Origin of the sequence: Streptomyces sp. NBC_01261 (assembly GCF_036226385.1) — a bacterium.
Taxonomy (GTDB): Bacteria; Actinomycetota; Actinomycetes; order Streptomycetales; family Streptomycetaceae; genus Streptomyces.
On record NZ_CP108463.1, the window covers coordinates 7,058,484 to 7,116,154 of the forward strand.

Consider the following 57,671-nt stretch of genomic DNA (forward strand, 5'->3'; position numbering starts at 1 on the left):
TGTACTGGGCGTACCGCAACTACCGGGGGTTCCCCGAGGGGGCGGAAGGGTTCTCCGGGAAGGCGGAGAGGTCCCCCGAGAGGGCGGACACCGCTTCCGACCTCGCGGTCATCCGCCGCACGGCAGTTGCCGTAAGGATTCTGCTGAAGGCCGCCGTGGCCCTCGACGACATCCAGGACGACAGCGACGTCCGCTACGGCGAACCCGCCCTCCACACCACCCACGGCACCCCGCTCGCCCTCAACACCGGCGCCTGGCTGATCATGTCCGCGCTCCGGCACGCGGCCGACCCCGCCGTCGTGGACAGCCTGGTGCGCTCGGTCGGCAGCGGCTTCACCGGGCAGGCCGTCGACATGTCCTCGCGTACGGCGCTCACGCGCGCGGAGCTGCTGGCCGCGCCGCGCGCCACACGGGTCGACTTCTGGGAGTCGACGGCCGCGCTCAAGACCGGAACCCTGTTCTGGATGCCGCTCGACGCGGCGGTCGCGGGGCTGCGGGTGGTCGAGGACGACCGGCTCGCACTGGACGGTGCGATGCGCCAACTGGGCCTCGCCAGCCAGCTGTTCAACGACCTGACCGACTTCGTGCCCGAGTTCGGCGGCGCCAACACCCACGAGGACTTCGACGGTCTGGGCAACCGGGTCTTCCTGGAACTCCTCGACGAGGACGGCGGCGTACCGCCCGGTGAGGACTTCAAACCGTACGTTCTCGGTCACCCCCAACTGGAGCGCACGCTCCTCGCGCTCGCCGAGGAGGCCGTGGCCCTCAAGCGTGCCGCGAAGGACGCCGTCCACGGGGTGTGCCGCTCCGAGCGCAGCGCCGCCTACTTCGACGTGACGATCGAACGCAAGGGCCACCTCATCGACCGTCTGCTCGCGACGGTCCGGCAGCGGAGCGGCGAATGACGGACCTGCTGAGCGGACGCCTGAGGAACGGCACCCGCGCCTGGCACCAGGCTCTGGAGAGCACCGGGTTCGCCACCGCGATGCTCGCCGGGACTCTGCCACTCGACCGCTACGTCGGCCAACTCGCCGCCTACCGCGTGGTGTTGTCGGCCCTGGAAGCCGAACTCGCCCGCGCCACCTGCCCGTCCGTCACCTCGGTGTGGTCGCCGGACCTCGTCAAGCTCCCTCTCGTCGAACGCGACCTGCACCACTTCGCCGCCGCCCAGGGCGCCCTCCCCGAACCCGGCCCGGCCGCCGAGGAGTTCGCCGAGGAGATCCGGCGCACCGCCGCGGCCGAACCCCGTGAACTCCTCGGCTTCCTCTACGTGTTGGAGGGCTCCACCCTCGGCGCGATGTTCCTGTGCCGGTACGTCACCGAGGCGTACCGGCTCACGGACGGGAACGGTGCCTCGTACTACGGCAGCGGCGACCGCACCCGCTGGGCGGCCTTCACCGAACGCCTCGACCGCGCGCTCGGCGAACCCGCCGTACAGGAAAAGGTGTTGGCCGCCGCCGAACGGGCCTACCGCCACATCGCCCTGATCTCAGGGGAGTTGTCGGCGGGCCTGGGCGCCCCGACACCTGAGCCCGTTCAGCCGGCTGTCAGCCCGTGAGGCCCAACTCGCGGGCGATCAGCATCCGTTGGACCTCGCTGGTGCCCTCGCCGATCTCCAGGATCTTGGAGTCGCGCCACATGCGGGCCACCGGGTACTCGTTCATGAAGCCGTAGCCGCCGTGCACCTGGGTGGCGTCGCGCGCGTTGTCCACGGCGATGGTCGAGGAGTACAGCTTGGCGAGGGCCGCCTCCTTCTTGAAGGGCTCCCCGGCGACCAGGCGGGAGGCCGCGTCGCGCCAGGACAGCCTGGAGGTGTGGGCCTTCATCTCCATGTCGGCGATCTTGAACTGGATGGCCTGGTTGGCGCCGATCGGCCGCCCGAACGCGTGCCGTTCCTTGGCGTACTTCACCGACTCGTCGACACAGCCCTGGGCGAGACCGGTGGCCAGCGCCGCGATGGCGATGCGGCCCTCGTCGAGAATGCGCAGGAACTGGGCGTAGCCGCGGCCGAGTTCGCCGAGCAGGTTCGCCGCCGGGACCCGGACGTCCGCGAAGGACAGCTCGCGGGTGTCGGAGGCGTTCCAGCCGACCTTCGAGTACGGCGCCGCCACCGTGAAGCCGGGGGTCCCGGACGGCACGATGATCGAGGAGATCAGCGGCTTGCCGTCGGGCTTGCGGCCGGTGACCGCGGTGACCGTCACCAGACCGGTGATGTCCGTACCGGAGTTGGTGATGAAGCACTTGGAACCGTTGATCACCCATTCGTCGGTGTCCGGGTCCAGGCGGGCCGTCGTCCGCGTGGCGCCCGCGTCGGAGCCGCCGTCCGGCTCGGTCAGCCCGAAGGCGCCGAGGATCTCGCCGGAGCACAGCCGGGGCAGCCACTCGGCCTTCTGGGCGTCGGTGCCGAAGAGGTGGATCGGCATCGCGCCGAGCGACACCCCGGCCTCCAACGTGATCGCGACCGACGAGTCGACCCGGGCCAGCTCCTCAAGGACCAGGCCGAGCGCCAGATAGTCGCCGCCCATCCCGCCGTACTCCTCGGGGAACGGCAGCCCGAACAGGCCCATGCGGCCCATCTCGCGGACGATCTCGTACGGGAACTCGTGCCGCTCGTAGAAGTCGCCGATCTTCGGCGCGACGACGTCGTGCGCGAACTCCTCGACCGTACGGCGGAGTTCTTCCAGCTCGGGGGAGAGACGGTGGTCCATGGCGGGTCACTGCTCCTTGTGGGGCTGTGTTGTTTTACCGAGTGCTCGGACGGTGCGGGACGGGCTGGGTCGGCCCAGTTGTTCGGCCATCCACACGCTGGTGGCGGTGAGACGGGCGAGGTCGACTCCGGAGTCGATGCCGAGACCCTGGAGCATCCACACGAGGTCTTCGGTGGCGAGGTTGCCGGTGGCGGACTTGGCGAACGGGCAGCCGCCGAGGCCGCCCGCGGAGGCGTCCACGGTGGTGACGCCGTGCTGGAGGGCGGCCAGGGTGTTGGCGAGGGCCTGGCCGTAGGTGTCGTGGAAGTGGACGCCCAACAGGGTGGTGGGGACGCCCTGTTCATTGAGCGCGGCCAGCAACTCCAGCACATGGCCGGGAGTTGCCACCCCGATCGTGTCGCCGAGGCTCAGCTCGTCGCAGCCCATGTCGACCAACGCCCGGCAGACGCGCGCGACTTGGGCGATGGGGACCGCGCCCTCCCAGGGGTCGCCGAAGCACATGGAGACGTAGCCGCGCACCTGGGCGCCCTCGTCCTTGGCGCGGGCCACCACGGGGGCGAACACGGCCAGCGACTCGTCCACCGTGCGGTTGAGGTTGGCCTTGGCGAAGGACTCGGTGGCGCTGGCGAAGACGGCGACGCGGGTCGCCTTCAGGGCCAGGGCCCGGTCGAGTCCGCGGGCGTTCGGCACCAGGACGGGGAGGTGTACGCCCGGCAGGTCCCGCACGAGCGGGAACAGCTGCTCGGCGTCGGCCAGTTGGGGCACCCACTTGGGGTGGACGAAGCTGGTCGCCTCGATCGTGGTCAGGCCCGCGTCGGCCAGCCGCCGCACGAACTCGGCCTTCACCTCCGTGGGCACGGTCGCCTTCTCGTTCTGCAGTCCGTCCCGCGCGCCCACTTCGTGGATGCGCACCCGGGCGGGCAGATCGGGGGACGGTACGACCATCGGGAGTGTCTCCGGTCCGCGTGTCACTGGTCCTCCTCCACGGGTGTGACGACGGCCAGCACCTGGTCCATGGCGACCGTCGCGCCGGGTGTCACGTCGAGTTCGGCGACGGTGCCGGCGTGCGGCGCGGAGACGACGTGCTCCATCTTCATCGCCTCCACCACCAACAGGCTCTGCCCCGCGGTCACTTGGTCCCCCACGGCGACCTTCACCACGGTCACCGTCCCCGGCATCGGCGCGGTCAGCGAACCGGCACCGGACCGGTCGGCCCCGCTGAGCGACGCGGCCACCGGATCGTGGTCCCGCACCTGCCACGCGTCCCCGTCCCGGCCCAGCCAGGTGCCGTCCGGCAGGGCGGTGAAGGTGTGGACGAGTCCGTCGAGCCGCAGAACGAACCGGCCGTCGGGCCCGGACCGGCCGAACCCGCCGAGCGGCTTCTCGGCGCCGTCCGGCAGGAGTTCGGTCCCGCCCTCGGGCGTGCGGCGTACGCGCACGGTCACCGGGTCGTGGCCCGGCACCTGGAGCGGATGCGCCGTCCAGGCCCGCTCCCCGCCCAGCCGCCAGCCGTCCGTGGCGGCGAACGGGTCGGCCCAGCCGGAGCCCCGCCCGGGCGCGAGCGCCGCGTGCCGCAGCAGCGCCGCCGCCGCGTAGACCTCCACCGGTACCTCGCCGGGCACGAGCCCGTCCGCCTCCCGCTCGACGAGCCCGGTGTCCAACTCGCCCGCCACGACCGCCGGATGGGCCAGCAGGCGCCGCAGGAAACCGGCGTTCGTCGGCACGCCCAGCGTCACCGTGTCCGCGAGGGCCGCCCGGAGCTTCCTGAGCGCGGTCGCGCGGTCGGGGCCGTAGGCGATGACCTTGGAGAGCATCGGGTCGTAGAGACTGCCGACCTCGGTGCCTTCGGAGAGGCCGGAGTCGGTGCGGATGCCGTCGCCCGAGGGTTCGTTCAGTTTCAGGACGGTGCCGCCGGAGGGGAGGAACCCCCGTGCGCCCTCTTTGACGGACACGGTCTCGGCGCAGACGCGGGCCTCGATCGCGTGCCCGGTGAGGGTGATGGCGTCCTGTGCGAAGGGCAGTCGCTCGCCGGCCGCCACCCGCAGCTGCCACTCCACGAGGTCGAGGCCGGTCACCAACTCCGTCACCGGGTGCTCCACTTGGAGGCGGGTGTTCATCTCCATGAAGTAGTACGACGAGGGGTCGCTGCCCGGCACGATGAACTCGACCGTGCCCGCGCCCGCGTACCCGCACGAGCGGGCCGCCTGGACCGCCGCCTCGCCCATCGCCGCGCGCGTGGCCTCGTCCAGGAGAACGCTCGGGGCCTCCTCGACGACCTTCTGGTGGCGGCGCTGCAAGGAGCACTCGCGTTCGCCGAGGTGGACGACGTTGCCGTGGCCGTCGGCCAGGATCTGGATCTCGATGTGGCGGGGGCGGTCGACCCAGCGCTCGACCAGGAGGGTGTCGTCGCCGAAGGAGGCGCGGGCCTCGCGGCGGGCGGCGGCGATCTCCTCCTCCAGGAGGGTGAGGTCGCGGACCAGGCGCATGCCCTTGCCGCCACCTCCGGCCGACGGCTTGAGGAGGACGGGGGCGCCCAACTCATGCGCCGCCTTGGTCAGTTCGGGGTCGCGTCCGCCGGGGACGACCGGGACCCCGGCCGCCTCCACCGTCTCCTTGGCGCGGATCTTGTCCCCCATGAGGGCGATCGCGTCCGCCGGGGGACCGATGAAGACCAGCCCGGCGTCGGCGCACGCGCGCGCGAAGGCCGCGTTCTCGGCGAGGAAGCCGTAGCCCGGGTGCACGGCCTGCGCGCCGGAGCGGGCCGCCGCCTCCAGGAGCCGCTCCACCGACAGGTAGCTCTCGGCGGCCGGTGCCGGGCCGAGCCGTACCGCCGTGTCGGCCTCGCGGACGTGTCGGGCGTCCGCGTCGGCGTCGGAGAAGACGGCAACCGAGCGCACGCCGAGGGAGCGCAGGGTGCGGATGACGCGGACCGCGATCTCGCCCCGGTTGGCGACAAGGACCGTCTTGAACATCACGGGGACCTCGGGCGTATCGGGATTCACGGGGACCTCGGGCGTCTCGGGATTCTCGAATGTGTCGACCATCTCGGGCACCCTCATCACATCCGGAAGACGCCGAACTGGGGGTCTCCCAGCGGCGCGTTGGCACAGGCGGTCAGGGCGAGTCCCAGCACCTGGCGGGTCTCCGTCGGGTCGATGACCCCGTCGTCCCAGAGCCGGGCGGTGGCGTAGTAGGCGTTGCCCTGGCGCTCGTACTGCTGCCGGATCGGGTCCTTGAAGGCGTCCTCGTCCTCGGTCGGCCAGGACTCCCCGCGCCCCTCCAACTGGTCCCGCTTCACGGTCGCGAGGACCGACGCGGCCTGCTCGCCGCCCATCACGGAGATCTTGGCGCCGGGCCACATCCACAGGAAGCGGGGGGAGTACGCCCGGCCGCACATCGAGTAGTTGCCCGCGCCGTACGAGCCGCCGACGACAACCGTCAGCTTGGGCACGCGCGCGCAGGCGACGGCGGTGACCATCTTGGCGCCGTGTTTGGCGATGCCGCCCGCCTCGTAGTCCTTGCCGACCATGAACCCCGAGATGTTCTGGAGGAACACCAGGGGGATGCCGCGCTGGTCGCACAGCTCGATGAAGTGGGCGCCCTTCTGGGCGGACTCGGAGAACAGGATGCCGTTGTTGGCGACGATGCCGACGGGGTGGCCGTGAACGCGGGCGAAGCCGGTGACCAGGGTCTGCCCGAACTCGGCCTTGAACTCGGCGAACCGGGAGCCGTCGACCACGCGCGCGATGATCTCCCGTACGTCGTAGGGGGTACGGGAGTCGACGGGGACGGCGCCGTAGATCCCGTACGGGTCGACCTTCGGCTCCACCGACTCGGTGACCTCCCAGGGGAGGGCTCCGCGCGCGGGGAGTGTGGCGGCGATGGTGCGGACGATCCGCAGCGCGTGCGCGTCGTCCTCCGCGAGGTGGTCGGTGACGCCCGACACGCGTGCGTGGACGTCGCCGCCGCCCAGCTCCTCGGCGGTGACGACCTCGCCGGTGGCGGCCTTCACGAGGGGCGGGCCGCCCAGGAAGATCGTGCCCTGATTCCGGACGATGACGGCCTCGTCGCTCATGGCGGGGACGTAGGCGCCGCCGGCGGTACAGGACCCGAGCACGGCAGCGATCTGCGGAATCCCGGCCCCCGACATCCGGGCCTGGTTGTAGAAGATCCGCCCGAAGTGGTCCCGGTCCGGGAACACCTCGTCCTGCATGGGCAGGAACGCGCCCCCGGAGTCGACGAGGTAGATACAGGGGAGGCGGTTTTCGAGGGCGATCTCCTGGGCGCGCAGATGCTTCTTCACGGTCATCGGGTAGTACGTGCCGCCCTTGACCGTGGCGTCGTTCGCGACGATCACGCACTCACGGCCGCTGACCCGGCCGATGCCGGCGATGACACCGGCGGCCGGGGCGGCTCCGTCGTACATCCCGTCGGCGGCGAGGGGAGCCAGCTCCAGGAAGGGTGAGCCCGGGTCGAGCAGTGTGTCGACGCGGTCGCGGGGGAGCAGCTTGCCGCGCGCGGTGTGCCGGTCCCGGGCCCGCTCACCGCCGCCGAGCCGGGCCGCGGCGAGCTTCTGCCGCAGCTCCTCGCCCAGCGCGCGGTGCGCCGCCTCGTTGGCCCGCCATGCCTCCGACGCGGGATCGGCCGCGCTCGTCAGCTCCGGTGCCTCTTGCATTCCGTGGGTCCCCTCGCACAGCGATCGGCCGCTCTCGACTGTTAATGAGCGTTAACCATTTCCTTCAGGTTAACGACCGCTAACCTCCCTGTCTAGAATTGCTTCCATGACCACGAGAACCGACGCCCCCACCCGTCGCGAGCAGATCCTCAAGGAGGCCGCGCGGCTCTTCGCCGAGCGGGGTTTCCACGGCGTCGGGGTCGACGAGATAGGCGCGGCCGTCGGCATCAGCGGGCCCGGCCTGTACCGCCACTTCCCCGGCAAGGACGCGATGCTCGCCGAGCTCCTGGTCGGCATCAGCGGCCAGCTGCTCACGGGCGCGAAGCGCCGCCTGGCGGAGGCGGAGGGCGTGACCTCCGCGGAGCCGCTCCTCGACTCCCTCATCGAGGGCCACATCGACTTCGCCCTCGACGACCGCCCCCTGATCACCCTCCACGACCGCGAGCTGGACCGCCTCCGGGACACGGACCGCAAGCTGGTGCGTCAACTCCAGCGCCAGTACGTCGAGTTGTGGGTCGAGGTCGTACGAGAGGTGTTCCCGGACCTGGCCGAACCCAGCGCACGGTCGGCGGTGCACTCGGTGTTCGGGCTGCTGAACTCGACTCCGCATCTGGGGAGGCCGGGGTCGCTGCCGGGGCGGGGGGCTACGGCGGAGTTGCTGCATCGGATGGCGAAGGGGGCGTTGGGGGCGGCGGCATTGGGGGAGTGAGGGGGGTGGGGTCCGGGGCGGAGTCCCGTGTCGGGGGCGCTCGGCCTACCGAGTCGGGCGGGTGGGTGGGCGAAGAGCGGGTGGGTGAGTGGAGCGACGGCGTGACGAGCGTTACGTACTCGTTCCGCTGGACGCTCCTCCTACTCGCCGGTACCGTGAGGTTCTGAGCAAGCGCTTAGAAATGGACCCTGGGCTAGCTGGAGGTGGCGGCGGTGCGCCGTACGGTGTTTGACGAGGACCACGAGGCGTTCCGGGAGACCCTGCGCGCCTTCATCGAGGCCGAGGTCGTCCCGGTCTACGACGAGTGGTTCGCCGCCGGCCAGGCGCCGCGCGAGTTCTACTACAAGCTCGCCGAGCTCGGCGTCTTCGGCATCCGCGTGGACGAGGAGTACGGCGGCGCGGGCATCGACTCGTACAAGTTCGAGGCCGTCCTCTACGAGGAGACCGCGCGCGCGGGTGTCTCCTTCGGCGGCTCCGGTGTGCACGTGCTGCTCGGCCTGCCCTACATCAAGCTGCTCGCCAACGACGAGCAGAAGAAGAAGTTCCTGCCGAAGTTCGTCTCCGGCGAGGAGATGTGGGCCATCGCGATGACCGAGCCGGGCACCGGCTCCGACCTCGCGGGCATGAAGACCACCGCCAAGCTCTCCGAGGACGGCACGCACTACGTCCTCAACGGCGCCAAGACCTTCATCACCGGCGGTGTGCACGCCGACCGCATGATCGTCTGCGCCCGCACCTCCCCGTCCACCAAGGAGGACCGCCGTCACGGCATCTCCCTCTTCGTGGTGGACACCAAGGCCGAGGGCTACTCGGTCGGCCGCAAGCTCGACAAGCTCGGCCTGAAGACCTCCGACACCGCCGAGCTGGCGTTCGTCGACGTGAAGGTCCCGGCCGAGGACCTCCTCGGCGAGGAGAACAAGGGCTTCTCCTACCTCGGCCACAACCTCGCCTCCGAGCGCTGGGGCATCGCCTTCGGCGCGTACGCGCAGGCCAAGGCCGCCGTCCGGTTCGCGAAGCAGTACGTCCAGGAGCGCGTGGTCTTCGGTCAGCCCGTCGCCGCGTTCCAGAACACCAAGTTCGAACTGGCCGCCTGCCAGGCCGAGGTGGACGCCGCCGAGGCCGTCGTCGACCGCGCGACCGAGGCCCTGGACGCCGGCGAGCTGACCCCCGCCGAGGCGGCCAGCGCCAAGCTGTTCACCACCGAGGTCGCCCACCGCGTGATCGACCGCTGCCTCCAACTGCACGGCGGCTACGGCTTCATGAACGAGTACCCGATCGCCCGCCTGTACGCGGACAACCGCGTCAACCGCATCTACGGCGGCACCAGCGAGATCATGAAGACGATCATCGCGAAGGACATGGGCCTGTAAGGTCCCCGAAATTACCGGCCCGTAGAAAAGGTGCCATGAGCAAGGCACTTCAGGGACTCCTCGATCTGCTCGACCTTGAGCAGATCGAGGAGAACATCTTCCGCGGCCAGTCCCAGTCCGCCGTCGTCCCCCGCGTCTTCGGCGGACAGGTGGCCGCCCAGGCGCTGGTCGCCGCCGGCCGGACGGTCTCCGCGGACCGTCTCGCCCACTCCCTCCACGCGTACTTCCTGCGCCCCGGCGACCCCGGCGCGCCCATCGTCTACACCGTCGAGCGCATGAACGACGGCCGCTCCTTCACCGCGCGCCGCGTCGTCGCGGTCCAGCACGGCCAGCCGATCTTCGCCCTCTCCGCGTCCTTCCAGCGCCACGAGGACGGCCTCGAACACCAGGCCCCCATGCCGTCCGCCCCCGACCCGGCCACCCTGCCCACCTCGCAGGACCGGCTGCGCGGCTACGACCACATCGCCCCCGAGGTCGTGGAGAGGTTCATCGAGGCCCGCGAGGCCATCGACCTGCGCTACGTCGAGGAGCCGCCGTACGGCAGGTTCGGCGCACCGCGCGAACCGCACTCGCAGGTGTGGTTCCGCACCAACGGCAAGCTGGACGGCCCCGTCGACGAACCCCTGCTCCACGTAGTACTCGCGACCTACGTCTCCGACATGACCCTCCTGGACTCCGTCCTCCTCGCGCACGGCCGCGGCGGCTGGGCCGTAGGGGATGTCGTAGGGGCCTCCCTCGACCACGCGATGTGGTTCCACCGGCCGTTCCGCGCGGACGAGTGGCTGCTCTACGACCAGGAGTCGCCGTCGGCGTCCGGCGGGCGGGGGCTCGGGCAGGCGCGGATCTACACGCGGGACGGTCAACTGGCCATCTCCGTCATTCAGGAGGGCGTGGTCCGGGTTCCTCGGGAACACTGAGGGCATGGCAGATACAGAGGAAGGTGACGGCGGCGGCGAGTCCACCGTCACGGTGATCGTCGCGGCCGTGGCCAACCTGGGGATCGCGCTGGCCAAGGCGGTCGCCGGCGTCATCAGCGGCTCCAGCGCGATGCTGTCCGAGGCCGCGCACTCGGTCGCCGACACCGTCACCGAACTCCTCCTCCTCACCGCCCTCAAACGCAGCAGCAAGCCCGCCGACGAGGAACACCCCCTCGGCTACGGCCCCGAGCGCTACATCTGGGCGATGCTCGCCGCCGTCGCCACCTTCGTCGGCGGCGCGGTCTTCTCGATCTACGACGGCATCCACACCCTCGTCGCCGGCGAGGACCTCGGCGACCCGCTGATCTCGTACATCGTGCTCGGCGTCGCCTTCCTCCTGGAGGGCTACTCCCTGCGGACGGGCGTACGCCAGGCGCGCGGCGAGGCGGCCCGTTTCGACGCCAGCTTCAAGCGCTACCTCCGCTACACCCCCGACACCGCCGTCAAGGCCGTGGTCCTTGAGGACTCCGCCGCTTTGGTCGGCCTGGTCCTCGCGGCCGGCGGCCTGCTCGGCGGCCAGCTCACGGGCTCAGGGGTGTGGGACGGCATCGCCTCGCTGTGCATCGGCGCCCTGCTGCTCTGCGTCGCCTGGGTGCTGGGCCGCTCCAACGCGGAACTCCTCATCGGCCGGCCTCTCCCCAAGGCCATGCGGGACCGTATCCGGGAGGAGCTGCTCGGGGTCGAACACATCGAAGCCGTACTGGAGTTGACGACCCTCGTGCAGGGCCCGCGCGAGGCACTGGTGGCCGCGAAGATCGACTTCCGGGACCGGTCGAGCGCCGCGCAGATCGAGTGGGCCTGCGAACAGGCCGAGCAGCGGCTGCGGGAGGCGTTCCCGTCGGTGAACCGGGTCTATCTGGACCCGACACCGGGGTACGCGCAGCGCCGGGCGGAGGGGCTCAACCCCTGGCCGTGACAGGGGAGTTGAGTCCCGCCCCTCAGCTGAGTCCCGCCTCCGCGAGCAGATAGGCCGTCATCGGGTCGTAGTACCTGGGGCTGACGACGTGGTCGTCGAGGGGGACCGTCACCTGGACGGTTCCCTCGGACTCGGCGAGGAAGAGCGCGGGGTCGTTCGAGTCGGCGTACCCCACGGAGTCGACCCCGTGCCGCCCCGCGTACCCCGCCCAGCCGTGGTCGGCGACGACCAGGTCCGGCAGCGGGCGGCCCTCGCGCTCCAGGGCGGTGAGGATCGCCTTCATCGGCTCACCGGAGTGCGTGTGCCACAGCGTCGCGCCGTGCTCCAGGACGGCCACGTCCGCGAACTGCATGACGTATCCCTCCTCCGTCTGCAGCCCCTCCGGGATCACGACGATCTCGCAGCCGGCCGTGCGCAGGGCGGCGGCCGTGGCGTGGTGCACGTCCAGCAGGCCACCCGGGTGACCGGTCGCGAAGAGCACCCGCTGCCGCCCGTCGGCCGCCTTGCGCAACCGCGCCGCCAGCCGGTCGAGCCCCTCGACCGTCAGCTCCGGGTCGATGGTGTCCTGGCCGTAGCGGTACTCGGGATCGTCGTTCACACCCACCCGCTCCGCCATCACCGCGAGCACGTCCTGCTCGTCGGTCCAACGGCTGCCGAGCTCCAGGCCGAACCAGTAGTGACGGTCGCCGTTCGCGAGCTTGCGGTAGTGCGAGAGGTTGTTCTCGCGGGGCGTGGCTACGTCGCCCGCGATACGGGTCTTCACGAGGTGATCGACGAGCTCGGCGCGGCTGGGGGTCCCGGGTATCGGCATGCCTCCCATTGTGAAGCAGAGCGCTGTGCGCGTGCCCGACGTCCCGCACGCTGGGATGTGGATCACTCACACGTGCCCTTCACAGGTGGCGCAGGCCGAACCACAGCTCCATCCGTACGTCCGGATCGTCCAGGTCCGTCTCCAGCAGCGCCGCGCACCGGGCGATCCGCTGCCGCACGGTGTTGCGGTGCACGGCCAGGGCGACCGCCGTACGGTCCCAACTCCCGTGCAACGAGAGCCAGGTGCGCAGGGTGTCGGTGAGCGCGGGGTGGGCGGCGAGCGGGGCGAGAAGGGTACGGGCGTGCGCCTCGGCCTCGCCGTGGGGGAGCAGCTCGGCGAGACCGGCGCGGCCGGCGGAACCGTGCCGGACCAGCGGGGTGCGGGTCGCCCGGGCGCGGGCCAGGGCGCGGGACGCCTGGGTGTCGGCGGCGGGCCACGCCTCGGGAGTGACGGCGGCGCTGACCCCTAGGGTCCAGCCGGGTTGCGGGGCGGGTTCGCGATCCGCGGGGACCAGTACCCGTACTACGTCCGGCGCCAGGTCGAGCAGCGTGGAACCGAGGGCGGCGGCCAGCGCGGACGCGGCGACGGGGTCGGGGGTGGGCGTGTGTGCGGTGGCCGTCCCGGCGTCGGGCGCCGCGTGCACGACGACCCACCGGTCCCCGCCGAGCAGCGACGCGACGTCCTCCGGCGGGGCGCCCAGCAGCAGCCGTACGAGCGCCGACGAACGGTCCGCTCCCGTGCGGCTCTGGTGCTCGCCGGTGAGGAGGGAGAGGAGTACGGCGGCGACGGAGGCGATGGTGTGGTCGCCGGGGGCGCGCTGCGGGGCGGCGACACCCAGGACGAAACCCTGACCGGTACCCAGGGCGTACGTGGCGAGATGGGCGCCGGGGACGGTGTCGGTGGCGGAGGTGGGGGTGGGGGCGGGGCGGTTCGGGGGTGCGCTGTCGGTGGAGGCGAAGGTGGGGGACGTAGGGGATGAGACGGGGGACGTAGGGGATGCGGTGGGGGATGCGATGCGAGCGGCCGGGGGCCGGACCACCCGTGCCAGCTCCGCCAAGGCCTCCCGCACCTCCGCGCCGCTCGCCTGCGCGCCGGCCGCTCCTGCTCCGTGTCCAGCCTGTGCGCCGGCCGCTCCTGCTTCGCGTCCCGCCTCCGCTCCCGTCGAGCCTGCTTCGCGTTCCGACTCCGCTCCCGTCGAGGCCGCCCTGCGTCCCGCCTCCGCTCCCGTCGAGGCCGCCCTGCGTCCCGCCTCCGACCCCGTCGAGGCCGCCCTGCGGCCCGCCTCCGGCCCCGTCGCTCCGACTGCCCGCCCCGCCGCCGCGATCTCCGTGCCGTCCGGCCCGAACAACACCGCGCGCCCGCTGACCCGTTGGGCGAGCTGCCGTAGCACCGAAGGGACCGGATCCGGGCGGGAGGCCGCTGCGGCGAGGCTCTGCTGGGCCTCGGTGACGCGGCGGAGTTCGGCGAGGCGGGCCTGCGCCATCAGCTGCCAGACTGCGCGGGCCACGCGGGAGAACGGGGTGGGCGGCGGGACCTCCAGGAGCGGGAGGTCGTAGTGGTCGCAGGCCGCGACCAGGGCCCGCGGCACGGTGTCGTGGACCGGTGCGACGCCGAAGCCGAGGGCCACGCCGCCCGCCTCGACGATCCGGGCGACGTAGTCGTCGAAGTACTCCCCCAGTTCCGGCTTCGCTCGACCGGGGGGACCCCCATCCGAGCCGGCCGCGTCCGGGATGTGGACGCCCGCGGTGAGGAGCAGCTCGCCGCCCAGCAGGTACGGATACGGGTCCGGCATCTCCGACGTGTGCGCCCAGTGGATCGCGATGTCGGGGTCGGACGGTCCGGCGATCTGCCGCAGCCCCAGGTCCTCGCGGGCCAGGAGGGCGGAGAGGAGCACGGGTGGTGTGGGCGGAACCGTGAGGTCCGGCATGGTGGACGTTTCCTCCATCGCCTGGGGCTCGGATGGATGAAACGTACACTTCGCAGCCGCTTTCCGGCCACCTAGGGTCAGTCGCGACGCAAGCCACCCCGAGACCCCGGGACGACCCCGAGAGCGCGCGAAGGAGGCCCCCACATGGCCGTCGACTACACCGTCATCGTCGTCTACCTGGCCGGCATGCTGGCCATGGGCTGGTGGGGCATGCGCCGCGCCAAGTCCAAGAGCGACTTCCTGGTCGCGGGCCGCCGCCTGGGCCCCGTCATGTACTCCGGCACCATGGCCGCGATCGTCCTGGGCGGCGCGTCCACCATCGGCGGAGTCGGTCTCGGCTATCAGTACGGTCTGTCCGGCGCCTGGATGGTCTTCACCATCGGCCTCGGCCTGCTCGCCCTCTCCGTCTTCTTCTCCGCCCGCATCGCCCGCCTCAAGGTGTACACGGTGTCGGAGATGCTCGATCTCAGGTACGGCGGTCGCGCGGGGCTCATCTCCGGCATCGTCATGTGGGCGTACACCTTGATGCTGGCGGTCACCTCGACCATCGCCTACGCCACGATCTTCGACGTCCTCTTCGACATGAACCGCACCCTCGCGATCGTCCTCGGCGGCTCGATCGTCGTCGCGTACTCGACGCTCGGCGGCATGTGGTCGATCACGCTGACGGACATGGTGCAGTTCGTGGTGAAGACGATCGGCGTGCTGCTCCTGCTGCTGCCCATCGCGGTCGTCAAGGCCGGCGGCTTCGGCGAGATGAAGGCGAAGCTGCCCACCGGGTACTTCGACCCGCTGGGCATCGGCGGCGAGACGATCTTCACCTACGTCCTGATCTACACGTTCGGCATGCTCATCGGCCAGGACATCTGGCAGCGCGTGTTCACGGCGGGCAGCGACAGGACCGCCAGGTGGGGCGGCACGGTCGCGGGCACCTACTGCCTCGTCTACGCCGTCGCGGGCGCCGTCATCGGCACGGCGGCCAAGGTCCTCTACCCGAACCTCGGCAGCCCGGACGACGCCTTCGCGACCATCGTCAAGGACGAACTCCCGGTCGGCGTAAGGGGGTTGGTCCTCGCCGCCGCCCTGGCCGCCGTGATGTCGACGTCGTCGGGCGCGCTGATCGCCTGCGCCACGGTCGCCAACAACGACATCTGGTCGCGGCTGCGGGGAGCGGTCAAGGACCGGGACGACGAGGGCGGCCACGACGAGGTGCGGGGCAACAGGGTCTTCATCCTCATCATGGGCATCGGCGTGATCGGCACGGCGATCGCGCTCAACAACGTCGTGGAGGCGCTGACGGTCGCCTACAACCTCCTCGTCGGCGGCCTCCTCGTCCCCATCCTCGGCGGCCTGCTGTGGAAGCGCGGCACCGCACAGGGCGCGCTCGCCTCCGTGATCGTCGGCGGCCTCGCGGTCGTCGGCCTGATGGCGACCTACGGCATCCTCGCCAACGAGCCCGTGTACTACGGCCTGTTGCTGTCTCTGGCCGCCTACTTCACGGTGTCCCTGGCGACGCCGGCGACCGACGCGGCCGTACTCGCCGCGTGGCGGGACCGGCTCGCGGGGCGCGGTGCGCCAGAACGCGCGTCCGAACCGGTCGCCGCCCACCAGTAAAGTCGTAGCCAGGCGTACAAAACCGCAGGAAAAATACCATACGCGACGAAGCGTAGGAAAGAAGGCAGTGCCCATGACCAGCAACGAGACGCCCCGCGGTCCGGTCGACTCCTCCCGCACCCCGCGGTACGCCGGACCCGCGACCTACGCCCGGCTGCCGCGCCTGGACGAGGTCGGTACCGCCGATGTCGCCGTGGTCGGGATGCCCTTCGACGCCGGTGTCTCGTACCGGCCGGGCGCGCGCTTCGGCGGCAACGCGATCCGCGAGGCGTCCCGGCTGCTGCGGCCGTACAACCCGGCGCAGGACGCGTCCCCGTTCGCCCTCGCGCAGGTCGCGGACGCCGGTGACATCGCGGCGAACCCGTTCAACATCAACGAGGCCGTCGAGACCATCGAGGCGGCGGCGGACGAACTCCTGCACACCGGGGCGCGGTTGATGACCCTGGGCGGCGACCACACGATCGCGCTCCCGCTGCTGCGCTCGGTGGCGAAGAAGCACGGCCCGGTGGCGCTGCTGCACTTCGACGCCCATCTCGACACCTGGGACACGTACTTCGGGGCCGAGTACACGCACGGGACGCCGTTCCGCAGGGCGGTCGAGGAGGGCATCCTCGACACGGAGGCGCTCTCGCACGTCGGAATCCGCGGTCCGCTGTACGGCAAGCAGGACCTCAAGGACGACGAGAAGATGGGCTTCGGCATCGTCACGTCGGCGGACGTCTACCGCCGGGGCGCCGACGAGGTCGCCGACCAGCTGCGCCAGCGCATCGGCGACCGGCCCCTCTACATCTCCATCGACATCGACTGCCTCGACCCGGCCCACGCGCCCGGCACCGGCACGCCCGAGGCCGGCGGCCTGACCTCCCGCGAACTTCTGGAGATCCTGCGCGGCCTGGCATCCTGCAACCTGGTGTCGGCGGACGTCGTCGAGGTGGCACCGGCGTACGACCACGCCGAGATCACGTCGGTGGCCGCGTCGCACACCGCGTACGACCTGATCACGATCATGTCCCGTCAGATTGCCGAGGCTCGTTCGAAGTGACCCACGACCACGACCTGGAACTCCGCCCGACGGCGGCTCAGACGGAGGCCGCGCTGAATCCTCCCCCCGGCCGCAACGGCGGTGACCTGGTCGTGGAGACCCTCGCGGGCCTCGGCGCGACGACGGTGTTCGGCCTGCCGGGCCAGCACGCGCTCGGCATGTTCGACGCGCTGCGCCGTTCCGACCTCCGGTACATCGGCCTACGGGTGGAGAACAACGCCGGGTTCGCGGCGGACGCCTACGGTCGCATCACGGGCGAGGCGGCACCGCTGCTGCTGTCGACGGGGCCCGGCGCGCTGACGTCACTGGCGGCGCTGCAGGAGGCGCGGTCGGCCTCGGCCCCTGTCCTGGCGATCAGCAGCCAGATCCCGACGGCGGGTCTGGGCGGCGGCAGGCACGGGTATCTGCATGAACTGCCCGACCAGTCGGCCTCGTTCAGGGGCGTGGTGAAGTCGGTCCACACCGTCCGTGCGCAGTCGCAGATCCCGTCCGCGATCGCGGAGGCATGGAAGTCGGCGCTCACGGCTCCGCACGGCCCGGTGTGGGTGGAGATCCCCCAGGACGTGCTGCTGGCTCCGACCCTCCTCCCGGTGGTGACGGCGGTGGACGCGACACCGGAGGACGTCCTGCCACGCCCCGAACTGACCGCCGTAGCAGCCGACTTGCTGTCGCGCGCGGCCCGCCCCGCGATCATCGCGGGAGGCGGAGTGGTCCGTTCGGACGCGTCGAAGAAGCTGCGGCAACTCGCGGAGAAACTCCGGGCGCCGGTGGTGACGACGCCGGGTGGCAAGGGGGCGTTCCCCTGGACGCACCCGCTGTCCCTGCAGTCCTGGCTGGAGGACCGTCACACGACGGACTTCCTGGAGGACGCGGACGTAGTCCTGGTGGTGGGCTCGGGCCTGGGCGAACTCTCCTCGAACTACCACACGTTCAAACCGCGAGGTCGTGTCATCCAGATCGAGGCGGACCTCGGCAAACTGGAGTCGAACCACCCGGCGTTGGGCATCCACGCGGACGCGTGGCACGGCTTGCAGGCGCTGTTGGAGACGGTGGCGGAGCGGGCGGATCCGACGGCGGAGGGGCGGGTGGCCGAGCTGCTCGACCGCGTGCGGGAGCGTATCGACGCGCAGGAACTGACCCTGGAACAGGGCGTGTTGGAGTCCGTCCGCAGGGCCCTGCCGGCCAACTCCCCGTCCTTCTGGGACATGACGATCCTCGCCTACTGGGCCTGGTCGGCCTTCGACGCGAAGGGCCCCAACCAGCTCCACTCCGCCCAGGGCGCGGGGGGCCTCGGCTACGGCTTCCCGGCGGCCCTCGGCGCGGCGGCCGCGGACCCGACGCGTCCGGTGCTGGCGGTGTCGGGGGACGGCGGCGCGCTGTACTCCATCGCGGAGTTGGCCACGGCCAAGCAGTACGACCTGAACGTCACCTGGCTCATCGTCGACGACGGCGGCTACGGCATCCTCCGCGAGTACATGACGGACACGTTCGGGGAGGCTACGGCGACTGAACTGACCCGGCCGGATTATGTGGCGCTGGCGGAGTCGTTCGGGGTGACGGGGGTGCGCACTTCGCCGGAGACGCTGGAGTCGGACCTGGCGAAGGCGTTGGGGGAGCCGGGGCCCTCCGTGGTCGTACTCCCTGCCGTGCTGCGGATGTTCGCGGCTACGCACTTGGGGTGACGGGACCCTCCCCGCGGAAATGTGACACTTCGGCGTTGAGTGTCACATTTCCGGGACCCACCCCTGGCCTCACATCCGCGGATCCGGCGTCAGCAGTGCGAACACCGCTCCGAACGGGTCCCCGAGCCAGGCCATCCGGCCGACCTCGGGTACGTCCGTCGCCGGCATCAGCACGGAACCGCCGTTGGACCGCGCCGCCGTGATCGTGGCGTCGACGTCCGTCGAGTGGAAGTACGGTACCCAGCGCGGGAGTTCGCCCGCGCCGTCGCCCAGCGGTGCGACTCCGCCGAAGGAGGCGTCCTGCTGGTCCCCTTTCGCGGTGCTCAGTACCCGGTACGTCATGCCGGGTGCCGGCATCTCCTGGCTGCGCCAGCCGAACAGGCCCTGGTAGAAGGCGATGTCAGCCTCCGGGTCGGGGGCGTGCAGCTCCGCCCAGAGGAGGGTGTTCGGGGCGGAGGTGAGTTCCAGGCCCGCGGTCCTGCCGGGCTGCCAGAGCGCGAACTGCGCGCCCTGCGGGTCGGTGGCCTGGGCCAGCATGCCCTCGCCCATGACGTCCACGGGCTCCAGGCGGACGGTTCCGCCGCCGTCCGTGACGGCCTGGACGGTGGCCGTGATGTCGTCGGTCCTGAAGTGGATCATCCAGGCGGAGTTCGCCCCTTCCTCGGTGAGCGGTCCGAGGGCGGCGACGGTCTTCCCGTCCACCTGGAAGAAGCCGTATCCGCCCGTGTCGGGACCGGCGGAGACGAACCGCCAGCCGAGGACGGCGCCGTAGAACGCGGCGGCGGCCTCGGTGTCGGGGCTGCCGAGGTCGAGCCAGTTGGGCGATCCGGTGGTGAAGTCGGTGCCGAGCATGAGGTACTCCTGGGCGAGGGGTGGGCCGGGACGGGAGCCACGATGCCGTCCCGCCCGTCGCCGTCCGCGCACGAGCACTGACAGGACGCCGGTTTCCACCGAACGGCCGAACGGCCGAACGTTCGCCAGTGCCGGCGCCGTGCGCCGACAGACTTCCCGCCATGGGCGGACACCGGGTGGGCGAGGCGGCCGGGCGCCGAAGTCCGCGTGGCCCTTGGACTGTTGGCCGCGTGGGCGGTGCACGATCTGGAGGAGGTGGCCGCGATGCCGGACTGGACCCGAGGACACGTGCCCGGGCTGCGGCAGCGGTAGCCGCGCGTGCCGGAACGGGTGTGGCGGCGGCTGGAGTCCATTGATGGGCGGGGTGGTCGCGGTCCTTCACGCTGTGGGCCCGGGGCCGGCTGCGGCGGGCCGGTGTCCTGCGTCCCGCGCGACCGCGCGACGTGGCACAGGGGCTGGCGCTCGCCGTGGTTGTTGCACAGCGCCGCCGGTCTGAACTCCCCCTGGAGCAACGGGAGTTCAGACCGGCAGCCGCTTCCTACCAGATCGCCTCCACCCACTCCGGGTGGTCGATGAACGGGTTGCGGTTGTGCTGGTAGGTGTCGTAGATGACCTGGTTGCGGTTCTCCTCGAAGGCGCTCGGCGGGTCCGCCGCGCTCCAGGCCTTGAGGACGGCGAGCTTGCCCATGTAGGGGTTGCTGCCGTTGTTGACCTTCTCGTTGGGCTCCAGGTCGGCGAAGCCGTCGTCGCCCTCGTAGCGCACGGCCATGTAGAGGATCATGCGGGCCACGTCGCCGCGGTCCGCCGCGCGGGGTGCGAAGGAGTCGGAGTCGACGGTGCTGCCGCCGCCGTTGGTGACCGCGCTGCCGCCGTTGTCGAAGTCCAGGTTGCCGCGGATGCTGTTGACCTGGACGTCCGCGGGACGCAGGTGGTGCAGGTCGGTGCCGGGACCGGTCACCTCGCCGAAGTCGCCGTGGGACTTGGCCCAGGTGTGCTCGCGGTTCCAGTCGCCGACGTCGCCGCCGTTGAGGGACTTGGCGCGCGAGACACCGCTGTACAGCAGGATCACGTTGTTGCTGTTGTTCGGGTCCTGGTCGGTGACCTTCAGCGCGTTCCAGACCGCCGAGTACGAGATCTTCGTCTGGCTGCTGATGATCGTGTGCAGCGAGGACTTGAGGGCGGTGCCCGTCTTGCCGACCGCGTTCTTGTAGTACGTCGAGTCGTACGAGGTCGTCGTGGCCGACGCCGGGGTCGCGGTCAGGGTCGGCGCGGTGAGGCCGACCAGGACGGCCGCGGTGGTCAACGCCACCGATTTCCAACGGTGCATGCGAGTCGCCAACATAAAGAGTGTCCCATCTACGCGGGTTGAATGGGGCGGCAAACGGGAGCGTGACATGTTCATGCGGTCTAGTAAATAAACGGGACGTGTCGATCCGGTGACCTGAAGCGACAATCTGCCCTGTGTCTACGCGAGTTGACGATGGGACGACGTACCGAAACGGCCCCCGACCTTGTGGTCGGGGGCCGTTGGCCGTTCAGCTACGTCGGTGTCGCCTACGTCGGTGTCACTTCACGTCCGACGGGTCCAGCCGGTAGATCGTCGACGTGGTGGTCGTCGAGGTGCCGGTCGTGGAGGACGAGGAACTCGAACTCCTCTCCGTCGACGCGCTCTTGTCGTACGCGCTCTCCTTCACCGCCGTCGCGTTCTTCTGCACCCACGCGGTGATCTCGGTGTTCAGGCTGCTGTTGCCGCCCATGCCACCGCCACCGAGCTGGATGTAGTGCAACTCGCCCTTCTTCACCAGCTCCTTGAGCTTGGCGAGGGTCATCGCCTTGTCGGAGCCGGTGAAGCCCCACATGGAGATGACGGGCTTGTGGGTGCTGAGGATCAGCTGGCCCGCGCTCTGTGAATTGGACACCGCGAGCAGCCACTTGGCGCCGTCCTGGTGCTTCTCCAGGTACGAGACGAGCGCGCTGGACGTGGTGCCGCCCATGCCGCCCCCGCCGCCCGTACCGCCGCCGCCGAAGCCGCCGCGCGTACCGCCGGTGCCGCCACCCGGAGCCGTACCACTGCCGGTTCCGGTGCCGCCAGGAGCCGTACCGCCGCCGGGGAACTCCCCGGTGGCACCGCCCTGTTGACCACCGGACGTGCCACCGGTGCCGCCGGTCGGCGCCCCGCTCGGCGCGCCGCCGCCCTGCGGTACCTCACCCGTGCCGCCGCCACCCGGGGTCATCCCACCGGGCGCCTCGCCGCTCGCCCGGCCGCCGCCCTGCTGGGTGCCGCCGCCGGCCATCTCGCCGGGACCGCCCTGGCCGCCGCCGAAGCCGCCACGGCCGCCGCCCCCACCCGGGCCGCCCATGCCGCCGCCGGTCGACGGACCGGCCGTCGGGTTGGTGCCGCCCATGCCGCCGGTGGTGCTGGAGGCCGCCGGGGACACGGCGTACGCCGTCGGACCGGCCAGCGCCGCGATGATCGCCGCCACGATGGACGCGGTCAGCAGCCGGGCCCGGTTGCCGGAGCCCGAGCGGAACACGAACAGGCCCGCGATCGCGAGGACCATCAGCACGCCGACCGTCGGCCACAGCCAGGTGTTCCAACCGGAGGCCCGGCGCAGCACCACGATCGCCCAGATCGCCGTGACCGCGAGACCGGCCGGCAGGATCCAGGACCAGCGCGCGTCACCGCCACGGAAGGCGCGCCACAGCATGACGCCGCCGCCACCGCACAGGGCCGCGATGCCCGGGGCGAGCGCGGTCGTGTAGTACGGGTGCATCGTGCCCTGGGCCATGCTGAACGTGACGTAGTGCAGCAGGGTCCAGCCGCCCCACAGGACCAGCGCGGCGCGCGTCGGGTCGGTGCGCGGGGCGCGGCCGACCAGGAGCAGGCCGGCGATCAGGGCGATGGCCGAGAAGGGGAGCAGCCAGGAGATCTGGCCGCCGAGGACGTCGTTGAACATCCGGCCGATGCCCGCGGTGCCGGCGAACGTACCGCCGCCGCCACCCCCGCCCCCGCCGCCGTTGCCCTCGCCGCCGAACACGCGGCCGAAGCCGTCGTAGCCCATGATCAGGTCCCAGGCGGTGCCGTCGGTCGAGCCGCCGATGTACGGGCGGTCCGAGGCCGGGACGAGGGAGACGACCGTGGCCCACCAGAAGCTGGAGACGGCCAAAGCGACTGTGGCCAGGGCCAGTTGGACGATCTTCTTCTGCCAGCCGAGCTTCGACGCGAACAGGTACACGGCGAAGACGGCGGGCAGGGCGATGTAGCCCTGGAGGAGCTTGGTGTTGAAGGCGAAGCCGAAGCAGACCGCGGAGCCGATCAGCGGCAGCAGCTTCTCGGTGCGTACGGAGCGCAGGCCGAGGGCCGCGCCCGCCACCATCAGGAGGACGAGCAGGGTGTCGGGGTTGTTGTCACGGTTGATGGCGACCGTGATCGGCGTCAGGGCGAGGACCAGCGCGGCGATCACCGCGGCCACGTGCCCGAAGTACCGCTTCACGGAGGAGTGCAGGATCCAGATCGTGCCGAGCGCGGCGGCGACCTCCGGCAGCATCATCTGCCAGGTGCCGAAGCCGAAGATCCGGCACGACAGGCCCATCACCATCAGGGAGAAGGGCGGCTTGTCGACCGTGAGGAAGTTGCCCGCGTCCAGCGAGCCGAAGAACCAGGCCTTCCAGTTCTGGGTGCCGCTGTAGATCGCGCTGCTGTAGAAGCTGTTGAGGCTGGAGCCGGAGAGGTTCCAGGAGTACAGCACCGCGGCCAGGACCATGATGGCGATCAGCGCGGGCAGCGACCAGCGGGGCGCCTTCTCGGGCGGCGTGTCGGCGGGTGGGGCCGGCGGCGGCCAGTCGGCGGACGCGGGTTCGGTGTGGGGGTGTGGATCGGTGGCAGATGTCACCCGGGCATCGTGCGAAAACAGGGTGGGTGACTGCTGTGCCGAACCTTGCCACCGGCTGTGAATTCGCAAAGGGGCGGGTAACGCGTCGTACAACTGTTCTCCAACCCGTACAACCTTTCACGCCTTGCTGTGAGTCAACTCAGGTATGACTCAGTCTCTTTGGACATCCCGCCGAGCCAGAGCGGTGGCTGTCGGCGTGGGCGCCGGCGTCCTCATACCCGTGCTGGCCGCCGCGACGCCCGCTGCCGCGGCTACCCCGACGGTCAGCTGTACGTCGGCCAAGGCGGGCCTCGCCGCCAAGCTGAAGAAGGACATCACCGCGGCCCTCGCGACCCGTAAGGGAACCGTCGCCGTCGGCCTCTACGACCGCACCACCAAGACCACCTGCACCCTGCGGGCGACGAGCGCCTACGACTCCGCCAGCACCGTCAAGGTCACCGTCCTCGCCACGCTGCTGTGGGACGCGAAGAAGCACAACCGCACGCTGACGACGCGGGAGTCGACCCTCGCCAAGGCCATGATCACCAAGTCGGACAACGACGCGACCTCCACCCTGTGGAAGCAGTTGGGCCTGACGAAGATCAAGGGCTTCCTGACGGCGGCCGGCATGACGCAGACCAAGCCGGGCGCGAACAACTACTGGGGCCTGACGCAGGAGACCGTGACCGACGAGCAGAAGCTGCTCAATCTGGTCACCGCCAAGAACACGGTGCTGAGCGACAACTCCCGTGCGTACATCCTGATGTTGATGAACCAGGTCATTTCCAGCCAGCGCTGGGGCACCCCGTCCGGAGCCCCCTCCAGTGTCACCGTGCACGTCAAGAACGGCTGGCTGCAGCGCTCCACGCACGGCTGGCGCGTCCACAGCCTGGGCACCTTCAACGGCGGCGGCCACGACTACATGATGTCCGTGCTCACCCAGGACAACAGCACGATGAGCTACGGCATCACCACGATCCAGGGTGTCGCGAAGGCGATCCACAAGGACCTCGCGTAGGTCCCGTCCTGGGGAAGCGCTTTACTGCGCGGTCTCCCGCACGTCACCCACCCGTCCTACGGTGACGCCCATGCGCCTGAGAACCGTACTCACGACCGCGACCGCCGGCCTGGCGGCGGCCACCTGCCTCACCGCCGCCGCCGGTCCCGCGAACGCCGGCAACTCCCGTACCGGTAACGCCTGTTCATCGTCCGTCTCGATCGACCGCTTCTCCGACGCGCTCGACAAGACGACGTACGACGGCACCTTCGTCGGCAACTTCTCCGCGCTCGCCGTGGACAAGGACGGCTCGATCGCAGCCCTGGAGGACCGCTCCTCGCTGTTCGACCTCAACGCGAAGTCGCTCCAGCCGAAGCGCGCCGTCCACCTCGCCGACGAGAACGGCGCCGACCTCGACTCCGAGGGCCTGGTCATCGACCGCGACGGCACGCGCCTGATCACCTCCGAGACCGAACCGTCGATCCGCCGCTACTCCGCCGACGGCAAGATCCTCGACCGCCTCCCGGTCCCGTCCTCGCTGCTGGTCGCCCCGGCGGGCCGGGCCGTCTCCAACCAGACCTTCGAGGGCCTGACCCTGCTGCCCGGCGGCCACACCCTCCTCGCGTCGATGGAGTACCCGATCGCCGGGGACACCTCGGGCGACGTCCGCTTCCAGACCTGGACCCGGACCAGGGGCGACCACTTCAAGCTCGCCGCGCAGTACGCGTACAAGCCCGACGCCTCCTTCCTCGGCGTCCCCGAGGTGCAGGCCCTGCCCGACAGCCGCCTCCTCGTCCTGGAACGCGGCTTCACCAGCGGCGTCGGCAACACGGTCCGCCTCTACCTGGCCGATCCCCGCCACGCGACGGACACCAGCAGGACCGACACCCTCACCGGCAGGCCCGGAGTCCACCTCGTCGAGAAGACCCTGCTGGCCGACATCGCCGACTGCCCGACCCTGGGCGCCACGGCGAAGCAGCCCCAGCCGAACCCCCTCCTCGACAACATCGAGGGCATGGTGATCACGGGGAAGGAGAAGGGCCGCTACAAGGTGTTGCTGGTGAGCGACGACAACCAGAACACGGCCCAGACGACCCGCTTCTACTACCTCCGGGTACGTGTCTGACGGCTTCGCCTGCCGACGGTTTGTTGCGGAGGGATGAAATCCGCTTCAATGCGCGTTGGTGCCTTCCGTAGGACCAGCTGATCAGGGGCGAACGGAAGGCACCGCGTGGCAGCGAAACAGGGGGAAACACAGGGCTGGGCCCGAAGGCTCGCCGGATACGCCTGGCGCTACCCCAAGGACCTGGTCCTGGCCCTCGGCGCCTCCCTGGCCGGCATGGCGGTCACCGCCCTCGTCCCCCTGGTCACCAAGGTGATCATCGACGACGTGATCACCGGCCACACCCGCACCATGGCCCCCTGGGCCGCCGCCCTGATCGTCGCCGCCCTCCTCGTCTACGTCTCGACGTACATCCGCCGCTACTACGGCGGACGCCTCGCCCTGGACGTCCAGCACGACCTCCGCACCGAGATGTACGGGACGATCACCCGCCTCGACGGCCGCCGCCAGGACGAGCTGTCCACCGGCCAGGTCGTCGGCCGCGCGACCAGCGACCTCCAGCTGATCCAGGGCCTGCTCTTCATGCTCCCGATGACCATCGGGAACGTCCTGCTCTTCGTGATCTCCCTCGCGATCATGGCCTGGCTGTCCCTGCCGCTGACCCTGATAGCCCTGGCGGTCGCCCCCGCCCTCGGCTTCATCGCCCGGCGCAGCCGCAGCAAGCTGCACCCCTCCACCTGGTACGCGCAGGCCCAGGCCGCCGCCGTGGCCGGTGTCGTCGACGGCGCCGTCAGCGGCGTACGTGTCGTGAAGGGTTTCGGCCAGGAGGACCAGGAGACCGGGAAACTCCGCGAGGTCGGCCGCCGTCTCTACGCAGGCCGCCTCCGCACGATCCGCCAGAACGCCCGCTACACCCCCGCCCTCCAGGCCGTCCCCGCCCTCGGCCAGGTAGCGATGCTGGCCCTCGGCGGCTGGCTCGCGGTGCGCGGGCACATCACGCTCGGCACGTTCGTCGCGTTCTCCACCTACCTCGCCCAACTCGTCGGCCCGGTACGCATGTTGGCCATGGTCCTCACGGTCGGCCAGCAGGCCCGCGCCGGCACCGAACGCGTCCTGGAACTCATCGACACCCAGCCCTCCATGACGGACGGCACCAAGGAACTCCCCGCCGACGCCCCGGCCACGGTCGAGTTCGACGACGTCTCCTTCGGCTACGACCGCGCCCCAGGCACAACCAGCCCGGTCCTCAACGGCCTCACCTTCGAGATCCGCCCCGGCGAGACCCTCGCGGTCGTCGGTTCCTCCGGCTCCGGAAAATCCACGGTCTCGCTGTTGCTGCCCCGCTTCTACGACGTCACCCACGGCGCCGTCCTCATCGGCGGCCACGACGTCCGCGAGCTGACCCTCGACTCGCTGCGCGCCGCGATCGGCCTGGTCCCCGAGGACTCCTTCCTCTTCTCGGACACGGTCCGCAACAACATCGCCTACGGCCGCCCCGACGCGACCGAGGAGGAGATCCTCACCGCCGCGCGCGCCGCCCAGGCCGACCGGTTCATCCAGGAACTCCCCGCGGGCTACGACACGACGGTCGGCGAGCACGGCCTCACCCTCTCCGGCGGCCAGCGCCAGCGCGTCGCCCTCGCCCGCGCCATCCTCACCGACCCGCGCCTGCTGGTCCTGGACGACGCGACCTCGGCGGTGGACGCCCGCGTCGAGCACGAGATCCACGAGGCCCTCAAACAGGTCATGCAGGGCCGCACCACCCTGCTCATCGCGCACCGCCGCTCCACCCTCAACCTCGCCGACCGCATCGCCGTCCTCGACGGGGGCCGCCTCGCCGACATCGGCACGCACGACGAACTCCAGGAACGCTCACCGCTCTACCGCCGCCTCCTCACCGACCCCGACGAACTCGGCGGCGTCTCACCGGGCCACGCCCAGCCCGCCGCACCGGCCGAAGACACCTCCGTACGGGACGAGTTGGACGCGGAGTTCGACGCCGAGCGCGGGGTCACGCCCCGGCTGTGGACCGGCGACCGCGAGCCCAAGGACACCGCGCTGTCCGGGATGCCCGCGACGCCCGAACTCCTCGCCCAGGTCGACGCGTTGCCCCCGGCGACCGACGTCCCCGACATCGACGAGGCGGGCGCGGTCCGCGCCGAGGACTCGTACGGACTGCGCCGACTGCTGCGCGGTTTCGGCCCGCCGCTGCTGATCAGCCTCGGCCTCGTCGCCGTGGACGCGAGCATGAGCCTGCTGCTGCCGATCATGATCCGGCACGGCATCGACCAGGGCGTGACCAAGATGGCGATCGGCGCGATCTGGTCGGCGTCGCTGCTCGCGCTGGTGGCCGTGGCGGTCCAGTGGGTGGCGCAGCGCGGCGAGACCCGCATGACGGGCCGTACCGGCGAGCGGGTCCTCTACACCCTCCGCCTCAAGATCTTCGCCCAGCTCCAGCGCCTCGGACTCGACTACTACGAGCGGGAGTTGACCGGCCGGATCATGACGAGGATGACGACGGACGTCGACGCCCTCTCGACCTTCCTGCAGACGGGGCTGGTCACGGCCTTCGTCTCGGTCGTCACCTTCTTCGGCATCATGGTCGCCCTGCTGGTGATCGACGTACAGCTCGCGCTGGTCGTGTTCGTCACCCTCCCCCCGCTGGTCGTCGCCACCTTCTTCTTCCGCCGGGCGAGCGTGAAGGCGTACGAACTCGCCCGTGAGCGTGTGTCGTTGGTGAACGCGGACCTCCAGGAGTCGGTGTCGGGGCTGCGGATCGTGCAGGCGTTCCGGCGCGAGAAGGACGGCGGCCGGCGCTTCGCCGAGCGCAGCAGCAGCTACCGCGCGGCGCGTACCCGGGGCCAGTGGCTGATCTCGATCTACTTCCCCTTCGTACAGCTGCTGTCGTCGGTCGCGGCGGCGTCCGTACTGATCGCGGGCGCGGGCAGGGTGGACAACGCGACCCTGACGACAGGCGCGTTGGTCGCCTACCTCCTCTACATCGACCTGTTCTTCGCCCCGGTCCAGCAGCTCTCCCAGGTCTTCGACGGCTACCAGCAGGCGACCGTCTCCCTGGGCCGCATCCAGGAGCTGCTCCAGGAACCGACGTCCACACGGGCCGCCGACGAACCGCTCGAAGTCCTCTCCCTGCGCGGCGACATAGCCTTCGAGAACGTGCACTTCGCGTACGGCTCCGCCGAAGAGGCAGATACCGAAGAGGCCATCGGTGGCGTCGAGTTGAGCATCCCCGCCGGCCAGACGGTCGCCTTCGTCGGCGAGACGGGCGCGGGCAAGTCGACGCTCGTGAAGCTGGTCGCCCGCTTCTACGACCCGACGGGCGGCCGGGTCACGGTCGACGGCACCGACCTCCGCGCCCTCGACATCACGTCGTACCGCCACCACCTGGGCGTCGTCCCCCAGGAGCCGTACCTCTTCCAGGGCACCGTCCGCGACGCCATCGCCTACGGCCGCCCCGACGCCACCGACGCCGAGGTGGAGGCGGCGGCCCGCGCGGTCGGCGCCCACGAGATGATCGCCACGCTCGACGGCGGCTACCTCCACGAGGTGGCCGAACGAGGCCGCAACCTCTCGGCGGGCCAACGCCAGCTGATCGCCCTGGCCCGCGCCGAACTGGTGGACCCCGACATCCTCCTCCTGGACGAGGCGACAGCGGCCCTGGACCTGGCCACAGAAGCCCAGGTCAACCAGGCCACCGACCGCCTCGCGGGCCGCCGCACCACCCTCGTCGTCGCCCACCGCCTGACAACGGCGGCACGAGCGGACCGGGTCGTGGTGATGGATCACGGGCGGGTCGTCGAGGACGGCACGCACGACGAGCTGCTCGCGCTCGGCGGTTACTACGCCGACCTGTGGCGCACGTTCGTCGGTGTACCGGGGGCGGAGGAGCAGGTCACCGCCCCGCGCTGATGGTCGCGCAACCATGCGACATACGTCTTGCGTCCGTACATCAGTACGCTGTTCGGCTGCTGTGCTGTGCGGGAGGGACGACTGTGGAGATGGGTGCGCTACGACGGCGGGTGGCGCTCGGCATGGCCGTGCTCGGCACGTCCGGGCTGCTCGCGTTCGCCGTCCCCGGCACGGCTCAGGCGGCCGCGGTCTGCCCGGGGCGGGAGGTGGAGACGCTGCACTTCTCCACGGGCACCGTCCACGTCTTCCGCCGGGGCGACTACATCTGCGCGTACACCGTCCCCAAGGCCTCCGGCGCCAAGCGCTCGATGTCGGTCAGCGTGCAGGCCCGCGGCAACCGCCCCGTCGTCGACAAGGGCCGCTACAAGCACCGGGCCGGACCGGTCACCGTGCACGCCGGTCACCGGTGCGTGCTGGTGAGGGGCGCGGTCGGCGGCGGATCGGTCAGCTCGGGCTGGATCCTCTGCTGAGTCGCTGGCCGGCGGCGTAGACGCGCCGGGGCGGCCACCGCCGCCGCCCAGACCGGCCAAGTCACCGATATCGAGGACCAGTTGCCGACGACACCCGGCACGAGCCTGGTCCAGGAGGAGCCGCGTACACCGGCTACCGCTACTTCGTCCCGAACTGCACCCAGCCGCAGCGAACCGACCCGGATCGCGGACACAGACCCGGACAACCTCCTTACCGCGCACGGCCGTTGACAGTCACCCGACTACACCGGCCGGGCGCAGCCCACGGGTCGCTCGCCGCCGAGCTGGACGTACAGGGCGGTCGACGCGGGGCAACTCGCGCGCCGGAGCACGGCCTTGACCACCTTGTACTGCGGCTTCCGCCGCCCCGAGCCGTCGCACGTCGTCTCCCGGACCTGCCCGCTGCCCGAGCCGTAGACACAGTCGCCGACGATCGTGCGGGGGCCGCCCCCGCCGCCCGGGTCACCGGGGTGCGGCGGCTCCAGGTTCCGCATACAGGCGTAGCCCTTGGGTATGACCCCGTCGCCGCCCGCGCCCGACGACCCCTGGGCGCCGATGTGCAGCACGAAGTCGGTGGTGGCCGGACAGGCTGGACCGTCGCTCACATCAGCGTCGTAGCGGGCGACGACCCTGGCGGCGGCGCGCTCGCTGGTACACGGCACCTCGGTGAAACTCGTCGTACCGAAGGAGCTGCACTCGGCGACGCCGAGGAACACCGCGCCGTAGCCGGTGGGTTGGGTGGTCGCGGACGAGGTCATGGACGAGGTCGCGGCTGACTTCCCGCCGAGCCGTCCGTCGCCCGCACCCTCGCCCGATCCGGAACCGTGCGCGGCCTGGCAGCCCGTGGCCAGGGCGGCGAGCAGCACCGCGCACACCGCCCCCACGCACCATCGCTCACGCATCGATCCCCCCGACTGCCCCCGCCCAGCGTGACCCGCGGCAGCGGGGGCACGCCAGACGTGCGGGGGGCTTTGGTCCGGTTGGCGGGGGTGGGGCGGGTGTGGAACGTACCCCTAGTACGACAGCCCGTGCCCCAGGGGATACAGCACCTGCGCCGGATCATCCGCGCGCCGCACCGCGACCGGCAGTTTCCCGCGGGGCCGGACCCGGCCCGCGATCACCCGTGCCGCCGCCCGGAGTTCTACGTCGGTCCAGGAGTAGGCCGCCAAGTAGGCGGTGACGGAGGGCAGTTGGGCAACATCGTAGGGGTTCCGGACCGCGACGGCCACGACCGGTGTCCCGGTGGCGACCAGTTGCTCGACGAGAGTCTTCTGCGCGTCGGCCGCCGTGACGTTGTAGGTGGCCACAACCACCACATCCGCCTCACGCGCCGCGGCCACGGCCTTCGCGACGGTCGACGCGGAAGGAGCCGTACCGGTGGAGAGGGCGGTCGCCGTGAACCCCGACTCCCCGAGCGCCGCCGCGAGCACGCCGGTGGGTGGACCCGTAGTACCCGTGGGGGAGGCCGGATCGGCGCCGACCACCAGAACCCTCCCGTGCGTACGACGGGACAGCGGCAGCAGTCCCGCCGAGTTGACCAGCAGGGTGGTGGTCCGCTCGGCGATCCGGTCGGCGGCGGAGAGATGTGCCGCGCTCCCGACCGTGCGGTCGACACCCGCCCGGCTGACGTACGCGTCCTCGAACAGCCCCAGCCGCTCCTTCAGCCGCAGCACCCGCAGGATCGACTCGTCGAGCCGCGCCTCCGTCAACTCCCCACCCTGCACGGCCTTGAGGACGGCGTTCCAGGCGACGTCGAGGGAGGGCGGATTGAGCAGCTGGTCCACCCCGGCCTTCAGCGCGAGCACCGGCACCCTGTCGTCCCCGTACTTCTGGCGTACGCCCTCCATGGCCAGCGAGTCGGTGATCACGACCCCGTCGTAGCCGAGTTCGCCGCGCAGGATGCCGGTGACGATGGGGTGGGAGAGGGTGGCCGGGTCGCCGGAGTCGTCGAGGGCCGGGACCATGATGTGGGCGGTCATGATCGAGTCGATGCCCGCCCGGACGGCAGCCCGGAAGGGCACGGCGTCCAGCGCCTCCCACACCTCCCGGCTGTGCGTGATGACGGGAAATCCGAAGTGGCTGTCCACGGCGGTGTCCCCGTGCCCCGGGAAGTGCTTGGCGGTGGCGGCGACCCGGCTGCTCCGATACCCCTTCACCTCGGCGGCGACGAGCGCGGCCACCGCGTCCGGGTCGGCGCCGAAGGACCGTACGCCGATGACCGGGTTGGCCGGGTTGACGTTCACGTCGGCGTCGGGGGAGTAGTCCTGGTTGACGCCCATCGCGCGCAGCTCGGCGCCGGAGATCCGGCCGAGGGCACGGGCGTCGGTACGGGAGCCGCCGGCACCGATCGCCATCGCGCCAGGGAAGAGGGTCGCGGGCGCGCCGATACGGCAGACGATGCCGTGTTCCTGGTCGGTGGCGACCAGTAGGGGCAGCCCTCGGGGTCGGCCGAGGGACGCCTTCTGGATGCCGTTCGAGAGGTCGGCGATCTGTTGGGGGTCGCGGGTGTTGTGCGCCCAGGTGAAGTAGATGACGCCGCCGACGTGGTACTCGGCGATCAGCTCGGCGGCGGTACGCACGCCGATCTCGCTCAGGTTGGCATCGATGTCGGCCTGGTCGGGGGCGGTGGCGGAGTGGCCGTAGACCCGCATCACGAAGAGCTGGCCGACCTTCTCCGGCAGTGTCATGCGGGAGATCAGCGAGCGGAGTCTCTTGTCGTCGGCGTGGGCGGTGCCGCCGACCGCGAGGGACGCGGTGACGCCCATGGTCGCGGCGAGGACGGTACGTCTGGAGGGCACGTGCGCTCCTTCCGGAGGTGTTCCACTTCGGATCATCGGATCCGCTGAAGGAAACTTCCACGACTTCACGAATATCCGGGAAGTTTCTGCCAGTCAAGGGAGCGCACAGTAAACCGGAGGAGGGGCCGCCATCGGCGCAGTTGGAGGGGGGCGCGCCGATGACGGCTTGCTGCCGGCCGCGGTACGGAGGAGAGGGTTGGTCAGCGTTCGCAGCCAGCAGCGAGGCCGACGCCGTACCACGGAGACTCATCCGGCAGCATGCGGTTTGGACGGCGGGGAGGGGATGCGGGTTCCCTCCTTCCGGTCGATTCCCGGAAGTTGGTGAACCCGTGCACAACGGGACGGATGCGGTCACCCACAGGAACGCGCGAGCGGACGGCGGAGGCGTACGGGAGAACGGCAGGGGCCCAGGGGAGAACGGTGGTCGTCCATCCCGTGGACGTCCCGGCGGTCCGGCCGACCGCCGCCCGATCATGAGGGCATGCCCGTAGTCGACATCCCCGGTTCCAAGTCCATCACCGCCCGCGCGCTGTTCCTGGCGGCCGCCGCCGACGGCGTCACCACCCTCCGGCGCCCCCTCCGCTCGGACGACACCGAGGGTTTCGCCGAGGGCCTGACCCGGCTCGGCTACCGCGTGGGACGGACCCCGGATGCCTGGCAGATCGACGGACGCCCGCAGGGTCCGGCGGTCGCGGAGGCGGACGTGTACTGCCGGGACGGCGCGACGACGGCCCGCTTCCTGCCGACGTTGGCGGCGGCCGGGCACGGCAGCTTCCGCTTCGACGCGTCCCCGCAGATGCGCCGCCGCCCCCTCCTTCCGCTCACCAGGGCCCTGCGCGACCTGGGCGTCGACCTGCGCCACGAGGAGGCCGAGGGCCACCACCCCCTGCGCATCGAGGCGTCGGGGGTGGAGGGCGGAGAGGTGGTGCTGGACGCCGGCCAGTCCTCTCAATACCTGACCGCGCTGCTTCTGCTCGGCCCCCTGACCCGGAAGGGCCTCCGCATCAGGGTCACGGACCTGGTCTCCGCGCCGTACGTCGAGATCACGATCGCGATGATGCGGGAGTTCGGGGTGGAGGTCAGCAGGGAGGGTGCTACTTACGTCGTCCCGCCGGGGGGCTACGGGGCTACCACCTACGGGATCGAGCCGGACGCGTCCACCGCGAGCTACTTCTTCGCCGCGGCGGCCGTGACCGGCGGCGAGGTCACGGTCCCCGGCCTCGGCACGGGCGCGCTCCAGGGCGACCTGGGCTTCGTCGACGTACTGCGCCGGATGGGCGCGGAGGTGGAGACGAGCGCGAAGGGCACCCGGGTGCGCGGCACGGGCGAGTTGCGCGGCCTCACGGTCAACATGCGGGACATCTCGGACACCATGCCGACACTGGCCGCGATCGCCCCCTTCGCCTCGGGCCCGGTCCGCATCGAGGACGTCGGCAACACCCGGGTGAAGGAGTGCGACCGGCTGGAGGCCTGTGCGGAGGGCCTCCGGCGGTTGGGCGTGGAGGTGGCGACGGGCCCGGACTGGATCGAGATCCGGCCGGGTGCCGCGCCGGGGTCAACTCCCGTCGCAGGCACGGAGATCAAGTCCTACGGCGACCACCGCATCGTCATGTCCTTCGCGGTGACCGGGCTGCGGGTACCGGGTATTTCGTTCGACGACCCGGGGTGTGTGCGGAAGACTTTCCCGGGTTTCCACGAGGCGTTCGGGGTGCTGCGGGGGCAGTTGCAGGGGTAGGGAGGCGCGGGTGGGGCGGTACAAGGCGCGGGCGGACAGGTTGAGTTGACGGTGGACCGCACCCGGCACCGGATCACCCTCCACACCCTGCACCGATCACCCTCCGCCCCGGGCGCCGGTGGCTTGTTCGCGCAGGGACGCCCGGTCGCCGTCAACTGGACCGATCGGCCGGTGATCGGAAACCATCGGCCTCATGAACTCCTACCTCATCCTCCACGGCTGGCAGAACCACCGCCCGAAGGAGCACTGGCAGCACTGGCTGGCCGACCGGCTCGGTGAACTCGGGCACCACGTCGTCTACCCCCAGCTGCCCGACCCCGACGTCCCCGACCTGGACGTGTGGCTGGGTGAACTCGCCCGCTGTCTCGACGAGTTGAAAAACGGCGGCGGCACCGAACGAGTCGTCCTCGGGCACAGCGCCTCCGCGCTGCTCTGGCTGCACGCCGTGGCCCGCGGGCAGGTCCAGGGCGGTGCGGCGGACCGTGTGCTGCTGGTCGGACCGCCCTCGCGTGCCGTGGTCGCCCAGTATCCGGAGGTCGCCGGATTCGCCCCGCCCGCCCCCGACTTCACCCTCCCCGGGAACGTCCGCCTCGTCGCCGGCGACGACGACCCGCACTGCCCGGAGAACGCCCGCACCGCCTACGGCGACCCGTTCGGCATTCCCACCGAACTCATCCCGGGCGCGGGCCACTTGGACCTGGTCGCCGGTTACGGCTCGTGGCCCGCGGTGCTGGACTGGTGCCTGGACGGGACGACACGGCTGGTGGCCCGTCCGGCGTAGGACTGACTCCGGGCCGGCCCGGTCTGTGCGGGTGGGCGCGAAGGCGCGGTGGCTCACGCCTCGTCCGGAGTGACCCCGACCCCCGCCCCGGCCCGCAGTTCAGGCGTACTCGCCCCCACCCCCACCACCGCCAGCACACACAACAACCCGCCGGTGAACAGGGCCGTCGCGCCCGAGGTCCAGCCGGCGACCAGGCCGCCGCGGAGGTTGCCGAGGTTGGGGCCCGCCTGGCCGACCATCTGTTCGGCGGCGGAGACGCGGCCCAGGAGGGCGTCCGGGGTGTGGGTCTGGACGATCGTGCTGCGGGAGATCACGGACGTGGAGTCGGCGGCGCCGGCCAGGGCGAGGAACGCGAGGCCCGCCCACGGGTTCGTCATCAGGCCGAAGGCGGCCAGCGCGGCGCCCCACGTGCTCGCGCCGAGCAGCATCACCAGGCCCGGGCGGCCGAGCCGGGTGACCGTGCCGGAGAAGACGGACGCGGTGATGCCGCCGACGGAGATCGCCGAGAGGAACAGGCCCAGGGTGCGCGGATCACCCCCGAAACGCTCGGAGTTGATCAGCGGGAAGAGGCTGACGGGCATCGCGAGGACCGTCGCGGCCAGGTCGGTGAGCAGCGCGCCGCGCACCACCCGGTGGCCGGCCAGAAAACGCAGGCCGTCCAGGACACCGTGCAGTCCGGCCCGCGACGGTTCGCCCTCGGGCGGCAGCGCGGGCAGGCCGAAGGCGCCGTGGAAAGCGAGGAGGAAGGTGAGCGCGTCGACCAGGTAGCAGGCGCCGATGCCGGCCCAGCCGATCAGCAGGCCGCCGAGCGCGGGGCCGACGAGCATCATGGTCGTGAAGGACATGGTGTTGAGGGCGAGACCCGCCGCCACCTGGTCCTTCGGCAGCAGCCGGGGTATGAACACGCCCGACGCCGGGCCGCCCACCGCGCCGAAGCACGACTGAGCGGCGACCAGCGCGAGCACACCGAGCACCGGGACGTGCCCGGCGAAGCCCTGCACGGCGAGGAGCAGCGAACAGACGGACTGGCCAACCGTGTTGAAGAGGTAGATGCGCCGCCGGTCGCCGCGATCGACCCACGAACCGGCGAACAGCCCGACGACCACCGTCGGCACCGCGTTCGCCAGCCCGACCGCACCGGTCCAGACCGTGCTGTGGGTCATGTCCCAGACCTGGTACATGACGGTCACCATGGTCATGAACATCCCCAGCACGGACACCGTCCGCCCGATCAGCAGCCGCCGGAACACCGGGGACGTCCGCAAGGGCCGGACGTCGATCAACGTATGGGCGAGTCCGGGGCTCATGAGGGCATGACGGAGCGCGGGGTGGGGTGAGGAGGCACCGGGGGACCCTAAGCCGCGGCCCGCCCGGGCCGCCAGTCGTTTACGCCGAGTCGTTGAGCAGCCGCGCCAGGTGATCGTGACCGGCGGCCAGCAGTTCGGGCAGCGGCGCGGCGGCCTCGTACCACCGCTTCTCGTACTCCCAGCAGAGCCAGCCGTCCCACTCGTGCCGGGAGAGGACCTCGACGCACTCGGCGAGCGGGAGGACGCCGGCCCCGAGCGGCAGCGGGGTGGTGTCGGCGGCCGACGCGATGTCCTTGACCTGCACGTATCCGAGATACGGGCCGAGCGCGGCGAGCGTCTCCGACGGCTGCTCGCCGCCGAGCCAGGTGTGCATCACGTCCCACAGCGCACCGGCCTGCCGATGCCCGACCGGCCCGAGCACGCGGAGCGCGTCCGCGCCGGTGCGGTGCGAGTCGTGGGTCTCCAGCAGCACCCGTACGCCGAGATCGGCACCCCACTCCGCCGCGGTACCGAGCCGCCGCGCGGCCGTGGCGTCGGCCTCCTCGACGGACTGCTCGGCATCACCACCGGGAAAGACACGGATGAAGGGCGCGCCCAAGTCCCGTGCCAGCTCCAGCAGTTCACGGATCTCCGCGAGTACGGCGTCGTCGTCGCCCGGTGCCGCCACCCGCGCATACCCCGCGAGGCCCAGGACTTCGACCCCAGCCGCCTTGAACTCGGCCGCCACGTCGGCCCGTTGGCCGGCGTCGATACCGGGGTGCACGGGCTCCTCGGGATGCGCGCGCAACTCGACGCCGTGGTAGCCGTGCGTGACGGCTAGCTGGAGCACGTCGGCCACGGGGAGGCCCGGGACACCGAGGGTGGAGAAGGCGAGCTTCATGGTCAGGACCCTACTCGTCACCGCTCAGTGTGGCTCGTGCAGGTCGAGCCGCCAGTCCTGGCCGACGAGATCCTGGCCGAAGGAGCGGTGCGGTTTCTCGGCGGCGAGGACGAAACCGTGCCGTTGGTAGATACGGCGGGCGGCGCCGAGGATGTCGTTCGTCCACAGCACGAGGTCGCGATACCCGACCCCGCGCGCGAACTCGACGACGGCGGCGACGAGTTGATCCCCGATCCGCAACCCGCGCGCGTCCGGCTCGACGAGCAGCAGCCGCAGCCGGGCGGTACCCGGAGCGTCGTCCCGCACACACATCACGCACCCCACGGCCCGCCCGTCGAGCTCGGCGATCCACACCCGCTCCAGATGCGGATCGTGATCCTCGGCGAAATCGGCGACGATCCGCGCGACGAGCCCTTCGTAGTCGGCGTTGAAGTCGTACTCGGCGGCGTACAGGGCCGCGTTCCGCTGCACGATCCAGCCCAGATCACCGGGCCCGGGCTCCCGCAGTACGACGTCCTCGGGCTGCGGCCGGTGCTTGCCCGACGCCGACAGAACCGTCCGTACGGTGTGCAGCGCCTCGGCGAGCCGCGGCCGGTCGGCCTCCGGCACGGTCGCGAGCAGCGCCCCGACGGATTCGTCCGCCCGCTCCGCCAACAGAGCGGCGGTCTCCCGCCCCCGCACGGTGAGCGTGACCTGCCGCCGCCGCGGATCCCGCTCCGAGGGCGCCCGCTCGACCAGCCCGTCCTGCTCGAACCGGTTCAGGATCCGGCTCAAGTACCCGGCGTCGAGGGAGAGTTCGGTTCGGAGATCGGCGGCGTCCGTACGAGGGGAGTGCGCGAGTTCGTACAGGACGCGGGACTCGGTGAGGGTGAACGGGGCGTACAGGTGGCGGCTGTAGTCGAGGGCGCCGATGACGTTCGTGTAGAAGCGGTTGAAGGCGCGAATGTCCTGGACGGTCATGATCGATCCCCGGTGCTCGCTCAGGGTAGTTGACTCAGTCAGAGGTATTACGGGTCCGACGGTAGTACCGGGGAGGGCCGCGCGTCCATGTTTCCGGGCCACGCGTCCGAGATTCTGTTCGCGTACTCGGGGAACGGTGTCGGCGGATCGTCCACCATGTTGTCGGCGGTCGACAGCACATGTTCCAGGGCGAGTTGCTCAGCGTGGGAAGCGGAGCGCCCGGCCGCCCACCCCACGATCGCCGGTACATCGGCGCTACGACGCGCGGGCACGAGGGACAACTGGCAGGTGTGCACGAAGGGTCCGTCCCCGAGCGGATCCCCTACGGCCCGCCCGGCGGCCTGCGCCGCGCTCACCCCGGCACCCGTGTCGGGCACGCTGTCCGGCAACACGTCGACCGCCGCCGGATTCGACCAGTACGGCAGCCGCCGGCGCCGGTACTCGGCAGGGAGGCACTGACACTGGCGCCGGGGGAGCGGAGCTGGGGGCGGATCCGGGGTTCGTTGCGCGCGTCCGTCCGCCGTGCTTGGCTCGCCCGATGAACCTTCTGCTGACGGCGAGTGGCCTGCGCAACGAGACGCTGCGGGATGCGCTGCGGGACATGCTGGGAAAGCCGTTCGGGTCGGCGAACGTCGTGTACATCCCCACGGCGTCGGTCGCCGAGCCCGGGGACCACGGGTGGCTCGTCGCGGACCTGAACCGGCTGCACGGCCTCGGCTGGCGGGAGTTCGACGTCCTGGAACTGAACGGCCTGCCCCGGCAGTTGGTGCTCGACCGGCTGCTGCACGCCGACGTCATCTATGTCGAGGGCGGCAACCACTACCACCTCGCACGCAGCATCACCGGCAACGGCCTGGCCGACGGCTTCCTGGAAGTGCTGGAGAACCGGGTCTATGTCGGGGTCAGCGCCGGTTCGATGATCTTCAGCCGCAACCTCACCGGACACTCCGCCGACGTCATCGGCGACACCACGGACCTCCACGTACTCGGCGCGACGACCGTGGACCCCCCGTTCGGCCTCTTCGACTGGTACCTCAAGCCCCACCTGTACTCGCCGAACTTCCCCGAACGGGACGACGCCTGGGCTGATCGCATCACCGCGCGGGCGGACTTCCCGATCTACTTCATCGACGACGACACGGCCGTCCGCGTCAGGGACGGCAAGGTGGATGTCATTTCTGAGGGCCGGTGGCGGTTCCATCAGTGACGTGACGTGACGTGACGTGACGCGTGGCGGGGAGCCCCGGACAGGGGAGGGGCGCTGCTGAGTCGCCGGGGCGAGCGTCTGCGTCAGCGCCCTGAGAGGAAGGCATCCTCGGCCGCGTAGTCGAAGTACTCCGCGAAGTAGCCGTCGTCGAGGGGTCGTTGGCCGCCCTCGGCCGCTTCCACCAGCCAGTCCAGTACGGGCGCGATCGTGGTCGCGTAGGTACCGGCCGGCCGGTAACCGAGTGCCGTAGCGGCGGAGGTGTCGAGGACGATCGGGTGCGGGGAGTCCCAGGGGGTGGTGCCCAGGCCGGCAGGCGCCGTGTCGTCAAGCAGTACCACCTCCTCCCACTCATGGCCCAGGTGCCCAGCAATCGCCCGGCAGATCTCCCGCACGCTCGGCGCGTCCGGATCGGCGCAGTTGAGGACGCGGGTGCCGGGCCGCTCGGCGACCGTCTCGATGAGCGCGGCGAGATTCGCGGCGGCGGTGGTGTGGACGACCCCCGCACCTCGCCGGGCCAGCAGCAAGGCCGTACGCCCGTCCAACACCCGCTTGACGACGGCCCATTCACGCGCCGGTGACGCCCCGACCCCGTGAATCTGCGAGGGCCGCAACACGCTGATGGGCAACCCGCTCTCCAGGGCGACGAGTTCGGCGGCGACCTTGTTCGCGCCGTAGCCCTCGCGTGAGCGGTAGTCGATGTCGTCGCGCGGGGCCATGGTCGGGTTGGTCTCGGAGATCGGGCCGGAGAAGCGAGGCGGGGTCGACGAGTTGACGTGGTTGCCAGCCGCGTCGATGTAGACGGCCCGGCCGGAGATCAGCACGGTGGAGGTCGCGTGCGTGGCCAACGGCAGCAGCGAACGGGCGTCGGCGCCGGTGAAGCAGAGACAGTCGACGAGGAGGTCGGTTCCCTCGCCGACCGCGGCCCGCAGGGCGGTGGCGTCCGCGCGGTCCACGGCCCTGAACTCGCCCCCGAGCGCGCCCAGTTCGGTCGGCATGTGGGCGGGGTCCCGGCCGGTCACGTCCACCCGCCATCCGGCGACCAGCAGACGATGCGCGACGGCTCGCCCGACCAGTCCGGTTCCGCCGAGGATGAGAGCACGGGGCATGAAGGGATCGTAGGCCGGCACCGGGCACGGGAGTTGGCGCTTTTCGGAGCGTTACTGCGGGGGGGATGCCTTTACCGTGCGCGGGAGTTGCCGTCTCCCGGATCTCTACGGCTGCGAGGACGCCGGCCGCGCCGCGGCAACGTCGTACTGCCAGAACGGTCTGACCACCAGCGCCCCCGCGATGACCACGAACACGCACACCAGCGAACCGCCCGTCCACGCGAGGCCCAGGCCTGTCGTTGAGGCCATGGCGCCGGCGCGCAGGTCGCCGAGGCGGGGGCCGCCCGCGACGACGACGGTGAAGACGCCCTGGAGACGGCCGCGGAGGGCGTCGGGGGCGTAGGTCTGGAGGATGGTCTGGCGGTAGACCGCGCTGACGAGGTCGGCCGCTCCGGCGGCTGCCAACAGGGCTGCCGCGGCGAGGAGTTGGTGGACCGTACCCGCGAGGGCGACCGCCGCCGCCCAGACGACGACGGCGACGGCGAGTGCCCGGCCCTGGCGGCGTACGCGCCCGATCCACCCGCTGAACAGGCCCGCCGCGACGGACCCGATCGCGATGGCCGAGTACAGCAGCCCCACCCCGCTACCACCGAACCGCGTCTGCGCCGCCTCCGGGAACAGCGCGGTCGGCATGGCCAGGGTCATCGCCGCGATGTCGACCGCGAAGGACATCCACAGCACGGGTGCGACGGCGATGAACCGCAGCCCGTCGAGCACCGAGCGCAGCCCACCCTTAAGGGCCTCCGAGCCGGTCGGCTTGACCGAGGGCAGGCGAAGAGCCGAGTACAGCAGGAGCGAGAACAGCACGGCGTCGGCGCCGTACGCCCAGCTGTAGCCGTTCGGGAGGGAGATCAGGACGCCCGCGACCAGCGGCCCGGCGACCTGTCCGACGTTGCCGGCGGTGAAGTACAGGGTGTTCGCGGCGGGTACCAGCGGGGTCGGCACGACACGGGGGATGATCGCGCCCCGGGCCGCGGACGACACGGCGAAGGCGCCGGCCTGCACGGCGACGAGGCCGAGGATGAGCGGCACCGAACGCACGCCGGCGACCGCCTGGAACAGCAGGGCGAGCGTGACCACCCAGGTCAGACACGCCGACGCGAGGTACAACGTACGGCGGTCGAACCGGTCCGCGACGGCACCGCCGTACAGCCCGAAGACCACGAGCGGTACGAGGCCGGCCATCCCCGTCAGCCCCACGGACAGCGACGACCGGGACAGGTCGTACACCTGCACCGGGATGGTGACGTCGGTGACCATGGTCCCGACGTAGGCCGCACTCTGCCCGATCAACAGGCGCCGGAAAACGGGGAGTTGGAACGGGCGGGTGTCGAGCGCGGCACCGCGCAGCCCGGCGGCGAGGCGGGTCTTCAGCGCGGGCGGGGAGGGAGAGGGAGAAGGCGCGGGGGGTGTCGTGGGCATGGTTCTCACGCTGGCAGGGCGGCCAGGTGCGGCGCTTCCGTTATTCTGCCGAGTCATGTCGGAAAACGGCCACACCGAGACGGCGGAGGAGGTGGAGGAGGTGGACGGGGCGGAGGAGGCGGAGAAGGCGGAGGAGGTGGACGGGGCGGAAGCTGCGGACGGCGCGGCTACGGAGCCCAGGGACACCACCCACGCCCACCTCGCGGGTGACGTCATCGGCCGTCACCAGCACGGCTACCACCAGCTTCTCTACGTCAGTGCCGGTGTGCTGGCGGTGCAGACGGGCGAGGCGTCCTGGGTGGCGTCCAGCGCGCGGGCCGTCTGGCTTCCGGCGGGCATGTGGCACCAGCACCGAGTGCACGGGCACAGCTCCGTGCACACCATCGGCTTCGCCGCCCACGACGTTCTGCTGGACTCCGGGACCCCGGTCGTCGTGGCCGTGGACGCCCTGGTCCGCGAACTGATCATCGCGTGCAGCGAACCGGACCTTCCGCAGCAGGAGTCCCGCCGCCTGCGCGCTGTCCTGCGGGACCGCCTGAGAAGAGCCCAAGTGGAGCCGCTGACGCTCCCCACCCCCACCAACTCCCTGCTCCGGCAGGCATGTTCACTGGTGACGGACGACCTACGGCAACCCCGCACCGCCACCTGGCTCGCCCGCCGGATCGGCGTCAGCGAACGCACCCTGGCCCGGCTGTTCAGAACCGAGTTCGGTATGACGTACCCGCAATGGCGCACCAACGTCCGCGTCTTCCACGCCATGGTCCTCCTGGCGGAAGGCGCGACGGTCAGCGAGACGGGCCGCCAGTGCGGTTGGTCCACGACCAGCGCCTTCATCGACACGTTCAGCCGCACGATGGGCCAGACACCGGGTACGTACCGCATCGGACCTGGTGGATAGGCACGTGGCACTCCGGGCCGGGCATCCCCCTTCCCGGCGATTGGCTGGGTGGGGACACGCCTGGCTCTTGCGTAGGTGACCGTTGGGCCGCCCGCTTCTTGGTCAGTGTCGGGCTTCCGCGTCCCGAGTAAAGGGCGCTCCGCTGCGCTACGCGTCGCCTTCGGCGATTCCGCTGCGCTCCACCCTTGACTCGGGCCGCTCCAGCCCGTGGGAGAAGCGAGCGGGCGGCCCGGAGGAACGGGTGGCTCAGGGAGAGAGCCCGTTACGGCGGTTACGTGGCCGGCCTGCGCTGGGGGAACGCGCTCGCGTCTCGCCAGCACGCCGGGCCGGCTCGGCGGCCAACGCCGGGTGGGGGGTGACGCGATAGCTGATGGGCGGCACGCCGTGTGGGCTTAGCGGCTGACACCGAGTGGGTGTGACGCGACGACTGATTGGCGGCACGCCGGGACGGCTCGGCGGCTGACACCGAGCGGGAAGCGGGCGCGTCAGACCGCAGACGGCACGCCGGACCGGCTCAGCGGCTGACACCGAGCTGGCGGCGCGTCGGCAGAGTGGCGGCACGCTATCTCGGCTCAGCGGCTCAGCGGCTTGCGGTTGGGGGGTGGTGTGCGCTCGTGTCTCATCCTTGTGGTGGGTGGGCTTCGCGGCTGCGAGCGAGCGGACGCGGGACCGGGGCGAGTCTGGCCGGGCAGAGCCGGGCGGGGGTGTCGGGAAGCTGTCCGCAAAGTAACCCTCTAACCGCCCTTTGACTGGTTAGAAAAGGACACAGCTTCCCGCCCCCCGTGTCCGGACCCTGTCACCACCGGGCCGCTCGCGATGGGACAGCCCCGACCTACCACCCACCACACCACCCGCACACCCCACTCGGCGCCAGCCGCTAGTCCGACCCGCCGCGCCGCCAACCCGCGGGCGCGCCATCCCACTTGGCGTCAGCCGCTAGCCCGACCAGGCGTGCCGCCACTCTGCCGACACGCCCCCCCACTTGGCGTTGGCCGCTTAACCGGCCCGGCGTGCCGCCCACCCGGGGACGCGCCCCCAACTTGGTGTCAGCCGCTAGTCCGACCCGGCGCGCCGCCAACCCGTCGACGCGCCCCCACCTCGGTGTCGGCCGCTAAGCCCACGCGGCGTGCCGCCACCCTGTCGTCGCGCCCCCACTCGGCGTCAGCCGCTAGCCCGACCAGGCGTGCCGCCAACTCGTGTGCGTGCCAACCCACTTGGCGTCAGCTGCCAAGCCGACCCGGCCTGCCGCCAACCTGTGGGCGCGCCATCCCGCTTAGCGTCAGCCGCTAAGCCGACCGGGCGTGCCGCCACCCTGTCGTCGCGCCCCCACTCGGCGTCAGTCGCTAGCCCGACCCGGCGTGCCACCAACCCGTGGGCGCGCCATCCCACTTGGCGTTAGTCGCTAAGCAGACGCGGCGTGCCGCCACTCTGCCGTCGCGCCACCCCACTTGGCGTCAGTCGCCAAGCCGGCCCGGCGTGCCGCCAACCTGCCGACGCGCCACCCCACTCGGCGTCAGCCGCTATGCCGACCCGGCGTGCTGGCGAGGCGCGAGCGCGTTCCTCGGTGCTGGGTGACGGCATGACTGGCCCGAGGGCCCGCGTACCTGGGCAACCGTCATTCAGGGCCGCCCGCTCGCTTCTGAAGCGGGATTCCGTGGGCCGAGTCAAGGGTGGAGCGGAGCGGAATCGGCGGAGCCGACGCGTAGCGCAGCGGAGCGCCCTTTACTCGGGTCACGGAATCCCGACACTGGCCAAGAAGCGGGTGGCCCAACGGTCACGTATCGGCTCAGCTCCGGTACACCTACTTCCGCGGCACCCCAGAAGACCCCCGAACCATCAACTCCCCCCGAACCGTGGCGATCCCACCCGGCGGCGGCTCCTCCCGCCCCATCGCGATCCGCCCCGCCCGGGCCCCCGCCTCCGACAACGGCAACCGCACCGTCGTAAGCGAAGGCACCGCGTCCACGCTGAACGGCAGATCGTCGAACCCGGCAACGGAGACGTCGTCCGGAATCCGCCGCCCAGACTCCCGCAGCGCCGCCGACGCCCCCACCGCGACGGAGTCGTTCGCCGCGACCACGGCAGTCAGCGACGGATCCCGTCGCAGCAGCTCCAGCGTGGCCTCGTACCCGGAGCGCCGGTCGTAGCGGCCGTGCACAGTCCACCGCGGATCCTCTACGATCCCGTGCGCGACCAGCGCCTCCCGGTGGCCCTCCAGCCGGTGCCGCGTCGTCGTCCGTTCCTCCGGGCCCGCGATGTAGCCGAGCCGGCGATGGCCGAGGCCGATCAGGTGCTCGGTCAGTTCCCGGCCGCCCCCGCGGTTGTCGAAGGTCAGCGCGAACGCCCCGGTGTCCGGCGCCGGCGGCCGCCCGCACAGCACCACCCGCGTCCCCGCCTCCCCCAGTTTCCGCAGCTTCGCCGCGACCGCCGCCGCGTGCGGCGCGTTCTCCATCGCGCCGCCGGTCAGCACGACCGCCGCCGCCCGCTGCCGCTGCAACAGGGTCAGATACGTCAGCTCGCGCTCCGGGGAGCCCCCCGTGTTGCACACCACCGCCAGCCGTTCCCCGCCCGCGCGGCCCCCCGGCCCCCCGATCTCGCCCTGGATCGCGCTCGCCATGATCCCGAAGAAGGGGTCGGCGATGTCGTTGACCAGGATGCCGACCAGGTCGGAGGTGGCCGCCGCCAGCGCGCTCGCGGGACCGTTCAGGACGTAGTCCAGCTCGTCGACCGCCCGCAGAACCCGCTCGCGCGTGGTGGCCGCGACCGGATAGTTGCCGTTCAGTACGCGCGACACCGTCGCGGGGGAGACCTGGGCGCGGGCCGCCACGTCCGCCAGGGTCACCGTCATCTTGTTCGTCCTCCGGTCGCGCATCTTCGGTCGCGCATCTTGTCGTACGCCGTTGTACACAGGCTGCTCAAAGGAAGCCCCCGTCCGAGCAGACCATAAGGCCACCCGCTCCGGTTGTTCGCCCCCTCGAACAACTCGACCCCATCACGGTCTTGTACAGACCAGTGGGCAAAGGCTAGCTTCTGCATATATAGAAAGCGCTTGCTGCAATCTTGGGACATGCGCTGAGACATGCGTCGAGACGCATGTGGACGAAGGGGAACACGTGACACGCAAGACGGTGCGTATCGCCATGAACGGCGTGACCGGGCGCATGGGCTACCGACAGCACCTCGTCCGCTCGATCCTCGCACTGCGCGAGCAGGGTGGTCTAGACCTCGGTGACGGTACGGTTCTGTGGCCGGAACCGATCCTCGTGGGCCGCCGCGAGCACGCGTTGAAGGCGCTTGCCGAGCAGCACGGGCTGGACCCGGCGAACGTCTCCACGGACGTCGACGCGGTCCTCGCCGACCCGACCGTCGAGATCTACTTCGACGCCCAGGTCACCTCGGCCCGCGAGGAGGCGCTCAAGAAGGCGATCGCCGCGGGCAAGCACATCTACACCGAGAAGCCGACGGCCACCGACTTCGACGGTGCCCTCGAACTGGCCCGCCTCGCCGACGCCGCCGGCATCAAGCACGGCGTCGTCCAGGACAAGCTGTTCCTGCCGGGCCTGCTGAAGCTCAAGCGGCTCATCGACGGCGGCTTCTTCGGCCGGATCCTGTCCATCCGGGGCGAGTTCGGCTACTGGGTCTTCGAGGGCGACTGGCAGAGTGCCCAGCGCCCGTCGTGGAACTACCGCTCGGAGGACGGCGGCGGCATCGTCGTCGACATGTTCCCGCACTGGGAGTACGTCCTGCACGAGCTGTTCGGCCGCGTGAAGTCCGTCCAGGCCATCGCGACCACCCACATCCCGCAGCGCTGGGACGAGAACGGCAAGCCCTACGACGCCACCGCCGACGACGCCGCCTACGGCATCTTCGAACTCGACAGCGGTGCCATCGCCCAGATCAACTCCTCCTGGGCCGTCCGCGTCAACCGCGACGAACTCGTCGAGTTCCAGGTCGACGGCACGGAGGGGTCGGCCGTCGCCGGTCTGCGCAACTGCCGTGCACAGCACCGCAGTTCCACCCCCAAGCCGGTCTGGAACCCGGACCTCCCCGCCACCGAGGTCTTCCGCGACCAGTGGCAGGAAGTCCCCGACAACACCGACTTCGACAACGGCTTCAAGGCTCAGTGGGAGCTGTTCCTCCGCCACGTCTACGCCGACGCCCCGTACCACTGGGACCTCCTGGCCGGCGCCCGCGGTGTCCAACTCGCCGAGCTGGGCCTGAAGTCGTCCGCCGAGGGCCGCCGTTTCGACGTACCGGAGATCACCCTGTGACCATCCAACTCCCGGACTCCGGTGGGGCCTTGCGGGCGTACGAGCCCCGCCAGGAACCCTTCGCCGTCACCTCCGGCACCCCCTTCACCTCTCGTACGGTGTTCTCGGCGGCCCACGTCGTCGCCGACCCGTTCGCCGACACGAGCCCCGACTCGGCCGCCGCCGTCGACTGGGACGCCACCCTCGCCTTCCGCCGCCACCTCTGGTCGCACGGGCTCGGTGTCGCCGAGGCGATGGACACCGCCCAGCGCGGCATGGGCCTGGACTGGGCGGGCGCGGCCGAGCTGATCCGCCGAAGTGCCGCCGAGGCGCAGGCTGTCGGCGGCCGTATCGCCTGCGGCGTCGGCACCGACCAGCTCACCGGCCCGGCGTCCCTGGCCGACGTACAGGCCGCGTACGAGGAGCAGTTGGCCCTGGTCGAGGCGTCGGGCGCGCAGGCCATCCTGATGGCGTCCCGCGCGCTCGCGGCCGTAGCGAAGGGCCCCGAGGACTACCTGGAGGTCTACGGCCACCTGCTCCGCCAGGCGTCCGAACCGGTCGTCCTGCACTGGCTGGGCCCCATGTTCGACCCGGCACTTGAGGGTTACTGGGGTTCGTCCGACCTCGACGCGGCCACCGACACGTTCCTCGACGTCATCGCCGCGCACCCCGACAAGGTCGACGGCATCAAGGTGTCGCTCCTGGAGGCTCAGCGGGAGATCGACATCCGGCGCCGACTGCCGCAGGGCGTGCGCTGCTACACCGGCGACGACTTCAACTACCCCGAGCTGATCGCGGGCGACGACCAGGGCTTCAGCCACGCCCTGCTCGGCATCTTCGACCCGCTCGGCCCGCTGGCGGCGGAGGCGGTCCGCGTCCTGGACACCGGGAACGCGGCCGGATTCCGTGAACTCCTCGACCCGACAGTCGAGTTGTCCCGTCACCTCTTCCAGACCCCCACCCGCTTCTACAAGACGGGCGTGGTGTTCCTGGCCTGGCTCGCGGGCCACCAGGCGCACTTCACGATGGTCGGCGGCCTCCAATCGGCCCGCTCCCTCCCGCACTTCGCCCGCGCCTACGAACTCGCCGACGGCCTGGGCCTGTTCCCCGACCCGAAGCTCGCGGAGGAACGGATGAAGAACCTGCTGTCCCTGTACGGAGTGAACCAGTGAGCGCCGCCGACCTCTCCCGCTTCTCCATCAACCAGATGACGGTCAAGCAGCTGTCGATGCCCGAACTGGTCGACGCCTGCCTGGAGTTGGGCGTCCCCGGCGTCGGCCTCTGGCGCGAGCCGGTCCAGTCGTACGGCCTGGAGGAGACCGCGAAGCTGGTCCGCGACGCGGGGCTCACGGTGACAACGTTGTGCAGGGGCGGCTTCTTCACGGCGCTCGACCCGGCCGAGCGTGCCCGCGCCCTCGACGACAACCGTCGTGCCGTGGACGAGGCGGCGACTCTGGGCACCGACACCCTCGTGCTGGTGTCCGGCGGTCTCCCCGCCGGTTCCAAGGACCTGCACGGCGCGCGGGAGCGGATCGCCGACGCGCTGGGGGAGTTGGGGCCCTACGCCGAGGAGCGGGGTGTACGGCTGGCCATCGAGCCGCTGCACCCCATGTTCGCCTCCGACCGCTGCGTGGTCTCGACCCTCAGCCAGGCCCTCGACCTCGCCGAGCGCTTTCCCGCCCAGCAGGTCGGTGTCACGGTGGACACCTACCACATCTGGTGGGACGACCGGGCACCCGAGCAGATCGCCCGGGCGGGCGCGGGCGGCCGTATCCACACCTTCCAACTCGCCGACTGGACCACGCCGTTGCCCGAGGGCGTGCTCAACGGCCGTGGGCAGATCGGCGACGGCGCGATCGACATGCGGGAGTGGAAGTCGTACGTCGAGGCCGCCGGATACACCGGTCCCATCGAGGTCGAGCTGTTCAACGACGGGTTGTGGGCGCGGGACGGCCGCGAGGTGCTGGCGGAGACGGCGGCATGCTTCGTGGAGCACGTGATCCGGTAGTCGGAATGTGAGAGTCACCTTCACGCAGCTCGTTTTCATAAACGCAGATCGGGGTCCGTGCAGTGGGCGATATTCCTGTGACTAGCCTGTCGATTTAGGTTTTTCGGATCTTTTCGGAACCGTATCTCCCCAGGTCATGTCTGTAGGATCGTGCTCGCCGCAGGGCCGGGAGAAAGCCCGGAAGCGCGGTCTTCCGGGCTTTCTCTAACGCCGCGCCCGCCCCGGCGAGCATCACCCTCAAGGCCAACCAAAGACCGCCGGTCTGAAGGAGGGCAGCAAGGTGACGCTCCAGGTCAAGAGCGGTGCGACGTGGAAGTCCCTGCCCGTGACCGCCAAGGTCGGCCACAGCGCCTACAAGCTGACCGACAAGTTCCGGAAGAAGGGCGTCGAGGTCCTGCGGGTCAAGGACGGCGCCGCCGTGTCCAAGGCGGTCTCGGTCACCGTCCGCTGACGCCGACCGCACCGCACCGATCCGGGGTGGGGCAGGAGGTCAGGAGTGTGCCGTACCGACCTGCCTGCCTGCCTGCCTGCCTTCTTCTTCGGCCTATCGCTTCTTCGCCGCCCGCTTCGTGAGCACCGCGAGCACGGCCGGGATCAGCATCTCGACGACCCGTGCCACGGTCGCGGGCGGCAGCCCCGTCTTCTTGGCCACCGCGTTCGCCACCGGCCTGGCCGCCTTCGCCAGCACCCCGGCCATGAGCCCGCCCGTCGCGAAACCGCCCAGCGTGGCCACGCCCTGGAGGGGAGCCTCGCGAGGCGTCTCCGCGGTCGCCGCCTCACCGGACAGGGCCGACGCGGTCGTACCGACCACGTCCCGGGCGCCCGCCTCGTCCGTCCCCAGCAGGCCGGCGATCTCCTGGACCTTGGCGCCGCCCAGCTCGTCGAGGATGTCGTCGTGGAAGGTCGTAGCAGAGTCTTCGGTCATGCCTGAAACGCTACGTCCGCCCCTATTTGTCGGCACCTCGAACCCGTCTTGAAGAATTCTCAAGATGTCGTACAACCCTCTCCCCGCCACGCGGGTCGTACTTGGCATCGGGACTCTTGGAGGGGGATCTGGGGGGATCGCGGGGGTCCTGATGCCGGAGGGGAAAACCCGAGGGGGCACGGTCGACGGACCGGGCCCCCTCGAATTTGAGAATGTGACACATGACCCCCCAAGTGTCACGTTTCTAGAAGAACACCCCGCACCGCAGCAGCACGTTCGCGTACGGCCGCGCCTCGCCCGTCCGTACGATCAGCCGCGCGTCCGCCGACAGCTCCTTGAGCCGCTCGTGGGAGACGAGGTCCAGGCCGTCGGGGAAGCGGGCGTCGAGCAGGGCCGTGGCCGCGCGATTGGCGCCGCGCACCTCGGTCGCCGCCGTCGCACCCTCCACGACCAGCTCGGCCAGCAGCCCGTCCAGCACCTCCGCGAACGACGGCACCCCGGCCCGGAACGCCAGGTCCACGACCCGGGGCCCCTTGGGGATCGGCATCCCCGCGTCGCACACCAGCACCCCGTCCCCGTGCCCCAACTCGGCGAGCGCGCCGGAGAGATGACGGTTGAGAATCCCTGCCTTCTTCACAGCGCGGCGACCTCGTCCGCCGTGGGGAAGGAGTCCTGCGCACCCTTACGGGTCACGGCGACCGCCCCGACCCGGGCCGCGTACTCCGCCGCCTCGGCCAGCGACAACCCTGCACCCAGCTTCCACGCCAGCGCCGCGGTGAACGCGTCGCCCGCGCCCGTCGTGTCCACGGCGTCCACCTTCACGGACGGCACCCGGGTGACCCCCTCCCGCGAGGCCACCAACGCACCCTCCGCGCCCAGCGTCACGACCACCGAACGCGGCCCCTTCGCCAGTAGGATCCGCGCCCAGTCCTCGGGCCGCTCGCTCACACACGCGTCCCCGAGGATCACCTTCGCCTCGTGCTCGTTGACGATCAACGGGTCGCAGGCGGCCAGGACTTCGGCCGGGAGCGGCCGGGGCGGCGACGGGTTCAGCACGAAACGGCTGCCGTCCGCGAGACTCCGTACGACCTCCACGACCGTCTCCAGCGGGATCTCCAGCTGTACGGAGACCACCCGGGCGGCCTGGAAGAGGCACCCGGCGGCCTGGACGTCCACGGGGAACAGCTTTCCGTTGGCGCCGGGCGACACCACGATGCTGTTGTCACCGGACGGGTCGACCGTGATCAGCGCGACCCCGGTCGGCGCGCCGCCGACCAACACGCCCACCGTGTCGACACCGGCGGCCCGCTGCGAGTCGAGGAGCAGCCGGCCGTGCGCGTCGTCCCCGACCCGGGCCAGCAGGACCGTACGGGCTCCCAGCCGGGCGGCGGCGACCGCCTGGTTGGCGCCCTTGCCGCCGGGGTGGACGGTCAGGTCGGAACCGAGGACCGTCTCGCCTGCGCCCGGCCGCCGCTCGACGCCGATCACGAGGTCGGCGTTGGCCGATCCCACGACCAGGAGGTCGTAGTCGTACATCAATTGACTCCCCACAGTGGTGACTTGGAGTGGTGGACCCGGTCCTCGTCAGCCGGTGAACCCGGCCACATTCTCCTTGGTGACGACCTTGACCGGCACCTTGACCGTCGACTCGACCTTCTTCCCCTGAGCGGCGCGCAGCGCGTTGTCCACGGCGATCTTGCCGAGCTGGGAAGGCTGTTGGGCGACGGACGCGTACAGCGTGCCCTGCTTGACGGCGGTCAGGCCGTCCGGCGTGCCGTCGAAGCCGACGACCGAGACCGACGTGCCGGCCTTGGAGCCGAGCGCCTTGATCGCGCCGAGCGCCATCTCGTCGTTGGCGGCGATGACGCCCTGGATGTCGGGGTGTGCCTGGAGCAGGTTCGACATCACGTCGAGGCCCTTGGTGCGGTCGAAGTCGGCCGGCTGCTGGGCGACGACCTGGATGCCGGGGTAGGCCTTCAGCCCCTTGGCGAAGCCCTCCGCCCGCTCACGCGCCGCCGAAGTGCCCGCCTGGCCCTGGAGGATGACGATCTTGCCGTTGCCGCCGAGTTTCTCGGCGACGGTCTTGGCGGCGAGTTCACCGCCCACGACGTTGTCGGACGCGACCAGCGTGTCCACGGCCGCCTTGTTGACGCCCCGGTCGACGGCGATGACCGGGATCTTCGCCTTGTCGGCGGCCTTCACGGAGTTGCTCGCCGCGTCCGAGTCCACCGGGTTGACGATGATCGCGCCGTAGTTCGAACTGGTGAAGTTCTGCAGCTGGTTGGCCTGCTGCGAGGCGTCGTTCTGCGCGTCCGTGACGGTCAGGTCCAGGCCCAGCTTCTTCGCCTCGGCCTGCGCGCCCGACCGGATCTGCACGAAGAACGGGTTGTTGAGCGTGGAGAGGGACAGACCGAGCTTGGGCTTCGACGTCGTGGAGGAGTCGTTGTGCAGGAAGGAGGTGGCACCGACGATCGCGATGGTGACGACGGCCGCGAGCGCGTACGTGGTCGCCTGCCTGCCCTTGCTGCCACCGCCACCGCCCGCACCGGAGGCGGGAGTCGCCCCCGCCTTGCGGCGCACTGTGTCGAGCAGGACCGCCAGCGCGATCACGACACCGATGACGACCTGCTGCCAAAAGGCCGACACGGAAAGGAGGTTGAGGCCGTTGCGCAGCACCGCGAGGATCAGCGCGCCGATGAGCGTGCCGGAGGCCTTGCCGGTGCCGCCCGCGAGGGAGGCGCCGCCGATGACGACCGCGGCGATCGCGTCCAGCTCGTAACCGTCGGCGGCCTGCGGCTGCGCGGAGGAGAGCCGGGAGGCGAGGACGATGCCCGCGGCGGCGGCGAAGACACCGGACAGGGCGTAGATCGCTAGCTTCTGCCTGGAGACGCGCAACCCTGAGAGGCGCGCGGCCTCTTCGTTGCCGCCGATCGCGTACATCGAGCGGCCGATGTAGGTCCGCCCGAGGATGAAGGCCGCGATCAGCCCCATCACGATCATCACCAGGACCGGCACCGGCAACCAGCCGCCGAGCGTGTCACCGAGGTGCGAGACCGAGTCCGGGAAGGCGATCGGGGAACCCTGCGAGATCACCAGCGACAGACCACGCGCCACCGACAGCATCGCCAACGTCGCGATGAACGGCGGCAGTTTGCCGTAGGCGATGAGGAAACCGTTGACGAGACCGGCCGCGATACCCGTGGCGATCGCGAGGACGACGGCGAGGAAGACCGGGACGCCGTGCTGCGTGGCGCTCCAGGCCAGCACGGTGGCCGACAGGGCCGCCACCGAACCGACCGACAGGTCGATGCCCGCCGAGACGATCACGAAGGTGACGCCGAAGGCGAGGATGGCGGTCACGGCCGCCTGGACACCGACGTTGAGGAGGTTGTCGGTGGTCAGGAAGTCGCCGGACAGCGCCGACATGGCGATGACCAGGACGATGAGCGCGGTCAACGCCCCGTTGTCCAGAAGCAGTCGGCGGATCCCCGAGGCGCCACTCGCGCCCGGCGTGCTCTTGAGCGTGTCAGTGGCCACGGTGGCCCTCCACAGCGGTAGTTGCTTGGGTTGGTGTGCTGACGGCGAGTGCCATCACGGAGTCCTGCGTGGCCTGTTCGGCGGAGAGCTCGCCCGCGATACGCCCCTGGGCCATCACGAGCACCCGGTCACTCATACCGAGAACTTCGGGCAGATCACTGGAGATCATGAGCACCGCGGCACCACCGGCGGTGAGTTCATTGATGAGTTGATAGATCTCGACCTTGGCGCCGACGTCGATACCGCGCGTCGGCTCGTCGAGGATCAGCACCTTGGTGTCGGCGAGCAGCCACTTGCCGATGACGACCTTCTGCTGGTTGCCACCGGACAACGTCCGCACCTGCTGGCCGAGTCCGGCCATCCGCACGCCGAGCTGCTTGGCGATCCGCGCGGCGGCCTCGCGCTGCCCCCTGAGGTCGACGAGCCCACCCTTGGTGGCGGCCCGCATGGTGACGAGCCCGAGGTTCTCCTCGACCGACTGGTCCAGGACAAGCCCCTGCCCCTTGCGGTCCTCGGGCACGAGCCCGATCCCGGCGGCCATGGCCGCGTTGACGTCATGCCTGGGGACGAGTCCACCGGAGACGGTGACAGCTCCCTGGTCGTACGGGTCGGCCCCGAAGACAGCCCGTACGACTTCGGTACGACCGGCCCCGACGAGCCCGGCGATGCCGACGACCTCACCGGCCCGCACCTCGAAGCTGATGTCGTGGAAGACCCCGTCCCGGGTGAGCCCCTCGACGGAGAGCAACGCGGCGCCGGTGTCCGGGCGTTCACGCGGATACTGCTGCTCGATCGACCGCCCCACCATGAGCCGTACGAGTTCGTCCTCGGGTGTCGTGGCGGGCACCTGCCCCACGCTCTTCCCGTCCCGGATGACGGTGACGCGGTCCCCGAGGGCGGCGATCTCCTCCAGGTGATGGGTGATGAAGACGATCCCGACCCCGTCGGCGCGCAGTTGACGCACGATGGAGAACAGCTTCTCGACCTCTTCGGAGGTGAGGACGGCGGTCGGTTCGTCCATGATCAGCACGCGCGCGTCGAGACTGAGCGCCTTCGCGATCTCGACCATCTGGAGCCGCGCGATACCGAGTTCACGCACCCGAGCGCGCGGCGAGACGTTCACACCCACCCGCTCCAGCAGAACGGCGGCGTCGGCCTCCATCCGCTTCCGGTCGATCATCCCGAGGCGACGCGGCTGCCGCCCCAGGAAGATGTTCTCGGCGACCGTCAGATCGGGAACGAGGTTGAACTCCTGGTAGATGGTGGCGATCCCGAGCCGCGCGGAGTCCTGCGCACTGTGGATGCGCACCTCCTCGCCGGCGGCCAGAACGCGGCCTCCGTCGGGGCGATAGGCGCCGGAGAGCATCTTGATGAGGGTGCTCTTGCCCGCACCGTTCTCACCGAGCAGCACATGGACCTCACCCCGACGCAGATCGAAGTCGACGCCGTCCAGCGCGACGACACCGGGGAAGGTCTTGCGGATGCCCTCGATGCGCAGCAACTCGTCCTGGTTGCTCACGACTGGCTCCTTCGAACGGGTTGAACTGGGGCAGTTCCAACAGGGGGTTGCGCGGAGTCCGGCTCACCGCACGAGCGGCGCACGACGAGCCGCGCGGGAAGGGTGACGGACTGCGGCGCCCGCCCCTCGATCCGGTCGACGAGCGCACGCACGGCGGCCCGCCCGAGGTCACCCGTCGGCTGGGCGATCGCGGTGATCGGCGGATCGGTGTGCACGAACCACCGGATGTCGTCGAACGCGGCCAGCGCGAGATCCTCCGGAACCCGCAACCCACGCGCGCGTACGGCGTCCAGCGCACCCAGGGCCATCAGGTTGTCGGCCGCGAACACGACCTCCGGCGGCTCGGCCAGATCGAGAAACCCTTCAGTCACCCGCCGCCCGCTCTCGACCTGGAAGTCGCCCTGCCCGATGTAGACGTCGGGGAGCGGAATCCCGTACTCACCGAGCGCGTCCCGGAAGGCGGCGACGCGCTCACTGCCGGTCGTGGTGGCAGCGGGGCCGGCGATGATGGCGAGCCTGCGATGCCCGAGCCCGTGCAGATGCGCGACGAGATCCCGGATCGCGGCCCGCCCGTCGGCCCGCACGACGGGCACGTCCAGGCCCGGGATCCACCGGTCCACGAACACCATCGGGGTCCCCGCGCGGGCGGCGTCCAGCATCCCGGGGGAGCCACCGTCGGTCGGCGACACGAGCAGTCCGTCGATACGACGGTCCAGCAGCGTCCGCACGTGGTGGTCCTGCAGCTCCGGCCGCTCGTCGGCGTTACCGATGATCACGCTGTACCCGAGCGCGCGGGCCTCCTCCTCGACGGAGCGGGCCAGCTCGGTGAAGTACGGGTTGAGCACGTCGCTGATGACCAGCCCGAGGGTGCGGGTCTGATCGGTACGCAGCGAACGGGCGACGGCGTTCGGGCGATAACCCAGCGCCGCTACGGCGGCCAGCACGCGGGTACGCGCGTCGTCACTGACCGACGGATGGTCGTTCAGCACCCGCGACACCGTGGCCACGGAGACCCCGGCCTCGGCGGCGACGTCCTTGATGCTCGCCATCGCCGTTCCACCTCCTCGTGGAATCGATTACATGAGGGATTGGAATCGATTACATGCGAGTTAACAAGGGGGTGTGACCGAATTGTGATGAACGCCGGCGCGCTTGCTCGCGGGGTGGGTGTTCCGGGGGAGATGGACGAGGATCCTCGGCGCCAGGAGGGGGTGTGGCTTGGGAAATGTGACACTTCGCCCTTGAGTGTCACATTTTCACGAGAAGGTTCCCGCTGGGAGGGCCGGGGTCGCATCGCCCGGGCTCGAAGACCCCTGCGGCCACCTCAAGCAGCGCCGAGCTCGCACCACACGAGCTTCCCCCGCCTGCCGTTCCGGGACAACGGCTGCCGGCCCCACTGGTCGGCACAGGCCCGCACGAGTGCGAGACCGCGCCCGTCCTCCGCGTCCCAGGCCCCGAGCCGCAGCACCCCCGCCGTCCAGCCCACGCGCAGGGCGGCGGGCCCCTCCGCGTGCAGTACGGCGTTGGCGACCAGCCGGATCAGACTCTCAGGGCACGGGCGGGTTTTCGGGCATGCGTCAACTCCGGTTCGTCGAACCCGAGCGGTCACGCGAATTCATCCACAAGCTGGAGAAAGAGCTGTGAGGCAACGCATGGACAACTGGCGGAAGTCGTCCTATTCCGGCGAGGGTGACGGCAACAGCTGCGTAGAGATCGCGAGCACCCTCACCCACGTAGCCGTCCGCGACACGAAAACCCCGTCCAGGGCCACCCTCACCTTCCCCACCCCCCTGTCACACCCGCCCGGTACCGTCGACCCATGTCCAACCAGGCGGCGAAACCGGGGAACTCCACAGGCGAGCGACACCTCGCCGTCCTCGAAGGCGTCCTGGAACGCATCACCTACGCCAACGAGGAGAACGGCTACACGGTCGCCCGCGTCGACACCGGCCGGGGCGGCGGCGATCTCCTCACCGTCGTAGGCGCGCTGCTCGGCGCACAGGCCGGTGAATCCCTGCGCATGGAGGGCCGTTGGGGCTCGCACCCCCAATACGGCAAGCAGTTCACCGTGGAGAACTACACAACACTGCTCCCCGCCACGATCCAAGGCATCCGGCGCTACCTCGGCTCAGGCCTCGTCAAGGGCATCGGCCCCGTCTTCGCCGACCGCATCACCCAGCACTTCGGCCTGGACACGCTCCAGATCATCGAGGACGAGCCCAAGCGCCTCATCGAGGTTCCCGGGCTCGGCCCCAAACGCACCAAGAAGATCGCCGAGGCCTGGGAGGAGCAGAAGGCGATCAAGGAGGTCATGCTCTTCCTCCAGACCGTCGAGGTGTCCACGTCGATCGCGGTGCGCATCTACAAGAAGTACGGCGACGCGTCGATCTCCGTCGTCAAGAACCAGCCGTACCGCCTCGCCTCCGACGTCTGGGGCATCGGTTTCCTCACCGCCGACAAGATCGCCCAGTCCGTCGGCATCCCGCACGACAGCCCGGAGCGCGTCAAGGCGGGCCTCCAGTACGCCCTTTCGCAGGCCACCGACCAGGGCAACTGCTACCTCCCCGAAGAGCGGCTCATCGCCGACGCGGTGAAGCTCCTCCAGGTCGACACCGGCCTCGTCATCGAGTGCCTCGCCGAACTCGCCCTCCCGGACGAGGAGTCCGGCGACCCCGGTGTCGTACGAGAGAAAGTCCCCGGCCCCGACGGCGACTCGGAACCCGTCA

Annotated in this window: 47 protein-coding genes and 2 pseudogenes (2 of these 49 cut by a window edge); 24 read left to right on the plus strand and 25 right to left on the minus strand. The window is 70.7% G+C overall.

Translation table 11 applies throughout. The annotated features are described in order from the left end of the window. Together OG226_RS31460 and OG226_RS31465 are read left to right on the plus strand one after the other, a co-directional pair. Positions 1-905, plus strand: the 3' portion of a protein-coding gene (locus OG226_RS31460; RefSeq protein ID WP_329350780.1) for a polyprenyl synthetase family protein. 259 nt of this gene lie to the left of the window's left edge; the window shows 905 of its 1,164 coding nt (coding positions 260-1,164); its start codon lies off the left edge, out of view; the stop codon is at positions 903-905. Beyond that, entirely contained in the window at positions 902-1,558 is a 657-nt protein-coding gene (locus OG226_RS31465; RefSeq protein WP_329350781.1) for a biliverdin-producing heme oxygenase, read from the plus strand. The genes OG226_RS31460 and OG226_RS31465 overlap by 4 nt, the downstream gene beginning before the upstream one ends. On the opposite strand, the gene OG226_RS31470 is transcribed toward OG226_RS31465, so the two are convergent. The 4 genes from OG226_RS31470 to OG226_RS31485 all read right to left on the minus strand — a co-directional run bounded on the left by OG226_RS31470 (position 1,548) and on the right by OG226_RS31485 (position 7,383). Further along, complete coding sequence (locus tag OG226_RS31470; protein ID WP_329350783.1) at positions 1,548-2,708, minus strand: acyl-CoA dehydrogenase family protein; 1,161 nt, start codon at positions 2,706-2,708, stop codon at positions 1,548-1,550. The genes OG226_RS31465 and OG226_RS31470 overlap by 11 nt on opposite strands. A 6-nt stretch (positions 2,709-2,714) precedes the next feature. After that, positions 2,715-3,653, minus strand: coding sequence for a hydroxymethylglutaryl-CoA lyase (locus OG226_RS31475; protein ID WP_329353563.1), 939 nt, complete (start codon positions 3,651-3,653; stop codon positions 2,715-2,717). Between the two features lie 23 nt (positions 3,654-3,676). Continuing rightward, entirely contained in the window at positions 3,677-5,680 is a 2,004-nt protein-coding gene (locus OG226_RS31480) for an acetyl/propionyl/methylcrotonyl-CoA carboxylase subunit alpha (protein WP_329353565.1), read from the minus strand. A gap of 86 nt (positions 5,681-5,766) precedes the next feature. Beyond that, a complete protein-coding gene (locus OG226_RS31485) occupies positions 5,767-7,383 on the minus strand; it encodes a carboxyl transferase domain-containing protein (protein WP_328683194.1) in 1,617 nt (538 codons plus the stop codon). Positions 7,384-7,489: 106 nt separating this feature from the next. Here OG226_RS31485 and OG226_RS31490 point away from each other — a divergent pair, with 106 nt between their 5' ends. The 4 genes from OG226_RS31490 to OG226_RS31505 all read left to right on the plus strand — a co-directional run bounded on the left by OG226_RS31490 (position 7,490) and on the right by OG226_RS31505 (position 11,355). After that, a complete protein-coding gene (locus tag OG226_RS31490; protein WP_329350785.1) occupies positions 7,490-8,092 on the plus strand; it encodes an SACE_7040 family transcriptional regulator in 603 nt (200 codons plus the stop codon). A 212-nt stretch (positions 8,093-8,304) separates the two neighbouring features. Further along, positions 8,305-9,462 carry an acyl-CoA dehydrogenase family protein gene (locus tag OG226_RS31495; protein ID WP_328683196.1) on the plus strand — a complete coding sequence of 386 codons (1,158 nt, stop codon included), beginning with the start codon at positions 8,305-8,307 and terminating at the stop codon, positions 9,460-9,462. Between the two features lie 35 nt (positions 9,463-9,497). After that, complete coding sequence (locus tag OG226_RS31500) at positions 9,498-10,379, plus strand: acyl-CoA thioesterase (RefSeq protein ID WP_328683197.1); 882 nt, start codon at positions 9,498-9,500, stop codon at positions 10,377-10,379. A gap of 4 nt (positions 10,380-10,383) precedes the next feature. Further along, on the plus strand, positions 10,384-11,355 hold the full coding sequence (locus OG226_RS31505) for a cation diffusion facilitator family transporter (RefSeq protein WP_328683198.1): 972 nt from the start codon (positions 10,384-10,386) through the stop codon (positions 11,353-11,355). A 22-nt stretch (positions 11,356-11,377) separates the two neighbouring features. On the opposite strand, the gene OG226_RS31510 is transcribed toward OG226_RS31505, so the two are convergent. Together OG226_RS31510 and OG226_RS31515 are read right to left on the minus strand one after the other, a co-directional pair. Further along, on the minus strand, positions 11,378-12,166 hold the full coding sequence (locus tag OG226_RS31510) for a phosphatase (protein ID WP_328683199.1): 789 nt from the start codon (positions 12,164-12,166) through the stop codon (positions 11,378-11,380). 79 nt (positions 12,167-12,245) lie between these two features. After that, positions 12,246-14,093: a PucR family transcriptional regulator ligand-binding domain-containing protein gene (locus OG226_RS31515; RefSeq protein ID WP_329350786.1), complete on the minus strand. Its 1,848-nt coding sequence runs from the start codon at positions 14,091-14,093 to the stop codon at positions 12,246-12,248. A gap of 144 nt (positions 14,094-14,237) precedes the next feature. On the opposite strand from OG226_RS31515, the gene OG226_RS31520 reads away from it, so the two are divergent. The 3 genes from OG226_RS31520 to OG226_RS31530 all read left to right on the plus strand — a co-directional run bounded on the left by OG226_RS31520 (position 14,238) and on the right by OG226_RS31530 (position 18,431). Then, a complete protein-coding gene (locus OG226_RS31520; RefSeq protein ID WP_329350787.1) occupies positions 14,238-15,707 on the plus strand; it encodes a sodium:solute symporter in 1,470 nt (489 codons plus the stop codon). Positions 15,708-15,780: 73 nt separating this feature from the next. Beyond that, the gene (gene speB, locus OG226_RS31525; RefSeq protein WP_329350788.1) at positions 15,781-16,749 is read left to right on the plus strand and encodes an agmatinase; all 969 of its coding nucleotides are present in this window, start codon (positions 15,781-15,783) and stop codon (positions 16,747-16,749) included. After that, the gene (locus OG226_RS31530) at positions 16,746-18,431 is read left to right on the plus strand and encodes a thiamine pyrophosphate-binding protein (protein ID WP_329350789.1); all 1,686 of its coding nucleotides are present in this window, start codon (positions 16,746-16,748) and stop codon (positions 18,429-18,431) included. The genes speB and OG226_RS31530 overlap by 4 nt, the downstream gene beginning before the upstream one ends. A 69-nt stretch (positions 18,432-18,500) precedes the next feature. Here the strand turns inward: OG226_RS31530 and OG226_RS31535 are convergent, their stop codons facing one another. Continuing rightward, positions 18,501-19,283, minus strand: coding sequence for a VOC family protein (locus OG226_RS31535; RefSeq protein WP_329350791.1), 783 nt, complete (start codon positions 19,281-19,283; stop codon positions 18,501-18,503). 207 nt (positions 19,284-19,490) lie between these two features. Between OG226_RS31535 and OG226_RS31540 the strand changes: the two are divergent. Then, positions 19,491-19,750, plus strand: a pseudogene (locus OG226_RS31540) (HXXEE domain-containing protein); the annotation flags it as partial. A 71-nt stretch (positions 19,751-19,821) separates the two neighbouring features. On the opposite strand, the gene OG226_RS31545 reads toward OG226_RS31540, so the two are convergent. Next, complete coding sequence (locus OG226_RS31545) at positions 19,822-20,625, minus strand: endonuclease I family protein (RefSeq protein WP_329350793.1); 804 nt, start codon at positions 20,623-20,625, stop codon at positions 19,822-19,824. 223 nt (positions 20,626-20,848) lie between these two features. Next, positions 20,849-23,176 (minus strand): glycosyltransferase family 39 protein, encoded by a 2,328-nt coding sequence (locus OG226_RS31550; RefSeq protein WP_329350795.1) that lies wholly within the window; start codon positions 23,174-23,176, stop codon positions 20,849-20,851. A 145-nt stretch (positions 23,177-23,321) separates the two neighbouring features. On the opposite strand from OG226_RS31550, the gene OG226_RS31555 reads away from it, so the two are divergent. The 4 genes from OG226_RS31555 to OG226_RS31570 all read left to right on the plus strand — a co-directional run bounded on the left by OG226_RS31555 (position 23,322) and on the right by OG226_RS31570 (position 29,612). Continuing rightward, entirely contained in the window at positions 23,322-24,173 is an 852-nt protein-coding gene (locus OG226_RS31555) for a serine hydrolase (RefSeq protein ID WP_329350796.1), read from the plus strand. Positions 24,174-24,243: 70 nt separating this feature from the next. Next, entirely contained in the window at positions 24,244-25,278 is a 1,035-nt protein-coding gene (locus OG226_RS31560; protein ID WP_329350797.1) for an esterase-like activity of phytase family protein, read from the plus strand. Between the two features lie 105 nt (positions 25,279-25,383). Continuing rightward, positions 25,384-29,142, plus strand: a complete 3,759-nt coding sequence (locus OG226_RS31565) for an ABC transporter ATP-binding protein (protein ID WP_329350798.1) — start codon at positions 25,384-25,386, stop codon at positions 29,140-29,142. 89 nt (positions 29,143-29,231) lie between these two features. Next, positions 29,232-29,612 (plus strand): hypothetical protein, encoded by a 381-nt coding sequence (locus OG226_RS31570; RefSeq protein WP_328686484.1) that lies wholly within the window; start codon positions 29,232-29,234, stop codon positions 29,610-29,612. A gap of 242 nt (positions 29,613-29,854) precedes the next feature. On the opposite strand, the gene OG226_RS31575 is transcribed toward OG226_RS31570, so the two are convergent. Continuing rightward, positions 29,855-30,514 (minus strand): hypothetical protein, encoded by a 660-nt coding sequence (locus OG226_RS31575; protein ID WP_329350800.1) that lies wholly within the window; start codon positions 30,512-30,514, stop codon positions 29,855-29,857. Between the two features lie 111 nt (positions 30,515-30,625). Next, a complete protein-coding gene (locus tag OG226_RS31580; protein WP_329350802.1) occupies positions 30,626-32,446 on the minus strand; it encodes a glycoside hydrolase family 3 protein in 1,821 nt (606 codons plus the stop codon). 445 nt (positions 32,447-32,891) lie between these two features. Between OG226_RS31580 and aroA the strand changes: the two genes are divergently transcribed. Together aroA and OG226_RS31590 are read left to right on the plus strand one after the other, a co-directional pair. Beyond that, positions 32,892-34,145 (plus strand): 3-phosphoshikimate 1-carboxyvinyltransferase, encoded by a 1,254-nt coding sequence (gene aroA / locus OG226_RS31585; protein WP_329350804.1) that lies wholly within the window; start codon positions 32,892-32,894, stop codon positions 34,143-34,145. A 193-nt stretch (positions 34,146-34,338) separates the two neighbouring features. Next, positions 34,339-34,926, plus strand: coding sequence for an RBBP9/YdeN family alpha/beta hydrolase (locus OG226_RS31590; RefSeq protein ID WP_328683213.1), 588 nt, complete (start codon positions 34,339-34,341; stop codon positions 34,924-34,926). A gap of 53 nt (positions 34,927-34,979) precedes the next feature. Here OG226_RS31590 and OG226_RS31595 read toward each other — a convergent pair whose 3' ends face one another. The 4 genes from OG226_RS31595 to OG226_RS31610 form a co-directional block, all read right to left on the minus strand. Further along, a complete protein-coding gene (locus OG226_RS31595) occupies positions 34,980-36,233 on the minus strand; it encodes an MFS transporter (protein WP_328683214.1) in 1,254 nt (417 codons plus the stop codon). A 79-nt stretch (positions 36,234-36,312) separates the two neighbouring features. Then, positions 36,313-37,113, minus strand: coding sequence for a sugar phosphate isomerase/epimerase family protein (locus OG226_RS31600; RefSeq protein WP_328683215.1), 801 nt, complete (start codon positions 37,111-37,113; stop codon positions 36,313-36,315). Positions 37,114-37,137: 24 nt separating this feature from the next. Then, a complete protein-coding gene (locus tag OG226_RS31605) occupies positions 37,138-38,073 on the minus strand; it encodes a bifunctional helix-turn-helix transcriptional regulator/GNAT family N-acetyltransferase (protein ID WP_328683216.1) in 936 nt (311 codons plus the stop codon). Between the two features lie 47 nt (positions 38,074-38,120). Continuing rightward, a complete protein-coding gene (locus tag OG226_RS31610) occupies positions 38,121-38,465 on the minus strand; it encodes a hypothetical protein (protein ID WP_329350805.1) in 345 nt (114 codons plus the stop codon). Between the two features lie 146 nt (positions 38,466-38,611). Between OG226_RS31610 and OG226_RS31615 the strand changes: the two genes are divergently transcribed. After that, on the plus strand, positions 38,612-39,280 hold the full coding sequence (locus OG226_RS31615; protein ID WP_329350807.1) for a Type 1 glutamine amidotransferase-like domain-containing protein: 669 nt from the start codon (positions 38,612-38,614) through the stop codon (positions 39,278-39,280). An 83-nt stretch (positions 39,281-39,363) separates the two neighbouring features. Here the strand turns inward: OG226_RS31615 and OG226_RS31620 are convergent, their stop codons facing one another. Beyond that, positions 39,364-40,386 carry an NAD-dependent epimerase/dehydratase family protein gene (locus OG226_RS31620; protein ID WP_328683219.1) on the minus strand — a complete coding sequence of 341 codons (1,023 nt, stop codon included), beginning with the start codon at positions 40,384-40,386 and terminating at the stop codon, positions 39,364-39,366. Between the two features lie 105 nt (positions 40,387-40,491). After that, positions 40,492-41,808: an MFS transporter gene (locus tag OG226_RS31625; RefSeq protein ID WP_329350809.1), complete on the minus strand. Its 1,317-nt coding sequence runs from the start codon at positions 41,806-41,808 to the stop codon at positions 40,492-40,494. A gap of 55 nt (positions 41,809-41,863) precedes the next feature. Between OG226_RS31625 and OG226_RS31630 the strand changes: the two genes are divergently transcribed. Beyond that, the gene (locus OG226_RS31630) at positions 41,864-42,706 is read left to right on the plus strand and encodes a helix-turn-helix transcriptional regulator (protein ID WP_329350810.1); all 843 of its coding nucleotides are present in this window, start codon (positions 41,864-41,866) and stop codon (positions 42,704-42,706) included. A 1,801-nt stretch (positions 42,707-44,507) separates the two neighbouring features. Here the strand turns inward: OG226_RS31630 and OG226_RS31635 are convergent. After that, positions 44,508-45,554, minus strand: a complete 1,047-nt coding sequence (locus tag OG226_RS31635) for a LacI family DNA-binding transcriptional regulator (protein WP_328683222.1) — start codon at positions 45,552-45,554, stop codon at positions 44,508-44,510. 265 nt (positions 45,555-45,819) lie between these two features. Between OG226_RS31635 and OG226_RS31640 the strand changes: the two genes are divergently transcribed. The 4 genes from OG226_RS31640 to OG226_RS31655 all read left to right on the plus strand — a co-directional run bounded on the left by OG226_RS31640 (position 45,820) and on the right by OG226_RS31655 (position 49,415). Further along, positions 45,820-46,977 carry a Gfo/Idh/MocA family protein gene (locus OG226_RS31640; RefSeq protein ID WP_328683223.1) on the plus strand — a complete coding sequence of 386 codons (1,158 nt, stop codon included), beginning with the start codon at positions 45,820-45,822 and terminating at the stop codon, positions 46,975-46,977. Continuing rightward, positions 46,974-48,128 carry a dihydrodipicolinate synthase family protein gene (locus OG226_RS31645; protein ID WP_329350811.1) on the plus strand — a complete coding sequence of 385 codons (1,155 nt, stop codon included), beginning with the start codon at positions 46,974-46,976 and terminating at the stop codon, positions 48,126-48,128. The genes OG226_RS31640 and OG226_RS31645 overlap by 4 nt, the downstream gene beginning before the upstream one ends. A 35-nt stretch (positions 48,129-48,163) precedes the next feature. Further along, positions 48,164-48,964, plus strand: coding sequence for a sugar phosphate isomerase/epimerase family protein (locus OG226_RS31650; RefSeq protein WP_328686485.1), 801 nt, complete (start codon positions 48,164-48,166; stop codon positions 48,962-48,964). A gap of 280 nt (positions 48,965-49,244) precedes the next feature. After that, the gene (locus OG226_RS31655; RefSeq protein WP_328683225.1) at positions 49,245-49,415 is read left to right on the plus strand and encodes a hypothetical protein; all 171 of its coding nucleotides are present in this window, start codon (positions 49,245-49,247) and stop codon (positions 49,413-49,415) included. Positions 49,416-49,508: 93 nt separating this feature from the next. Here the strand turns inward: OG226_RS31655 and OG226_RS31660 are convergent, their stop codons facing one another. The 7 genes from OG226_RS31660 to OG226_RS31690 all read right to left on the minus strand — a co-directional run bounded on the left by OG226_RS31660 (position 49,509) and on the right by OG226_RS31690 (position 56,554). Beyond that, entirely contained in the window at positions 49,509-49,889 is a 381-nt protein-coding gene (locus tag OG226_RS31660; protein ID WP_328683226.1) for a DUF937 domain-containing protein, read from the minus strand. A 244-nt stretch (positions 49,890-50,133) separates the two neighbouring features. Then, positions 50,134-50,526: a D-ribose pyranase gene (rbsD, locus tag OG226_RS31665; protein WP_328683227.1), complete on the minus strand. Its 393-nt coding sequence runs from the start codon at positions 50,524-50,526 to the stop codon at positions 50,134-50,136. Continuing rightward, a complete protein-coding gene (locus OG226_RS31670) occupies positions 50,523-51,425 on the minus strand; it encodes a ribokinase (RefSeq protein WP_327403943.1) in 903 nt (300 codons plus the stop codon). The genes rbsD and OG226_RS31670 overlap by 4 nt, the downstream gene beginning before the upstream one ends. A 48-nt stretch (positions 51,426-51,473) precedes the next feature. Further along, on the minus strand, positions 51,474-53,426 hold the full coding sequence (locus OG226_RS31675; RefSeq protein WP_329350813.1) for an ABC transporter permease/substrate-binding protein: 1,953 nt from the start codon (positions 53,424-53,426) through the stop codon (positions 51,474-51,476). After that, positions 53,416-54,945: a sugar ABC transporter ATP-binding protein gene (locus OG226_RS31680; protein ID WP_328683229.1), complete on the minus strand. Its 1,530-nt coding sequence runs from the start codon at positions 54,943-54,945 to the stop codon at positions 53,416-53,418. The genes OG226_RS31675 and OG226_RS31680 overlap by 11 nt, the downstream gene beginning before the upstream one ends. Then, positions 54,942-55,994, minus strand: a complete 1,053-nt coding sequence (locus OG226_RS31685; protein WP_329350814.1) for a LacI family DNA-binding transcriptional regulator — start codon at positions 55,992-55,994, stop codon at positions 54,942-54,944. The genes OG226_RS31680 and OG226_RS31685 overlap by 4 nt, the downstream gene beginning before the upstream one ends. 275 nt (positions 55,995-56,269) lie before the next feature. Further along, positions 56,270-56,554, minus strand: coding sequence for an ATP-binding protein (locus OG226_RS31690; protein WP_329350815.1), 285 nt, complete (start codon positions 56,552-56,554; stop codon positions 56,270-56,272). Between the two features lie 43 nt (positions 56,555-56,597). Between OG226_RS31690 and OG226_RS31695 the strand changes: the two are divergent. Together OG226_RS31695 and recD2 are read left to right on the plus strand one after the other, a co-directional pair. Next, positions 56,598-56,735, plus strand: a pseudogene (locus OG226_RS31695) (DUF397 domain-containing protein); the annotation flags it as partial. A gap of 29 nt (positions 56,736-56,764) precedes the next feature. Further along, a protein-coding gene (recD2, locus tag OG226_RS31700; protein ID WP_329350816.1) for an SF1B family DNA helicase RecD2 crosses the window boundary here: on the plus strand, positions 56,765-57,671 show its 5' portion. Its footprint extends 1,400 nt past the window's final position; 907 of the gene's 2,307 nt are visible here — the first part of the coding sequence; its start codon is at positions 56,765-56,767; its stop codon lies off the right edge, out of view.

What these genes read in the sequence shown, in the direction of transcription:
- OG226_RS31685 (WP_329350814.1), bottom strand. Translation starts at nt 55,994, where the DNA reads ATGGCGAGCATCAAGGACGTCGCCGCCGAGGCCGGGGTCTCCGTGGCC.
- OG226_RS31490 (WP_329350785.1), top strand. Translation starts at nt 7,490, where the DNA reads ATGACCACGAGAACCGACGCCCCCACCCGTCGCGAGCAGATCCTCAAG.
- OG226_RS31480 (WP_329353565.1), bottom strand. Translation starts at nt 5,680, where the DNA reads ATGTTCAAGACGGTCCTTGTCGCCAACCGGGGCGAGATCGCGGTCCGC.
- OG226_RS31470 (WP_329350783.1), bottom strand. Translation starts at nt 2,708, where the DNA reads ATGGACCACCGTCTCTCCCCCGAGCTGGAAGAACTCCGCCGTACGGTC.
- OG226_RS31510 (WP_328683199.1), bottom strand. Translation starts at nt 12,166, where the DNA reads ATGCCGATACCCGGGACCCCCAGCCGCGCCGAGCTCGTCGATCACCTC.
- OG226_RS31475 (WP_329353563.1), bottom strand. Translation starts at nt 3,653, where the DNA reads ATGGTCGTACCGTCCCCCGATCTGCCCGCCCGGGTGCGCATCCACGAA.
- OG226_RS31595 (WP_328683214.1), bottom strand. Translation starts at nt 36,233, where the DNA reads ATGAGCCCCGGACTCGCCCATACGTTGATCGACGTCCGGCCCTTGCGG.
- OG226_RS31520 (WP_329350787.1), top strand. Translation starts at nt 14,238, where the DNA reads ATGGCCGTCGACTACACCGTCATCGTCGTCTACCTGGCCGGCATGCTG.
- OG226_RS31465 (WP_329350781.1), top strand. Translation starts at nt 902, where the DNA reads ATGACGGACCTGCTGAGCGGACGCCTGAGGAACGGCACCCGCGCCTGG.
- OG226_RS31615 (WP_329350807.1), top strand. Translation starts at nt 38,612, where the DNA reads ATGAACCTTCTGCTGACGGCGAGTGGCCTGCGCAACGAGACGCTGCGG.
- OG226_RS31580 (WP_329350802.1), bottom strand. Translation starts at nt 32,446, where the DNA reads ATGATCCGAAGTGGAACACCTCCGGAAGGAGCGCACGTGCCCTCCAGA.
- OG226_RS31515 (WP_329350786.1), bottom strand. Translation starts at nt 14,093, where the DNA reads ATGCCGGACCTCACGGTTCCGCCCACACCACCCGTGCTCCTCTCCGCC.
- OG226_RS31570 (WP_328686484.1), top strand. Translation starts at nt 29,232, where the DNA reads ATGGGTGCGCTACGACGGCGGGTGGCGCTCGGCATGGCCGTGCTCGGC.
- OG226_RS31600 (WP_328683215.1), bottom strand. Translation starts at nt 37,113, where the DNA reads ATGAAGCTCGCCTTCTCCACCCTCGGTGTCCCGGGCCTCCCCGTGGCC.
- OG226_RS31555 (WP_329350796.1), top strand. Translation starts at nt 23,322, where the DNA reads ATGACTCAGTCTCTTTGGACATCCCGCCGAGCCAGAGCGGTGGCTGTC.
- OG226_RS31505 (WP_328683198.1), top strand. Translation starts at nt 10,384, where the DNA reads ATGGCAGATACAGAGGAAGGTGACGGCGGCGGCGAGTCCACCGTCACG.
- OG226_RS31620 (WP_328683219.1), bottom strand. Translation starts at nt 40,386, where the DNA reads ATGCCCCGTGCTCTCATCCTCGGCGGAACCGGACTGGTCGGGCGAGCC.
- OG226_RS31560 (WP_329350797.1), top strand. Translation starts at nt 24,244, where the DNA reads ATGCGCCTGAGAACCGTACTCACGACCGCGACCGCCGGCCTGGCGGCG.
- OG226_RS31625 (WP_329350809.1), bottom strand. Translation starts at nt 41,808, where the DNA reads ATGCCCACGACACCCCCCGCGCCTTCTCCCTCTCCCTCCCCGCCCGCG.
- OG226_RS31575 (WP_329350800.1), bottom strand. Translation starts at nt 30,514, where the DNA reads ATGCGTGAGCGATGGTGCGTGGGGGCGGTGTGCGCGGTGCTGCTCGCC.
- OG226_RS31660 (WP_328683226.1), bottom strand. Translation starts at nt 49,889, where the DNA reads ATGACCGAAGACTCTGCTACGACCTTCCACGACGACATCCTCGACGAG.
- OG226_RS31500 (WP_328683197.1), top strand. Translation starts at nt 9,498, where the DNA reads ATGAGCAAGGCACTTCAGGGACTCCTCGATCTGCTCGACCTTGAGCAG.
- OG226_RS31485 (WP_328683194.1), bottom strand. Translation starts at nt 7,383, where the DNA reads ATGCAAGAGGCACCGGAGCTGACGAGCGCGGCCGATCCCGCGTCGGAG.
- OG226_RS31650 (WP_328686485.1), top strand. Translation starts at nt 48,164, where the DNA reads ATGACGGTCAAGCAGCTGTCGATGCCCGAACTGGTCGACGCCTGCCTG.
- OG226_RS31635 (WP_328683222.1), bottom strand. Translation starts at nt 45,554, where the DNA reads ATGACGGTGACCCTGGCGGACGTGGCGGCCCGCGCCCAGGTCTCCCCC.
- OG226_RS31545 (WP_329350793.1), bottom strand. Translation starts at nt 20,625, where the DNA reads ATGTTGGCGACTCGCATGCACCGTTGGAAATCGGTGGCGTTGACCACC.
- OG226_RS31670 (WP_327403943.1), bottom strand. Translation starts at nt 51,425, where the DNA reads ATGTACGACTACGACCTCCTGGTCGTGGGATCGGCCAACGCCGACCTC.
- OG226_RS31605 (WP_328683216.1), bottom strand. Translation starts at nt 38,073, where the DNA reads ATGACCGTCCAGGACATTCGCGCCTTCAACCGCTTCTACACGAACGTC.
- OG226_RS31535 (WP_329350791.1), bottom strand. Translation starts at nt 19,283, where the DNA reads ATGCTCGGCACCGACTTCACCACCGGATCGCCCAACTGGCTCGACCTC.
- OG226_RS31590 (WP_328683213.1), top strand. Translation starts at nt 34,339, where the DNA reads ATGAACTCCTACCTCATCCTCCACGGCTGGCAGAACCACCGCCCGAAG.
- OG226_RS31630 (WP_329350810.1), top strand. Translation starts at nt 41,864, where the DNA reads ATGTCGGAAAACGGCCACACCGAGACGGCGGAGGAGGTGGAGGAGGTG.
- aroA (WP_329350804.1), top strand. Translation starts at nt 32,892, where the DNA reads ATGCCCGTAGTCGACATCCCCGGTTCCAAGTCCATCACCGCCCGCGCG.
- speB (WP_329350788.1), top strand. Translation starts at nt 15,781, where the DNA reads ATGACCAGCAACGAGACGCCCCGCGGTCCGGTCGACTCCTCCCGCACC.